Here is a 57,160-nt window from a genome sequence, read left to right as displayed (position 1 = left end):
CCGCCGCGTCCGCCGCCGCCGCCACCAGATCGATGCCCTGCCGCTCGCTGTGCTGCCCCGAGGAGAGCACCGAGATCAGCAGCCGGTGGCCCTCGTATGTCACCAGGCCGATGCTGTTGATGTCCCACAGACCGGTGGCGGTCCGCTGTAGCCAGCCGTTCTTCAGGGCGTAGCCGGCCCCGTCGGAGTCGGCTGCCGAGACGCCCCAGCGCTGGCCGCCGGAGACCGCGGTCATCAGCGACTTCATATAGCTGCGGGAGTCGGCCGACAGCGGTGTGCCGGCGTCGCCGAAGACCGCCCGCAGCAGGGCGAGCTGATCGGCCGCGGTGGTCTGGGTGAGGCCCCACAGGTCGCCCGGGCCGCCGACGGTGTGGCGCGGTCCGAGGGCGGCGTTGGCCGCTGCCAGCCCGGAGGCGCCGCCGATGGTCTCCCAGAGCTGCTCGGCCGCGTCGTTGTCGCTCACCTCGATCATCGAGGTGGCCAGATTCCGCTGTCCCGAGGTGAGGTAGGTGCCGGCCTTCTGGTGCTGGAGCAGCAGCGTGGCCAGGATGTCGACCTTGACGATGCTCGCGGTGTCGTACGCCCGGTCGTCCGGGTCGCTGTCGTACGTGGCGGAGGCCGCGCCGTCCAGGTCTGCAACGCCCACCGAGAGGTTTCCCGTGCCGCTTCCCGGTACGTCCGCGATGGCCCGGGCGAGGGACTTGACCGGGTCGAGCGGCGGGACGGGGGGCGCGGTCGTCGCGGGGGGTGCGGGGGGCACGGGGGAAGCTGTCGGGGGTGCCTGGGTCGCCTGGGTCGCCTGGGTCGCCGAGTTGGCGGGGGTGACGGGTGCGGCGGAGGGCGCGGGCGGGGACACCTCGGCGACGGGGGAGCCGGACGGTATGACGTCCGGCTGGGGTATCGCCGAGCGGGCTGTCACCGGCGGCCGGGGTGTCACGGCCTTGGCGACCGGCCGGGTGCCCGCCCTGGCCGGGAACGGATGGACGATCATGGCCAGGGTGAGCGCCGCCATCACGGCAAGCGCGGTGACGGAAAGCACCATCTGGCGGTTCCACCAGCGGTCGTCGTCCCAGGTGGCGTGGGTGTGCGGGTCCGCCTCGTAGGCTATGTCACTGTCCGTGCCGGTACTGCCGGCCCCGGCTCCGGTCCCGTCGTCGGCCCCGTCGGCCCCGACGGCCCCGATGTGTTTGGGCGACCGTTCCTGACTCATGCGGGTCACGCTACGAAGCAAAACTTTGCATCGGCTGAGATCTCGGTTCCAATCGTGTGAAGCCGACCGGAGACCGCCATCCTGGGCGATTCTTGCGGACTTTCTGTCAATTATTTCGCCTTACGTTCGATCTATTGCGCGAGCGTAACCGCGTCATTACGATCCTCCGCACCGGACTTCCGATCCGCTGCCGATCCCTCTCGGCCGCGCCATGGCGGGAGTTGACAGCAGCCGATCGAGGAGAGTCCAGATGGGTGTGTCTCGTCGTACGTTCCTGGGCACGGCGGCCGGTGGGTCGGCCGCCGCGGGACTGGCAGCCCTCGGGGTGGCCGGCCCGGCGTCCGCCGCGGCCGCGGCCCCCGCGGCCAGTGCCCCCGGCGACGTGGTGGGCAAGGTCACCGTCGGGTACCAGGGCTGGTTCGCCGCGATCGGTGACGGCGCGCCGATCAACGCCTGGTGGCACTACAGCGCCAACGGGAGCCAGCCGCCGTCCCCGTCCAACACCACCATCGTGGCCTGGCCCGACGTCCGCGACTACACCCGGACGTACCCGACGGCGTACGCCAATCTCGGCAACGGCCAGCCCGCGAGTCTCTTCTCGTCCTACGACCAGCAGACGGTCGACACCCACTTCCTGTGGATGCAGCAGAACAACATCGACACCGCGGCGCTCCAGCGCTTCAACCCCAACGGCAGCGAGGGCCCCACCCGGGACGCGATGGCGGCCAAGGTGCGCAGCGCCGCCGAGTCGCACGGCCGGAAGTTCTACATCATGTACGACGTCTCGGACTGGACGAACATGCAGTCGGAGATCAAGACCGACTGGACCGACAAGATGAAGGCCCACACGGCCTCATCGGCGTACGCCACGCAGAACGGCAAGCCGGTGGTGTGCATCTGGGGCTTCGGCTTCGCCGACAACCAGCGCCCCTTCGCCGCCGGGCCCTGTCTGGACGTCGTCAACTGGTTCAAGGCGCAGGGGTGTTACGTGATCGGCGGGGTGCCGACCTGGTGGCGTACCGGTGACCGCGACTCCCGTCCCGGCTTCTCGGACGTCTACCACGCCTTCAACATGCTCTCGCCGTGGATGGTCGGCCGGATCGGCAACGTCGGCGACGCCGACAACTTCTACAACGTCGCCACCGTCCCCGACCTCGCCGAGTGCGCGACCTACGGCATCGACTACCAGCCGTGCGTGCTGCCCGGCGCGGTGCTGCTGCGGCAGCGCGCGCACGGCGACTTCATGTGGCGGCAGTTCTACAACATGGTCCGGGCCGGGGTGAAGAGCGTCTACATCTCGATGTTCGACGAGTTCAACGAGGGCAACCAGATCGCCAAGACCGCCGAGACCCAGGCCTGGGTCCCCACCAACTCCGGCTTCCTGGCGCTGGACGAGGACGGCACCCCCTGCTCCGCCGACTACTACCTGCGGCTGACCGGCGACGGCGGCAGAATGCTCAAGGGCCAGATCGCGCTGACCGCCACCCGCCCCACCCAGCCCGTGCTCGGCGGGGACACCACCGCGCCGACCGCTCCCGGCAGCCTGCACGTCACCGCCCACACCAGCACCTCGGTCTCCCTCGCCTGGAGCGCCGCCACCGACAACGTAGCGGTCACCGGCTACCGGATCATGCGGGTCACCGGCTCCTCCGCCACCCCGGTCGGCAGCACCGGCGGAAACATCCTCGCGTTCACCGTCACCGGCCTCACCGCGGCCACCGCCTACACCTTCGACGTACAGGCGCTCGACGCGGCCGGCGACATCTCCCAGCCGTCCAACCAGGTCACCGTGACGACCGACGCGGTCACCCAGCCAGGTGCCAACCTCGCGCTGGGCAAGCCCGTCACGGCGAGCGGCCAGACCCAGGTCTACTACCCGGCCAACGTCAACGACGGCAACGCGGACACCTACTGGGAGTCCGTCAACAACGCCTTCCCGCAGTGGCTCCAGATCGATCTCGGCACGGCGAGCGCGCAGGTCAAGCGGCTGGTCCTGAAGCTGCCGCCGGCCACCGCCTGGGGCACCAGGACCCAGAGCATCTCGGTGCAGGCCGGCCCCTCGGTGCCGCTGACCACCGTACTGCCCTTCATCAGCTACACCTTCAACCCGGCGACCGGCAACACCGTGACGATCACCTTGCCGTCCACCGTCACCGCCCGCTACGTACGCCTCAACTTCAACTCCAACACCGGCTGGCCGGCCGCGCAGCTCTCCGAGTTCGAGATCTACAGCGCCTGAACCCCGGCCACCCCGGCCCCCCGGCCGGCCCTCCCCAGCCCCGGCCACGCGCGGTGCGGCGCCTACGCGTCGTCGTCGCACAGCGCGTGGTCGGTCCTCTGCCCTGCCACCGGGGCCTTGGTCATCGACACGGCCGCTCCCCGACCACCGGAAAGACGCTGCTGCTCGGCCTCCACCACCAGCCGCGCCAGCGACTGTTCCGATATGTCCAGGGCCTCCGGCGCGGACTCGGCGGTGTCGCTCTGCCGGGCATAGGCGTCGAAGGCGCGGGTCTTCCCGGCCAGGATCTCCAGCATCCGCTGGTCGACACTGTCCACGCCGAGCAGCCGGTGCACCCGCACCCGGCGGATCTGGCCCATCCGGTGCGCCCTGGCGATCGCCTGCTCCTCCATCGTCGGCTTGATCTGCGGCTCGCACAGCACCACCACGGAAGCCGCCTGGAGGTTGAGGCCGACGCCGCCGGCGTCGATCTGCGCGAGCAGCACCGCGTGGCCGGCCACCGCGGTGAACTCGTCCGCCAGCGCCTGCCGTTCGACGGCCGGCGTGCTGCCCGTGATGGCCCCGACCACCGGGGAGGGCCCAGGGCCGCCGCCCAGCGCGGCCGCGACCGTGTCGAGCACCGCGCGGAAGTAGGAGAAGACCACCACCTTCAGCTCATGGTCCGCCGCCTCCCCGACCACCTCCCGCAGCCGTTGCAGCTTCGCCGAGCGGACCGGATCGGCGTACGCCGCCCGGCGCATCGCCATGAAGTTCCCCGCCGCGACCGCCCGCCGGTAGGCGGCCAGATCGGCCCTGGACAGCTCCTCCCACTCGTCCACCCGGACCAGCTCCGGCAGTTCGCCGAGCACGTCCTCCTGGTTGCGCCGCAGGTACACCGGGCCGACCGCCTTGCGGAACGCCTGCGGTCCCGCCGCCGACAGACTGCGGCGTATCCCCGGCAGCAACTCGGGGGAGACGTACGCCACCAGGTTGCGGAACTCCTCGACCCGGTTCTCCATCGGCGTGCCGGTGAGCAGCAGCACCCGGTCGGCCCGCTCCAGCCAGGTCATCAGCGCCTTGGCCCGGCGGGTCTGCGGGTTCTTCACGTAGTGCGCCTCGTCGGCCACCAGCATGCCGAGCGGCCCGTCGGGGGAGTCGCGGACCGCGTCCAGGGCGCGCAGCGCCTCATAGGTGGTGACCGCGACATCGCCGCCGGCCAGCCACTCCCTCAGCGCCAGGGCCCGGTCGGGCCCGTGCACCCGATAGGCGTTCAGGGTGCTGCGGGACTCGATCTCGCGCAGCCAGTTGACCAGCACGCTGGCGGGGCACACCACCAGGAAGTGCGTCCGCCCCTCCGCCTTGAGATGCGCCATCGCGGCGATCGCCTGCACGGTCTTGCCCAGCCCCATCTCGTCGCCGAGCACCACCCGGCGCTGCGCCAGTGCGAAGCGGGCGCCGAACGCCTGGTAGCCGCGGAGCGAGACCCGGCGGTGCCGGTCGTCCAGCGGCTGGGCGCGCACCCGGTCGGCCAGCTCGGTCGGCAAAAAGCCCTGCGCCGCCGCCGCGTCGGGCGCCGGGCCACCGAACTCGCCGAGCACGCCGTGGAATTCCGCGGCCCGCAACTCGAACTCGAGCCAGGCCTCGGCGACCGCGTCGGGTCCTGAGCCGGAGACCCGGAGCAGGTCGACCGACGCCTGGGTGAAGAGCAGCGCGGCGCCGTCCCGCTCCGCGGTCCGCAGCAGCCCCTCCAACTCGGCCAGCGCGTCCCGGGCCGCGTCCCTGCGCCGCCGCCCCGCGAGCAGCATCGTCACCCGCCCCCGGGCCGGCCGCGCCGCCGCCATCAGCGCGGACAGCTCCTGCTCGGTCCGCGCCGCGAACTCCCGCGACCGCGCCGCCTGCGGCCCGGCCGCCACCAGCCGGTGCAGGGCCAGCACCAGCGTCCCGCTCGCCGGGTCATCGCGCTGCCCGGCGTCCAGCGGTACGGCCACCGTCTCCTCGACGGCCGCGGCGAGTTGGGCGGCGGCCGCCTGGGCCTGCGCGACCGTGGCCCGTCCCACCCCGGGCAGCTGGCTCAGCTCGTACGCGCTCGCCTCACGGACCCGGCCGACGGTGGCGTACCCCGCCTTCTCCAGCGCGGTGATCCGCAGCCGGCCCTCGGTGGCGTCCGCGAGCCGCGCGACCGGCATCGCGGCCAACTCCCGCCGCACCAACCGATCCCTGAGCGGCCCCAACGCCTCCGCCACCGCGCCCCGCGCCGCGTCATAGTCCGCGACAACCTCCCGCGCCCCCCGCCGCAGCTCCTCGGCCCGCCCCAACACCCCCGCCGCCGCCCGCCCGACCCCCACCCCCACAGCGCCCATTCCCCCCGCCCTCCCTCCCCCAAGCCCGCACCACCCCACCAAACCCCCACCCTACGACGCCCCCCTGCGAGCCAACCAACTCCACCCGGGCGCAGGGTTTTCGGTCCCGCGGGGTGCGTTGCCGGGTGGGCGCGCAAGGTTTTTTGGGGCCGCGGGGTCGCGGGGTGCGTTGACGGGGGAGAGGGCACGCGAGGTTTTTCAGGGGCGCGGGGAACTGCGCAAGGGCACGGTGCTCGCGGGGTGCGTTGGCGCGGGGGAGGGGAACCCAAGGGCACGGTGCTCGCCGGGCGCGTTGACCGGGGGAGGAGAACCCAAGGCCACGGTACCCACCCGGCGAGTTATCCACAGCCCCCCACGCCCTCCAAAAAGAGCTATGCCAAGCTGAAGCCACAGTCGATCAAGCCCAAAACCGCAAACCCCCGGAGCCCGCCATGCCCAAAACCGCCCTCACCGGAGCCACCGGCAAAACCGGCCGCGTCGTCGCCGCCGACCTGGTCGCGCACGGCCATGACGTCCTCGCCGTCGACCTGGTCGCCACCCCAGAGGACCGCGACCGGATGGCCACCCTCGGCGCCTCCCTGATCTGCGCCGACCTCACCGACTATGGCCAGGCCGTGGACATCCTCGCCGACGTCGACACCGTCGTGCACCTCGCCAACATCCCTGCCCCCGGCCTCTTCCCGGCGGCCCACACCCTCAACGCCAACCTGGCGATGAACAACAACGTCTTCCTCGCCGCCGCCCACAACAAGCTCTCCCGGGTGGTCTGGGCCTCCAGCGAGACCACCCTCGGCCTCCCCTTCGACACCCCGCCCCGTTACGCCCCGGTCGACGAGGCCCACTACCCCTTCCCCACCTCCACCTACGCCCTGTCCAAGACCGCGAGCGAGACCACCGCCGGGCACATCGCCGAGTGGTCCGGCATCCCCTTCGTCGCGCTGCGCCTGTCCAACGTCCACGTCGAGCGGGACTACCAGCTCGTCCCCACCTACTGGTCCGACCCCCACCTGCGCAAGTGGAACCTCTGGGGATACGTGGACGCCCGCGACGCGGCCCAGGCCTGCCGCCTCTCGCTGACCGCCGACCTCAGCGGCGCGTCCTCCTTCGTGATCGCCGCCGCCGACACGATCATGAACCGCCCGTCCGCCGACCTCCTCGCCGAGGTCTTCCCCGGCGTCGAGCTCACCCGCCCGGTCGGCACCTACGAGACGCTGCTGAGCATCGACCGCGCCCGCGACGCTCTCGGCTATGCCCCGCGGCACTCCTGGCGGGACGTCCTGCACGACCAGGCGTGACCGGCCGGCCGATCGGGGCGGCGCCCGCGGAACGCCGGTGGTTCACACCCGGTCGATGTGCACATTGGTCGATTTGACCCGGGCGATCGCCTCCGCCCCCACTTCGAGGCCGAGCTCCTCCACCGCCTCGCGGGTCACCAGGGAGACCAGCCGGTGCGGGCCGGCCTGGATCTCGACCTGGGCGGCGACATCACCGAGCTTGACGGCGGTCACGATGCCGGGAAACGCGTTGCGGACCGAGGTGACGGCAGGCTCCGGTCCTTCGGCCGAGGTCTGCCCCAGCTCCACCGAGAAGGCGGCGAGGTCACGGCCGTCGATGAGGCGGCGGCCGGCCTCGTCACGGTGGGTGGCGACCCGTCCCGCGTCCGCCCAGCGCCGGGCGGTGTCCGGGCTGACGCCGAGCAGGCGGGCGGCCTGCCCAATGGTGTACGACTGCATGCGGTCAGCCTAGGGCCTGTCGTTTGGGTCCCCGCGGCGTCGCGGGCCCCGGCACGCTGAGGGGGCGGGCCGGTCCAAGCAGCGAGGCCGATCCGGGGGGCCGGTCGGGCAGGCCGGCGGGTCGGTCGGCGGGTCGGTCGGTCTACTTCAGCAACCGGGAGAGCCTTCGGTCGGCGAGCGGCTTGCCGCCGGTCTGGCAGGTGGGGCAGTACTGGAGCGCCGAGTCGCTGAAGGAGACCTCGCGGATGGTGTCGCCGCAGACCGGACACGCCTCGCCCTTGCGCCCGTGCACCCGCAGCCCGCTCTTCTTCTCCGCCTTGAGGTCACGCAGTGGCAGCCCCCGGGAGCGTTCCACCGCCTCGCCGAGCGTCGTCCCGATCGCCGCGTAGATCCGGGCGACCTCCTCATGGTCGAGCTTCGCGGCCAGCTTGAAGGGCGACATCCGGGCGGCGTGCAGAATCTCGTCCGAGTAGGCGTTGCCGATCCCCGCCAGCACGGCCTGATCCCGCAGCACACCCTTGATCTGCCGCCGCTCCCCGTCCAGCAGCGCGGTGAAGACCGGCAGTGTAAAGGCCTCGTCGAAGGGATCGGGACCCAGCCGGGCCACCCCCGGCACCGCTTGCGGATCCCGCACCACGTAGACGGCCAGCTTCTTCTGCGTGCCGGCCTCGGTCACGTCGAAGCCGGTTCCGGCCGGCTCCGTCAGCCGCACCCGCAGCGCCAGCGGTCCCTTGCCCGGCCGCGGCGGCAGCTCCGGCAGCTTCTCGCTCCAGCGCACCCAGCCGCCCCGGGCCAGGTGCATCACCAGGTGGAGATCCCCGGCCCGCAGCGCCAGGAACTTCCCGTACCGCTCCACCCCGTCGAAGGCGCGGCCCTCGAAGGCGGTCAGCGGGGGCTCGTACGTCTTCAGCGCGTGTACCGCCACCGGGTACACCCGCTTCACCACCCCTGCGGCCGCTCCGCCCTTCGCGGCCGCTCCGATGAGATGGTGCGCCAAGAATCCCCGCAGGGCCTCGACCTCTGGCAACTCAGGCATACCTCCCAGTTTGCACCAGGCCGACCGGAACGCCCTTCCGCATGCCCGGCGGCCCGCGCCGACTGCTCTCTCCAGGACCGTGTTCCCCCTTTTGTGGCGACCGGCGACCGGCGACCGGCGACCGGCGACCGGCGACCGGCGACCGGCGACCGGCCGGAGCGTCGCGCCCGACGTCGCACCGGACAGGTGAAGCGGCGCACGCGCGTACCCCTTCCTCTCACTGTCCCCACCTGTCACAATTCGTCCCTACTTATCCCGATCTGTCTCTACCTGTCCCAACCGGTCCCCACCTGTTCTTCACCGAATGACCCGATACCCGGCAAACGATCTAACCGAATGCCGACCTGTTTTCACCCGATTGCTTCGTCCCGGCTCAATCGCGAACTCGTTGAACGTGGTGTGAATACGCCTTCTGGCCCTCTCCATTCCCCGGACGCAGGCTTGCCACCTGCCGGTTACGGTGTGCAACCATGGACGTTCTCCACCGGGAGCGGTCCTGGCGAGGCGGCGCACGGCGCCGAATTCAGCGACGCGTCCGGCGGCCCGCCGTCGTGCCGCGCCCTGCTCGGCGAATTCCTCGCCCAGATGGGACGCATCGAAGCCGACTTCACCCTGCGATGGGAGGCCGCACAACTCGACGCCTCGGCCAGAAGCGCTCATCAGCGCGTCTCCCGATCGGGGTGGCCCTACGATGTATGAATATGATGTTCACCCCCTGATCACCGCCGAGGCATACGTCGAGCCGGAGCAGGTGCCGGACTTCCCGCCGCCGCGTCCGGACGAGCACACCGACCAGTGGGATCTCGACGGCGAGTTCGAGCAGTTCTTCCGGCAGTCGCCGCGTGAGGACGTGCCGTTGCGGGTGGTCCCCCGGGTGGACCGGCGCCGCCCGCGCCGCCGCGTCCGGGTGCGGTGGCCGACCGTGCTCAGCGTCGCCGTCGCCGCCACCACCGCCGCCATCGCCACCACCGTCAGCGTGCTCGGCGCGATGGTCTCGTACGAACCCCTGCGCCAACTCGCCTCCCCGACCGCCCAAGGGCTCGCCTCCTCCTGGCCGCTGCTGGTCTACGGGCCGTGGTTCCTCGGCGCGCTGTCCGTGCTGCACGCGGTGGCGCACCGCAAGCAGGTACGCGGGGCCTGGCTCGCGGTGATCCTCTTCTCCCTGGTCGCGATGGCCCTGTGCATCGCCGCCGCGCCGAGAACGATCACCGCGGTGGCGACCGCGGGGCTGCCGCCCCTCTCCGCGCTGGCCAGTTTCCATCTGCTCTTCCGTCAGATCACCCTCTTCCATCCCCGCCATGCCAAGCTCCCCCACCAGCGCAAACACTGACCCCACCGGGACGCGACCCCTGCCACCGCCCGAAAGACCGCCCGGGCCTCCGGGCGCGGAGCCGGCCCGCCCCCGGCAGGCGGATGAGAGGTCCACCGTCCTCCTCGAAGAGAGAACGACCAGGTAAATGATCGAAAGCCGGTACGCAGCGGACTGGTTCGTCTGGGGAATGCACCACACCGACTCCCCGCCCGCTCCTGGCGGGTCGCGGTTGGTGATGGAGCTTCCGGCCGTCATGGAGATGATCGGCCTGGTCGACCGGGGCCACCTCACCGCGCAGGATCTCCACGACGCGCTGGAGACCTTCGCCCGGCGGTTCCCCCCGGACGACCAGCCGGGCGGTTACGTCGACAGGGACAGGATCAAGGACCGGATCGGGGACGACTGCCCGCACGGCTGCGCCGTGTGCGACGAGGCCAGGGCGGAGTTCGACGCCATCGCGGCCGAGTCCTTCACCCACAAGGTGCGGCTGTCGGACCCGGACAACTATCCGTACGCGGCGGGGAAGCACACCCTGCACCGGAGCGAGTGCGCCAAGGTGGCCCGCTTCGTCGGCCGGGTCGAGCCGGTGGGTTCGCCCTGGTGCCTCGCGGGACTGCCCGCGTTCGCCCACCAAGGAGTGTGCAGCACGGCCTGGGCGGCCGGGATGCAGGTCATGACGCCGGAGGAGGCGACCGAATGGGTCAGACGACAGGCCGAACCCCAGGAAGGGGTGGGTTATTACGACAGCGCCGGTTACCACGACAGCGCCGGTTACCACGAGAGCGCCGGCTACCAGGAGGGTTCCGGTTACCAGGAAGGCGCCGGCTACAAGGTCTGCTGCCACTGCCGGCCGCGCGTTCCCGGCACGGCGGCGTACGGGGACATCGCCTTCGACACCGGTTACTGGAACACGGCGGACGTGGTGACCTGGAGTTAGCCCCGCCCCCGGCCCCCTCCGCTCCTCTCGACCGCTCCCCACGGCCCGTACCGGCCCGCACCGCGAGGTCTCCGGTACGGGCCCTCTCCATCCCCGCCCCCGCCCGCGCGTCGGCCGGCGCCGCCCGGCCGGACCTCGTCCCGGCGCCGGAGCACACCCCCCACCAGGGAACCGACGAGGCCGGGCTGCTGCCCTTCGTGGACGCCGACCGATTGCTGCCGCTGCTGGACGCCTCCCCGTACGCCCACCGCTGTCCGATCAACGTCTCGGCGGTCGAGGGAGCACCGCCGCACCGGGGGCTAGAGGTTGATCATGTGACCGGCCAGGCCGTGCACCGCTTCCTTGACCGCCTCGCCCAGGGTGGGGTGGGCGTGGACATTGCGGGCCACCTCATGCACGGTCAGGTCCCACTGCTGGGCCAGCGTCAGCTCGGGCAGCAGCTCGGTGACCTCGGGGCCGATCAGGTGGGCGCCGAGCAGTTCGCCGTGCCGGCCGTCGCTGAGGAGCTTCACAAAGCCGGTCGGCTCGCCGAGTCCCTGGGCCTTGCCGTTCGCCGTGAACGGGAACTTCTGCACCTTCACGTCGAAGCCCCGCTCCCGTGCCTGCGCCTCGGTCCAGCCGAAGCTGGCGATCTGCGGCTGGCAGAAGGTGGCCCGGGGGATCATCACATAGTCGAGTTCCATCGTCTCCGCGTCGGCGATGGTCTCGGCCGCGATCACGCCCATTGACTCGGCGGCGTGCGCGAGCATCAGCTTCGCGGTCACATCGCCGATGGCGAAGATGTGCGGGACATTGGTGCGGCAGCGCCCGTCGACGTCGATCGCGCCCCGCTCGGTCAGCAGGACGCCGGTGTTCTCCAGCCCGTAACCGGCCACCCGGGGCTGGAAGCCGATCGCCTGCATCACCTTGTCGGTCTCGAGCGTCTGCTGCTGCCCGCCGGTCGACACATGGACGAGGACCTTCTCGCCGGAGTCGTCGATCGACTCGACCCGGGTGGAGGTGAGCACCTCGATGCCGAGCCTGCGGTACGCCTTGGCCAGCTCGGCCGAGACCTCCTCGTCCTCCAGCGGCACCAGCCGGTCGAGGAACTCCACCAGCGTCACCGCCACCCCGTAGTTGCGCAGCACATACGCGAACTCCACCCCGATGGCCCCGGCCCCGGCGATGACGATGCTGCCGGGAAGCTCATCGCTGAGGATCTGCTCCTCGTACGTGACGACCCGTTCGCTGAGCGTCGTGCCGGGCAGCAGCCTGGTGGTGGCCCCCGCGGCGATCACGCAGTGGTCGAAGGTGAGGTTCTCCTGTGCGCCGTCCGAGGTCCGTACCGACAGGGTGTGCGCGTCGGTGAAGGTACCGGACCCGGTGTACTCGGTGATGGCGTTCTTCTTCATCAGATAGTGCACGCCCCGGACCCGGCCGTCGGCCACCCGGCGGCTGCGCGTGTACGCCTCCCGGTAGTCGAAGGTCACGGTGCCCTCGACCCGGATGCCGAAGGTCTTCGCCTCCTGCTGGAAGATGTGCGCGAGTTCGGCGTTGCGGAGCAGCGCCTTCGACGGGATGCACCCGACGTTGAGGCAGACCCCGCCCCAGTAGCGCTCCTCCACGACGGCCACCGATAGGCCCAACTGGGCGCAGCGCACGGCGGCGGTGTATCCGCCGGGGCCGGCGCCCAGGACGATGACGTCAAAGTGTCCACTCATGTCAGCACCATAGGCTTCCAGTTGGGCCCGCCGGTCCTTTGGCCGGGCGAGTCGTCCCGCGCCGCGTCCGGCGCCCGGCCGCCCCGGCCCCGGCCCCGGCGCCGGCGATCGGCCGGATCAGTGCCGCACGGTGAGCACGATCTTGCCGAACTGCGCGTTCGACTCCAGATAGCGGTGCGCCTCGACGGCCTCCGTCAGATCGAAGGTACGGTCCACGACCGGCGCGAGCGCTCCGGAGGCGAGACCGCCGTTCACGAAAGCGGTGGCGCGGCGCAGTCGCGCGGGGTCCCCGCCGATGGGGAACTGCACGAAGAGGCGGGCGTCGATGCCGGGAAACGACGGTATCGGCAAGGTCAGGTCGTCGCGCGGATCCAGCGCGCCGTAGACGAGCAGCCGGCCGCCCGGGGCGACCGTCGCGGCGACCTCGGCCAGGCCGGGACCGCCGATCGGGTCCATCGCGGTACGCACCCCCCGGCCGTCGGTGATCGCCTTGACCCGCGCGACCAGATCCTCCTCCTCGGTGACGACGACATGTGCGGCGCCGGCGTCGAGCAGGCGCTGCCTCTTCCCGGCGGTCCGGGTGGTGGCGATCGGTACGCCACCCATCCGGTTCACCACCTGGATCGCGGCCAGCCCGACCGCCCCCGAGGCCGCGGTGATCAGGACGGCTTCACCGGGCGCGACCTGGCTGTCCTCCGCGAGCGCGCCGTATCCGGTCAGATAGCCCATCCACGCCGCCGCCGCGATGACCGGGTCGCTGTCCGCGGGCCGCGGCAGGACGGCGGTGGCCGGCAGCAGCACCTGGTCGCCGTAGGTGCCGTAGTCGGTGAGCTTGAAGGCGGGCACCACGCTGACGCTGTCGCCGGGCGCGAAGTCCGGGACGCCGGGGCCGACGGCTGCCACGGTTCCGGCGGCCTCGTACCCGAGGCCCGAGGGGGAGGCGGGCGGATAGAAGTACCGGCCCTGGCGGAACATCGCGTCGGCCCGGTTCACACCGATGGCGTCGACGCTGATGAGCAGCTCTCCCGGGCCGGGGGCACCGACGGCCACCTCCCGGAGGGTGAGCACTTCGGGGCCGCCGGTCGTGTCGAACTGTACGTGCAGAGCCATGTGGATCCGATGTCCTTTCACATGTCCCGGGGGGCGCCGGGAAACAGACCTGTTTCCCGTTGGCCAGGATCGTACACCGATCTGTTTCTGTCGGGTGAGGGGGCGAGCGGCGGGTGGATGACTGGTGCGCCGATCGGTGGGTGTGCCTCCCGGCGGCGGACGGGCGCACCTGGCGTCGATGCGCCCTGGTGCCGCCGGGAGAAGCGTCAACTCAGTGCCGCGATGACCTGCCTCGCCTGGTTGTCGAGGCCCGAGGCGTTCGGGTGGACGAAGGTGCAGGCCTCCCCGGTGCCGGGGATCTCCTCACACGCCGGCGACGGCGTGTCGGTCTGGTCCCCTTCGCCGGTCAGGTCGTCCCTGACCCCGTACATCCACTTGGCCGCGCCGGCCGCGCACACGCCGTGGGCCTCGCTGCTGGTGTACGTGTCCACGTACTGGTCGTGGTGTTCGAGGGCCGCGGTCCGCAGCGTGTGGTTGAGCCCCTGTTCGAGCGCGTCCAGCCATGGCATGTCGCCCTTGGCGATGGACCCGAGCTGCCGGAAGGTGAGCCAGTTGCATCCCGCCGAGGTCGGCACGATCGCCGGGTACCCCACGACGGCGACCGTGGCGTTCGGCGCGGCCCGCCGGATCGCGTGCAGCATCAGGCTGTAGTCCTCGGTGAGTTCCCGGCGCTTCTCCGCCAGCCAGGCGTGGCCCTCACCCTCCGTGTAGTAGTGCTCGCAGGGCGAGCCGAGGCCGAAGTGCGACAGACCGAGGGCAGAGCACTTGGCCACGATGGCGCCGAATCCGAGCGAGTTGCCGCCGACCCCGACGGTCACGTAGTCGGTCGCCGGACTCAGCGCCCCGATCTGCGCGGGTCTGGGATCCCAGCCGCCGGGTGGTGGGATCGAGGGCGGGCCGTAGATCTTCTCGCTGGGCTGCGGTGCCAGCACTCCGTCCACGACCTCGGCCGCGCCGCAGGTCACGTCGTGCAGGCGCAGCCCCAGCGCTTCGGCCACCTGGTGGGGATAGTTGCGGTACGAGCGCCCGCAGCCGTCGTGGTCCTCCCAGGGGCGCACGTAGACCCCCGCGCTGTAGGAGTCGCCCAGCGCCACGTACTGCGGTCGATGGTCCGCCGCGGGGACGGCCGAAGGTGCGGGGGAAGCGGACGCGGCGCCGGGCGCGAGGGCCGAGGCCGCCGCGGCCACGGAGGCGGCCACGGCCACCGCCAGCCGGACGGAGGCGCGGTGTCTGAAGGCGGGCAGGCCGAATCTGGTCACGACAGCTCCTTGGAAGATCGCCGGGGTCTCTCCCACCGGCTTCATCACCGAACGTACGCCATGACTACACAGAGTGATATATCTCGCGGCTCAAACCCCTCGATCGGGTTGAACCGATGTCCGAACCCGCCGCAGAGGCCCGGCCACCCCGGCCCCCGCCCCGCGCCACCCCGGCCACTCCACCACCCCGGACCCCCGTGCCACTCCCGCACCACCCGCCCCAGCCGTTGCCTGAGCACCAGGGCTGAACTAGCGTGGAGACGTGGCACGAGCGCCATCTGTCGTGAGGTGAGCAGCCACCGCGGGACGACATTCCCCGAGCCCTCGATGAAACCGCCCCGGGCATCGCTTTTCCCATGCCTTTCCCATACCTCTCGCGTATTTCTCGCGTATTTCTCCGACGAGGTATGCATCCGGGCGGACTTGGCGCGCGAGCGCGCTGACGCGCATCCTGGAGGTCGACGTGGTTTCCACGCACTACAAGACGGCGAAGGTGAACGGGCAAGAGGTCTTCTACCGCGAGGCCGGCCCCATCGACGCACCGGTCCTGCTGCTGCTGCACGGATTTCCCAGCAGCTCCCATATGTTCCGCCATCTCGTCCCGGCGCTCGCCGACCGCTATCACGTGATCGCCCCTGACCACATCGGGTACGGCGAATCGGCCATGCCGACGGTGGACGAGTTCGACTACACCTTCGACAATCTGGCCAGCGTCACGGCGGGCCTGCTCGACCAGTTGGGCATCGACCGCTTCTCGATCTACGTACACGACTACGGCGCCCCGATCGGCTGGCGGCTGGCCCTCAACCCGGCGTACGAGATCACCTCGGTCATCTCGCAGAGCGGCAACGCCTACATGGACGGCTTCGCCCAGCCGTTCTGGGACTCGCTCTTCGCGTACGCCACCCACCCGGGTCCGGACACCGAACCGGGCGCTCGCGCCAAGCTCGGCCCCGAGACCACCCGCTGGCAGTACCAGAACGGCGTCGCGGACAAGAGCCTGGTCAATCCCGAGGCGTGGGACCACGACCAGGCGCTGCTCGACCGCCCCGGCAACGACGATGTGCAGCTCGCGCTCTTCCGCGACTACCCGACCAACATCGACGGCTACCCGACGGTGCAGGAGTACTTCCGCACCAGCCAGGTGCCGTTGCTGGCCGTTTGGGGCGAAGGGGACGAGATCTTCGGGCCCGACGGGGCGAAGGCGTTCTCCCGCGACCTGCCCGAGGCGGAGATCCACCTGCTGCCGGCCGGGCACTTCGCCCTGGAGAGCCACCTGGACGCCATGAGCGGCTACATCCACGGCTTCCTGGGCCGCGTCGTCGCCTGACGGTTCCTCAGCTCGCTTTGCCCCGCGGGGCATGGTGACCGTGCCGACCTCGCCCACGCCGGTGCCAAAGGGCAGCGGAGTGGGTAGAGGTGACGGATGGCTGACAACGCTGAGCGCGCGGCCCAGGAGGCCGAAGTCCGAGAAACCGTAGGCACGTTCTTCCGTCTGGTCGGCGAAGGGGACGCCGACCGGGTGGCCGACGTCTTCGCCGAGGAGATCGACTGGTTCGTGCCGGGCGACGAGAAGGTGCTGCCCTGGGCGGGGCAGCGGACCCGGCGCGAGCAGGTCCCCGACTACTTCAGAACGCTCTGGCCGGTCTTCGTCCACGACGAGAGCGAGGTCAGCGTCGACAAGATGCTGGTCGACGGCCCCGACCTGGTGGCGGTCGGCAAATCGAGCCACACCGTCGCCGCCAACGGCCGCCGCCTGACCACCCTGATGGCCTTCCGCTTCACCGTCGAGGCCGGCCGCATCGTCCGCTTCCACCTCTTCGAAGACACCGACCTCGTCGTCCGCACCGTCACCGCCCCCAACTAACCCCCGGCCCCCGCACATCCCACCCACCCGATGTCGGCGGGCCCCAGCGACCGGGCCCCGCCGGCACCCGGATGCGTCGCCCCGGCCGCTCCCGCCGGCACCTGGATGCGTCACCCGGCACCGGCCCATCGTATGACGGGTTATTTCGGTATTCCGCCCTGGGGAAGCCCCGCGGCTATATGCTGCCGAAGCGGGATCACGGCGTGAAAGGCCGGCGGGGGCGGGGCGGGTGACTCTGGTACGCAAGAGCGGTTGTCTGATAGTCCCGGTCGCGATCGAGCGTGGTCCGGACTGGGCGACGGGTCCGCTCTCCGCCTCATCACTCTGGCCTTCCGGTTCGCCGCAGGCGCGAGCCGCCGACATGACCGCCCGGCTCAATTACTTCGAGTCGAGAGTCGCGCAGACCCTCTATGGCGGGCAGGGCCCAGCCGTTCGCTGGCATCGAGAGTCCTCGGCCTGCCCGGCCGATGCCGCGGTGGCCGCGGTGGAAATACTTCAAGCCCCCGCTTTCTCCGGGGAACGGACCGGCCTCGCCGTCCTTCACCTCAGGTTCGGGGCGGATCCCGTCGGCGACCTCGCCGGGCTGTGCGACCTGTCCTCCTCACCGGCCGGCGCGGCCAACCGCTCCCGCCTCCAGGCGTTGATGCCCGACGGCGTCACCATCCCCAGCCAGGTGCGCAGGGCCTCGACGCTCGCTCATGTGACGTTCGGCGGCGCCGCGCAGCCGACCATGTCTCCCGCGTACGGCTCCTGGCCGGCCAGGGACCAGTGGCTCTGGTGCCTCGCCTCCGCCGCCCCCGAGTCGCTGTTCCCACCGGACCCCGAGGACCCCTCGCTCTTCGAGGGACGCGTCCGGTTCTCCGCCGACTGGCAGGCCCTGGTGCTCCGCGACGGCGTCGCGTTCGTCGGGACGAGTCCCGACCCCGGTGGGGAGAACGTCTTCCACGCGGCTGCCGAGACCTACGTGCACAGTATTTATCTCGATGTCCTGCTGCTCGGCCGGATGCAGGCGAACGCGCTCAACACGCTCGCCAACCAGATCGCCACCATCGGGCTCGACCGCTTGGGAGCCGGACAGCTCGAAGTCCTGGAGGGCCGCCTCATCGAGTTGCGGCGAACGTTCGGCAGAGACCACATCACCGCACACGGCAAGGGAAACGAGATCCTCCGCCAGTACTTCGCGCAACACCGGGTGCCGGAGCTGCGCGCCCGCCTCGTCGACGATCTGGCGGATACGGCGCGCTATGTCGAGGCCGCCGGCGCGCGTTCGGTCAACGCCGTACTCGGCCTCGTGACCGTGCTGGGGCTGCCCTTCGGCCTGTCGTACGCGGCCGGGGCACTGTGGGGTGGAAGCGGTGCCCGGAGTTTCGCGGTGTGGACCGCCGTGGGCGCGGTGGCCTCGCTCGCGGCCGTACTGCTGCCTCCGGTGCGCGCCATGCTCCGTGCCATCAGCCGACGTATCGACGATTGATCCCGCTCGTTCCCAGCGCCAGGAAGGCAGCACCATGGCATCGGTGAGTCTCGACCCGACCGACCCGACACTCCAGCGGCTGAACGCCCTCCGTCTGATGATGATGCACTGTTTGCTCGAGGACCAGTACAGCTTCCCGGCCGCCCTCGACCAGGCCATCACCCTCTCCGAGACGGGGAAGGAGTGGTACGACCGCATCACGGCGGAGGTCCCCGGCCTTTCGGCGAGCGATGCGAAAGCGGCGCTGTTCGCCGAGATTGTCATCGGCAAGGAGCTCACGTTCTCGATCGAGGGCACGGACTTCGAACTCCTGAGGCAAGCGATCGCCGAGGACGTCAAGAACCGCCGTATACGTTACCCATGGGTGTTCGGCCGCGATCTGGACGACGCGTACCTCCGCGTCTACGGAAACGAACCCCGGAGTTTCCTCAGTAATGAGGAGTCCGTGGCCCTGCTCAATGGCGTCCCGCAGGGCGTCTTCCAGATCGCCGACGTGACGGTGGGGCCCTTAGGAATACTGGTCGTTCCCGAATACCGATGTCTGCTGCCCACGACCTGTGGCCCGGCCATTGAATGTCTGGACCCTGGATGCTCCGGTGTCCACCACTCTCGGCTGAGCACCGGCAGTACACCATCGGGGAAGGCGTACCAGGCGATCCTGCCGGATTTCCCGGTCGACATCGCACTCGGCAGGCTGGTAGCGGACTTGGCTCGCCCCGACGACGAGTTCTTCCGCACCGACAACCGCTGGGGCCTGCCCTGGCTGTTGACCAACGGCATGTCCGAGGCGGAGCGCGTGGTGCTGTTCACCGCCCTGGTGAAGGAGAACCGCGACGGCATCCGGGAGTTCGTCGGCCGCCATCTCGGAGCGGAACTCGCCCGCCGCCCCGCTCGGGAGATCGCCGACGCGGTCGCGGGCGCGGAGCTCTTCCAGCTCCTGCTCGCCGTGTCGGACACCTCGCTCGTGCTGAAACTGGAGGAGGCGATCAGTGACGGACGGATCGTGGTCGGGCGCACGGAGGTGCGCCGCCCCATCAGACCCAAGCACGAGGACGGCGGGGCGTTCCGCGCGGAGGCCCAGGCCAGTCGCCTCGGAGTGCGGTTCAGTTCGTCGCAGCGGCTGACCGCGCCGGTGGCGCTGAAGCATCTGATCACATCGCTGTACACCGGGGAGGCGCGCGAGGACCTGGACTGGCGGCTGCGCACGGTACCCGGCAACGACGCCATCGCGAGGCTGGACCACTTTCTGCAGCGGACTGCGCCGCGGGAGGTCGTCAGCAGGCTCATCCTGGACAACCGGTCGGCGCTGCTCTCCGCCTTCAGCTCTCTCCGCTACGGCAAGTTCCAGGTACCCAGGACACCGCAGGAGGAATCCGAGCTGATCGATCGCATCCTCTGGAAACTCGGGTATCCGCTGGACGCACCGGAGAGCACGGACGCGGCGGTGCGGAAGTACGCGCGGCAGATGCTCCAAGTTTCGGAAGGCCGTACACCGCCGGACAGCCGGGTGGACGAGATCCGGAGCGCGGGCACCAACCTCTTCGCGGCGCTCGAGGATCTGCTCGGCGGAACCCTGCGATTCGTCTGCTGGGTTCTCCTCGGGGATCCTTATCCCGATGAGCACCATCGGCGGTTCGTGTTCCGCCGGGCGTGGGCGGAGAAGTTCCTCACCGAGACGATGACCGCTCCCGAAGGCCTTCCCGATCGGTTTGTCTACGACGCCGAGGGGCGCAACTCGCTCGGGGTGCTGATCAAGTCCTTCCGGGTCCTCGCGACCAAGTGTGAGCTTGTTCTGGAGAAACCGGACGCGTTCTTGAGGAGTCCGGACAGGGTGCCGTTCTTCTCCGCGAGGGCATCGTCGATCTATATCTTCCCCTTCCTGCACAGCCGGCTCATCCTTGATCTGAGCGACGACAGCAGGCAGGTGTTGCTCACGGCCCTGCGCGATTTCGCCGCCACCCTGGAGAACGGCCGCGTCGTGGACGTGCGCAACCGCGTGGTGCACCCGGCCGATGACTTTCCCAGCGCGGCCGAGATCACGGCGGCGTGCGCCATGATCGAGCGGGGACTCGACCTGCTCACCGAACACGGCCTGCTGCCCGCCATCTACATGTGGGCCGGAGAGTCCACCGACTCCTTCCGGCGCAAGGTCACCCGGATGACCGACGGGGCGGCGCGCTCGGTCGAACTCGTCAGCCCGTCGGAACTGGACGAGTGCGGCATGCCCAACTACGACCGCCCGCAGATGATCCCGATCGGCGCCCGGCTGGCCCAGACCGGGGAGCCGATCCGCCTGCGCTTCGAGGAGGAGACGGAGTTCACCGCCTTGTGGGAGGACTACCTCGCGTACGCCTGGCGCGCCAGGGACCTCCAGGAGCTGGCTCAGCCGGAGCCGGCCTCCCTCTGACGAGGCCGCGCACGCCCGTGCTGTTCGGAGTTCAGGGGGCGCGGGCGGCGAAGGCCGTCGGCCCCGCCCTGAGGGGGCGGGGCCGACGGCCTTCGCCGCGGGTGGTGGAGCGTGCGGCGCTGCCGCAGGGGCTTCTAGATGTCGAAGTAGAGCTCGAACTCGTGCGGGTGCGGGCGGAGCTGGATCGGGGCGATTTCCATCGTGCGCTTGAAGTCGATCCACGTCTCGATGAGGTCCGCGGTGAAGACGCCGCCGGCCTGGAGGTAGTCGTTGTCGTCTTCGAGGGCGTTGAGGACCGCCGGCAGGGAGGTGGGGACCTGGGGGACGCTCGCGTGCTCCTCGGGGGCCAGCTCGTAGAGGTCCTTGTCGATCGGCTCGGCGGGCTCGATCTTGTTCTTGACACCGTCCAGGCCGGCCAGCAGGAGGGCGGAGAAGGCCAGGTACGGGTTGGAGGACGGGTCGGGGGCGCGGAACTCGACGCGCTTGGCCTTCGGGTTGGAGCCCGTGATCGGGATCCGCATCGCGGCCGAGCGGTTGCGCTGCGAGTACACCAGGTTGACCGGGGCCTCGAAGCCGGGGACCAGCCGGTGGTAGGAGTTCACCGTCGGGTTGGTGAAGGCGAGCAGCGACGGGGCGTGCTTGAGGATGCCGCCGATGTAGTAGCGGGCGGTGTCGGACAGGCCCGCGTAACCGGCCTCGTCGTAGAAGAGCGGCGAGCCGCCCTGCCACAGCGACTGGTGGACGTGCATACCCGAGCCGTTGTCACCGAAGATCGGCTTGGGCATGAAGGTCGCGGTCTTGCCGTTGCGCCAGGCGACGTTCTTCACGATGTACTTGAAGAGCATCAGGTCGTCGGCCGCGGCGAGCAGCGTGTTGAACTTGTAGTTGATCTCGGCCTGGCCCGCGGTGCCGACCTCGTGGTGCTGGCGCTCGACCTGGAGGCCGGCCGCCTCCAGCTCCAGGGAGATCTCGGCGCGCAGGTCGGCGAAGTGGTCCACCGGCGGGGCCGGGAAGTAGCCGCCCTTGTACCGCACCTTGTAGCCGCGGTTGTTCTCCAGCGAGCCGGTGTTCCAGGCGGCCGCCTCGGAGTCGATGTGGTAGAACGACTCGTTCGCAGACGTCTGGAACCGAACGTTGTCGAAGATGTAGAACTCGGCCTCGGGGCCGAAGTACGCGGTGTCGGCGACGCCGGTGGAGGCGAGATACGCCTCGGCCTTCTTCGCCACGTTGCGCGGGTCACGGCTGTACTGCTCGCCGGTGATCGGGTCGTGGATGAAGAAGTTGATGTTGAGCGTCTTGTCCCGGCGGAACGGGTCGACACGGGCGGTCGAGAGGTCGGCGCGCAGCGCCATGTCCGACTCGTGGATCGCCTGGAAGCCGCGGATGGACGAGCCGTCGAAGGCCAGTTCCTCGGTGGGGTTGAACGACGACACCGGGACCGTGAAGTGCTGCATCACACCGGGCAGGTCGCAGAATCGGACGTCGACGAACTTGACGCCCTCGTCCGAGATGTACCTATTGACGTCGTCGGCGTTCTGGAACATCCAACTCCTCCTAGGCCCGGCCCCGCGGGTCGGGTTGGCAATCGAAGTGGCCCCTGTGAGATGGCGCACACTGCACCAACCATAGGGATCCGGCATTTCTCCAGCATGACCCATTTGTTTCTTGGCAGTTAACCGACACATCGGGACGGTGCTACCCGGGCGGTGGGACCCCTCTCACGGGGGGTTACCGTGGACGCGTGGACAACAGGGAAGTAATCGGATCGTGGCTCTCGGGTCCGCGCGCCGCCGCGGAGGAGATGGGCGTCGAGTTCGGCTATCGGGGCGAGCGGCTGGGGCTGCCCGAGCATGGCCCGGGATCGATCGCGTCGGTGGGGCGCCGGCTGGTCGCCCTGTTCATCGACTGGATTCTCTGCGTGCTGATCGCATACGGCCTGATCGCACACCGTGACTACGGCGCGTCCAATCCGTGGGCGCTCGTCGTCTTCGGCGCGCTGAACGTGATCGCCCTCTCGCTGGTCGGCAGCACCCCGGGCAAGCGGCTGCTCGGGCTGCGCCTGGTGCGGCTCGACGGAAGCCGGCTGATGCCCCTGGCCGTACTGCTCCGTACGGTGCTGCTGCTGCTCGTCATCCCGGCGGTCGTCTGGGACCGTGACGGCCGCGGGCTGCACGACAAGGCGGCCGGCTCGGTCGAGGTCCGGATCTGACCGTACGAAACGACGGAGAGGGGCCCGGGGCGCTCACCGCGCCCCGGGCCCCTCTCCGTCGCCCATGGATCCGCGCTACCCGCTCAGCGTCCCCTCGGCATCCGCATCCCGCCGCGGCCCGGCATGGGTCCCTTGGGAATCGGCATATTGCTCATCGGGTCCCCGAGTGAGCGCAGCCGGTCGTTCACCTCGGTGGTCTTCGGGCCGCTCAGCGACCGCGGCAGCCGGAGCAGCGTGGCGCGGATCTTCTTCAGCGGAAGCTCGCCCTCACCGGTACCGATGATGTAGTCGCGCACCGGCACGTCGTATACGACCCGGGCGACCCTCTTGCGCTCGCCCGCCAGCAGACCCTTGACCCGGTTGGGGTTGCCCTCGCCGACGAGGACCACACCGGCCTTGCTGACGGCCCGGTGCACCACGTCCTGGTTCCTGTTCATCGCCACCGCGGGGCTGACGGTCCAGCCGCGGACGTTCTGCAGGACGGCCGCGGCGGCACCCGGCTTGCCCTCGAGCTGTCCGAAAGCGGCCGTCTCGGCGCGGCGGCCGAAGACGACCGCCATGGCGAGAAAGGCCAGCAGGAAGCCCAGGATGCCGGCGTAGATGGGGTGGTCGATCAAGAAGCCGAGGGCGAGGATGACACCGAAGGTGACGATTCCCACAGCCGCTAGGACAAGGCCGATCTTCGTGTCGGCCTGCCTGGTCATCTTGTATGTCTGGACGATCTGCTTCAGTCGTCCAGGGTTCTCGGATGGTTCCTTCCTCGCCATGCCAAGAAGGATACGTGGCCTGTCGGTACGCCGTCACCGTGGTCGGTCGGCGGGGACAAGCGGGTCCGGTCGGCCCGGGGGCGGTGCCGGGGCGCCCCGGGGGCTCAGCACGGTCTCAGCGGGGGCCGCCAAGCCCTTCCGCCGGCGCCTCCAGCGCCGCCATCTCGTGCTCGACCTCCCGGCGGTCCCTGGCACGCTGGCGGTCGGCGACGACGGCCGCCCAGGCGTTGCGCCGGGCGGTCTGCTGGCCACCGCTGAGCAGAAAAGACTCGACGGCCCGCAGCGCCCCGGAGACCGGAGCATGCGGGCGGACGACGGTGAGACGGGTGCCGCGCACGGGCCTGGACGTCATGGCGTCCCCTTCGAAGAGGAGCTGAATGGCTGAGCTGCGAAAGCCTGTGAAAGCACGACAACAGCCTCGCCACACTGTGTTACCAGCCGGTGACCAGTCGGTCAAACTCATATGAAAAGCCGTCAGCCACCGGCCCTTTGGGCGGTTCGTGCGCTATGTGAAGCCGCGACAGCCCGCCAACGCGCCACCGCGACGGCGCGCCACCGCGACGGTACGAAACCGCGCCGCCGTGATGTCATGCCGGCCCGCGAACTACGCCGCCGACTCCGCGCGCCGGTCGATCGCCTGCTGGAAGAGCCGACCCGCGCGGTACGACGATCGCACCAGCGGTCCGGACATCACGCCGGCGAAGCCGATCTCCTCGGCCTCCTCCTTCAGCTCCACGAACTCCGCGGGCTTCACCCACCGCTCCACCGGGTGGTGCCGCACCGAGGGACGCAGGTACTGGGTGATGGTGATCAGCTCGCACCCGGCCTCGTGCAGGTCGTGCAGCGCCTGGCTGATCTCGGCGCGCTCCTCGCCCATGCCCAGGATCAGGTTGGACTTGGTGACCAGACCGGCCTCGCGGGCCCGGGTGATGACCTCGAGCGAGCGCTCGTAACGGAAGGCGGGGCGGATCCGCTTGAAGATCCGCGGCACCGTCTCGACGTTGTGCGCGAGCACCTCGGGACGGGCGCCGAAGACCTCGGCCAGCTGGGCCGGCTCGGCGTTGAAGTCGGGGATCAGCAGCTCGACCTTGGTGGCGCCGCCGGGGCGCGCCGCGGTCATCGCGTGGATCTGGCGGACGGTCTCGGCGTACAGCCAGGAACCGCCGTCTTCCAGGTCGTCGCGGGCGACGCCGGTGATGGTGGCGTAGTTGAGGTCCATGGTGACCACGGACTCGCCCACCCTGCGCGGCTCGTCGCGGTCGAGCGCGGCCGGCTTGCCGGTGTCGATCTGGCAGAAGTCGCAGCGCCGGGTGCACTGGTCGCCGCCGATGAGGAAGGTGGCCTCGCGGTCCTCCCAGCATTCGTAGATGTTGGGACAGCCGGCCTCCTGGCACACGGTGTGCAGGCCCTCGCTCTTGACGAGTTTCTGCATCTGCGTGTACTCGGGACCCATCTTCGCCCGGGTCTTGATCCACTCGGGCTTGCGCTCAATGGGGGTCTGGCTGTTACGGACCTCCAGGCGCAGCATCTTCCGTCCGTCGGGTGCGACTGCGGACACGACCGGCTCCCTACAGCTTCGATTCTTCGGCGAACACCAGCGTACGCCCGTGATTCATACGGCTCCGTAACGAAGCAACCAGCGGCCTGATGGGTGCATTCCCGGCGGGGGTCCACCAGCCGGTGATCCGTCGCGGCTTCGTCATGGCTCTGTCATGGCTCTGTCGTGGCTCTGTCGTGGATCCGTCGTGGATCCGTCGTGGATCCGGGCCGGGCCGGCCCCGCGGGACCGACCCCTGGACCTACCCGGCGGGCGGCCCCGGCAACCGCGGCGGCGCGGCTTCGGCCCGGCCTCAGACCGCCCGCGGCAGCGGTACCGACGAGGCGAGGACCGCGGCCAGGTGCTTCTCGACCACCGGAAGCACCTCCCCGACCGTCACCTCGCGCCCCAGTTCCGCCGAGAGCGAGGTGACCCCCGCGTCCCGGATCCCGCACGGCACGATCCGGTCGAACCAGGTGTTGTCCGGGTCGCAGTTGACGGCGAAGCCGTGCATCGTCACGCCCTTGGCGACGCGGATGCCGATCGCGGCGAGCTTGCGGTCCTCGCGGCGCTGGCCGGCGTTGGAGGGGGCGTACTCCGGGCCGTTGAGCCGGGGGTCGAACTCCTCGTCGGCCAGCCGGGGGTCGAGGTCGAGCGTCAGGCCGCCGGCGCCGTCGGCCGCGCCCCGCCGCTCCACGGCGTCGCCGAGCACCCACACCCCGCTGCGTCCCTCCACCCGGCTGGTCGCCAGGCCGAAGTCCGCGGCGGTACGGATCAGCGCGTCCTCCAGCCGCCGGACATGGGCGACCACGTCCACCGGCCGGGGCAGTTTCAGGATCGGGTAGCCGACGAGCTGTCCCGGGCCGTGCCAGGTGATCTTGCCGCCGCGGTCGACGTCGACCACCGGGGTCCCGTCGAGCGGCCGTTCACTGTCGGCGGTACGGCGGCCGGCGGTGTAGACGGCCTGGTGTTCGAGGAGCAGGCAGGTGTCGGGGATCTCGTCCGCGAAGCGGGCCGCGTGCACCCGGCGCTGCTCCTGCCACGCCTCCTGGTAGTCGACGGCGTCCGCGCCGAACCCCAGGTGAACGAAGTCCAGCTCACTCACGACGACTCCTCCGCGATGCCTTGGCCCGGCGCCGGCCGTGGGTCTCACATGGCGCCCCACTCACTGTACGGCGGCGGGCGGCCGTCGCTGACCGGGGTCACCGGCGGCCTCCGCCGGCGACCCGGAGCAGCCGCCGGCGACCGACCTCGGCGGGACGGAAGGGGGCCCGGAGCGCGCTGGGGCGCGATGGTCCCTTGTCCCCCATTCGGGCGAATATGCCGTTCTTACGGTGAACTTCCCGGCGCAGACCGTTACATTCACGCCGATCCTGAGACTCCCAGCCTCCCAGCGGAAGTGGACCGCACTGCCGATGACGGACCCCGCAACGCAGCGACACCCCGACCGCCCCGACCGCCCCACCGGACCGGCCGCCGGGGTCCAGGGCACGGCCCAGCCGAGTGGGCCGGGCCGGCCCAACAGCCGGCTCGCCTCGCTGATCGCCGAAGCCGGCTTCTCCAACGCCGGGCTGGCCCGCCGGGTGGACCAGCTCGGCCTGGAACACGGCCTCGACCTGCGCTACGACAAGACGTCCGTCACCCGCTGGCTGCGCGGCCAGCAGCCGCGCGGCACGACGCCCGCGCTGATCGCCGAGGTGTTCACCCAGCGGCTCGGGCGGCGGCTGTCCGCCCAGGATCTCGGGCTCGACGCGTGCGCGCCGGTGTACGCGGGGCTCGAGTACGCCGCCACACCCGGTGAGGCGGTGGACATCGTCAGCGGGCTGTGGCGGAAGGACACCGGCAACCAGACGGAGCTGCGGAAGATCGCGTTCACCCCGGCCGGTCTGGTGGTCCCGAGCCGGGACTGGCTGATCGGGCACGCCGACGACAGCGTGGCGTCCACCGGCAGCGCGCCCCCTCCCCGTGGCGAGCCCCTCGGCGCGACCCCTGGCCCAAGCATCCCCGGCCCCAGCGTCCCCGGCCAGAGCGCTCCCGGTCCGGGCATCCCCGGCCAGAGCAGGGGGACGGAGCCGCCCGCGACGGGCGAGCCGGCCCCCGCGCGCGAGCGGACCGGCCACGCCGATCCGGGACGGCAGCGGATCGGCGCCGGCGACATCGCGGCGGTGCGCGCGGTCGGCGACCTCTTCCGCGGCCTCGACCAGGCGTACGGCGGCGGCCACGCCCGCCAGGCGCTCGTCAGGTATCTGGAGCACGAGGCCGAGCCGATGCTGCGCGGCAGCTACGGCGAGGCGCTCGGCCGCCGCCTCTTCGGCGCGGTCGCCGACCTCACCAGGCTGGCCGGCTGGACGTCGTACGACATCGGCGCGCACGGTCTCGCCCAGCGCTACTTCGTCCAGGCGCTGCGGCTGGCGCAGGCGGCGGGGGACCGGGTCTACGGCGGCTATGTGCTGGTCACCATGAGCCGGCAGGCGGTCTATCTCGGGCACGGACGGGAGGCCGTCCAGCTCGCCAGGGTCGCCCAGCAGGGCATCGGTACGGGGGTGCCGGCCGTCGTCCTGGCGCTGCTGCACGCCGCCGAGGCGCGCGGACACGGGCTGCTCGGCGAGGGCCGCGCCTGCACGGCCGCGCTCGCGAGGGCCGAACGCGCGCTCGCCGCGGCCCGCGGCGGCGACGAGATCCCGGGCTGGGCCCGCTTCTTCGACGAGGCGCAGCTCGCCAGCGAGTTCGCGCACTGCCACCGGGACCTCCTGCAATGGCGGATCGCGGCTCAGTACGCGGAGAAGTCGCTCCAGCTGCGGTCACCCGCTTACGCCCGCAGCCGGCTCTTCGCCCGCGTCGTCCTCGCCTGCGCGCGGCTCGGTCTCGGCGAGGTCGACGTGGCCTGCGCGCACGGCCTGGAGGCGGCCAAGCAGGCGGCGGACATGCGGTCGCTGCGCGCGGCGGAGTACGTCCGCGACTTCGGCCGCCGCCTCGACCCGTACCGCGACACGGCGGCGGCCCGCGCCTTCAACGACCGGCTGGCCGCGTTGCCGCAGTGACGCCGCGCACCCGGCGGGCGCGGCCGCCGGGGAGGGGTCCTACGGGGTGCGGGCTTCCTCTCCGCGGTACGGCTGGTGGCGCGGCTGCTCCGGGGCCGGGAGGTCGCGTGCGGCCGTGACGAGGGCCCGGTGGACGCGGGCCGTATCGGCCTCGGTGGTGCGCCAGTTGGAGAAGGCGGCGCGCAACGCCGGCCCGCCCCCGTACACCGTGGGGGTCAGGAACGCCTCGCCCGAGGCGGTGACCGCGGCGGAGAGGGCCGCGAGGCGCGCCGGGGTGGGGTGGTCGGCGAGGGTGAAGCAGACGACGTTGAGCCGGGCCGGGGCGAGCAGCCGGAACGCGGGTTCGGCGTCGAGCGCGGCGGCCAGCGAGGCGGCGCAGGCCGCGTTGCGGACGACGATCTCGCCGTGGCCCGCCGCGCCGTAGGCCGTCAGGGTGAGCCAGGCCGGCAGGGCGCGCAGCCGGCGGGAGTTCTCCGGGGTCAGGTGCAGGAAGTCGGGGTCGGCGGGATCGGGCACGCCCAGGTAGGGGGAGGCGTTGTGGAAGACGGCGGTCTGAAGATCACGGCGGCGGGTGAACTGGACCGCGCAGTCGTACGGCACGTTGAGCCACTTGTGCAGGTCGACGCAGACCGAGTCGGCCAGGTCCAGCCCCGCGGTGAGGTGGGCGTGGGCGGGGGAGAGGGCCGCGAAGCCGCCGAAGGCGGCGTCCACGTGCAGCCAGAAGGGGAAGCGGTCCCGGAGCGCCGCGACAGCCCGCAGGTCGTCGAAGTCGACCGTGTTGACGGTGCCGGCGTTGGCCACGACGACGGCGGGCCGGCCGCGCAGCTCGGCCAGCGCGGTGGCCAGCGCGGGCACGTCCACCGCCTCGCGGCCCGGCAGGGTGGCGACCGTACGCAGCCGGTCCCGTCCGATGCCCAGGATCGACAGCGCCTTGCCGATGCTGGAGTGGGGGGCGCCGGACAGTACGGTGACCGGGCCGAGCGCGTCGGCGCCCGCCCGCGACACCCGCACTCCGAGGCGCTCGCCCACCCACTCCCGGGCGATGGCGAGCCCCACGGTGTTGGCGGCGGTCGCGCCGCTCACGAAGGCACCGGAGTGGGCGTCCCCGAGGCCGAAGAGCTCGCGCAGCCAGCGGAGGGTCTCCTGTTCCAGTTCGGCCGCGCAGGAGTCACCGCCGGACGCGGCGTTCTGGTCGTACGTGCCGGTGAGCCAGTCGCCGGCCAGCCCGGCGGGGGTGGCGCCGCCGGTGACGAAGCCGAGGTAGCGCGGGCCCGCGCTCCCGGACAGGCCCGCCTCCCAGCGCTCCCCGAACTCGGCGAGCGCCGCCGCGAGGCCGCGCCCCTCGGCGGGCAGCGGTGCCTTGCCGTCGGCCGCCCGCCACCCCGCGTGCGCGGCGGCCCGCTCGTCGAGCCCGGCCAGAAAGCGAACGGCGTACTCCCGCGTCATCCCGAGCAGTTCCGGCAGCCGAGCGAGGTCCCCGGCGAGCAGTGCGTCCATGAACCGGCACGGTAGGTCCGCCAACCCCGACCTGTCGCGGTCCACTTGCTCCCATCTGGCCCCAACCCGCAGGGAGATGGCCCCTTCCCACCCTCAGCGCGCCCGGCCGTGCGCTCAGCCGGGCGCGCCGACGACCGTGCCCTACGGCCGCAGCGCCGCCTCGATCGCCTCGTCGATCCCCGGGTAGGTGAACCGGAAACCGGAACCGAGCAGCCGCTTGGGCCGTACCCGCTGGCTGCCCAGCACATCGCCGGCGAACTCGCCGAGCGCGATCCGCAGCACCGGGGCCGGCACCGTCGCGAGGGTGGGGCGGTGCAGCACACGGCCCATCGCCGCGGTGACCTCGCGGTTGGTGAGCGGCTCGGGCGCGGTCAGGTTCACCGGTCCGGACAGCTCCTCGGTGTCGATGAGGTGCCGCAGGGCGGCGATCTCGTCGTGCAGTGCGATAAAGCTCCAGTACTGCCGCCCACTGCCGAGCCGCCCGCCGAGCCCGGCCTTGAAGATCGGGAAGAGCCGTCCCCACGCCCCGCCGCTGCTCGCCACCACAAGACCGGTGCGGGCGTGCACGGTACGGATGCCGGCCTCGCGGGCCCGCTCGCCCGCGGCCTCCCACTCCTCGACCAGCTCCGGCAGGAACCCCTCGCCGGCCGGACTGTCCTCGTCCGCGGCGGAGTCACCGGTGTCGCCGTAGAAGCCGATGGCGCTCCCGCACACCAGCACCTTGGGCGGGGTGTCGAGCGAGGCGACCGCGCGGGCGATCACATCGGTGCCGCGCACCCGGCTGTCGACCAGCTCCTTCTTCCGCGCCGCCGTCCAGCGCCGGTCGCCGATGCCCGCGCCCGCCAGGTGCACCACCACCTCGGTGCCGGCCAGACCCGCGGTGTCCACCGTCCCGGCGGCCGGATCCCACCGCACCTCGTCGACCCGCTCGGGCGGGCGGCGGACCAGCCGGCGGATCTCGTGGCCGTCGGCGCTGAGCGACTCGATGAGATGGGAACCGATCAGCCCGGAGGCTCCGGTGACCGCGATACGCATGGGGGTGCCTCTCTTCAGCCGAACCGGGCCCACAGGTGCGGATAGCGCTCCGCCATCGCCTCTTCGTCGTCCATGTCGATCGGCTCGCCCTCGGGGCTCTCCGGCTCCGCGAGACCGAGGTCGGGCAGCCGCACACCGGTGAGCTGCTCGTACGCCTCGTCCGCCGCGTATCCCACGTCCTCCGCGTCGCCGTCGGTCTCCGCGTCGAAGGACTCGGCCAGCTCGGCCAGGTCGTCAGGGGCGCTCAGTGCGCCCTCGAAGACATGGCGGCCCTGGGCGATCAGCCAGCAGCGGAAGTAGTCGAAGGACTCGTCGTCCGCGCCGCCCAGCATCACGTCGGCGGCGCCCCACAGCTCCCAGGTGAAGGCGCGCAGGAATCTGGTCTCGAAGTGCCGGGCGAAGTCCACCACCGAGTCGGGGTCGAGCTGGGCCAGCTTCTCGACCAGCAGGTCGGCGTGTTCGTCCGGATCGCCGTCCGCGGCCTCGCGGGTAGTATCGACGATCTCCCAGAACTCCGTCTCGTCCATCACGCGTCCAGCTTCCCGGTTGCCGCGCCGGCACGCACGCGGAGCGCCCCGGATACACCCGTGTTGTTGACGATCTCCCGGCCGGAGCGCGGGATCACCGGACGTATGCCCGGGACGGGTCAGCGTACCGGTAGCTTCAGCCGGTAGATCACCACGCGCCGCCGGGGCCGGAAGCCGAGTGCGGAGTTGACGGCCAGCATGTGCCGGTTGTCGTCGGCGTTGTCGGTGGTGACGGCGGTGATCGCCGGGTCCACGGTGGGCACGAGACGCAGCATGGCGGCCTTCATCCACAGGCCGAGCCCGCGGCCGCGGTGGGCGGCGAGGACCGCGGTGTCGTACTGCTGGGCGACCCCGCCGGCGTCCGCGTCGAGCACCAGTTCGGTGTAGCCGGCCACCGCGCCGTCCGCCTCGGCGACCGCGGCCACGGTCAGCAGCCGCTCGCCCCGCCGGGCGACGACCCGGGCGGCCTCGCGGACCCTCTCTTCGTTCCCGGCGGCCCCGGCGGCCCCTGTCACGGTGCCGAGGACCTCGCCGCCCGGCATGTCGGCCATGCCCTCCTTGGCCCGGGCGAAGCCGGCCGCCAGCTCGTCGGGGACGACGCCCTCCCACCACGTCAGCCGGTATCCCGGGTGCGGCAGGTCGGGCAGCTTGCCGATGGGCTCGGGGATGTCGTCGAGCGACAGCCGCAGCACACCGAGCCGGAGCGCGGGCGCGAAGTCGCGGGTGGCCAGGAAGCTTTCGCCGGACGTCCCGGCGATCACCCGGGTGGCGAGGGTACGGCGGCCCGCCTCGGTGGCCGCCTCGGTGACGGTGGCCAGCAGCCGGGAGCCGGCGCCCATCCGCCGGTGGGCCGGGTGGACGGTCATGTCCACCTCGGCGAGGTGGGCGCGGCCCGGTGCGGTGAACAGCCGCAGGGCGGCGGTGGCCACCGGGTCCTGCCCGGAGCCGCGCACCAGCCAGAGCACCTGACGGCTGTCGCTGCCGTCCTGGGTGAGCTGGGCCCGCAAGGCATCCACCGAGGGCACCGGGTCGCCGGGCCGGTCGTGCGCCAGGGCAGCCGACCACACCCGGTGCCAGGCACGGAAGTCCTCGGCGGTGGGAGCCGTCAAGGGGCTCGGGTTGGCAGCCATCCGGGGGACGTTAACCGTTTTCGGCGGAGCGCCGCAATCCCTTTCGAGCCGGGAGGTCGCTGTGGATGTCCTGATCACGTCCTTCTCGGCGGCCACACCGGTTACAGGAGCCCAGCCCCCCGGCCCCCCGCCCGGCCCACCCCCCGGCGGCATCGGGCATCGCGAGGCGGCGCACGGCGGACCGAGGTCCCGCCGCACGCCGCCAGGGGGATCGCCGCACGCCGCCGGGGACCGCCCCGGGGACTACAGCCCGTACCGCTCGGCGGCCTCCTTGACCGTGGCCGGGTTGATGTCGCCGCGCCGGGCCAGCGCCGCCAGTGTCCGCACCGTCAGCGATTGCGGGTCCACCCCGAAGTGGCGCCGCGCCGCGTCCCGGGTGTCCGACAGGCCGAATCCGTCGGTGCCGACCGACGTCCACTCCTGCTCCACCCACGGCGCGATCTGGTCCGGCACCGCCCGCATCCAGTCGCTGAACGCCACCACGGGTCCCGGCGCGCCGGCCAGCGCCCGCGTCACGTACGGCACCCGCTCCTCGCCGTGAAGCCGGGCCGCGTCGCACTCCAGCGCCTCGCGCCGCAGCTCGGTCCAGGACGGCGCCGACCACACGTCGGCCGCCACGCCCCAGTCCTCGGCGAGCAGCCGCTGCGTCTCCAGCGCCCAGTGGACGGCGGTACCGGAGGCCAGCAGTTGCGCCTGCGGCGCGTTCGCGGGCGTCCGCACCGCGTCCTGCGCCCGCCGGTAGCGGTAGAGGCCCTTGAGGATGCCCTCCTCGACACCCTCGGGCATGGCCGGCTGGATCTTCGGCTCGTTGTAGACCGTCAGGTAGTAGAAGACGTTGGGGTCCTCGTCCGCGGCGGTCTCGCCGTACATCCGCCGCAGGCCCTCGCGGACGATCACCGACACCTCGTAGGCGAAGGCCGGGTCGTAGGAGATCGCCGCCGGGTTGGTGGAGGCGATCAGATGCGAGTGGCCGTCGGCGTGCTGGAGCCCCTCACCGGTCATCGTGGTGCGGCCGGCCGTCGCGCCGATCACGAAACCGCGGCCCAACTGGTCGGCGAGCGCCCAGAACTGGTCGGCGGTCCGCTGCCAGCCGAACATCGAGTAGAAGATGTAGAACGGGATCATCGGCTCGCCGTGGGTGGCGTACGACGTGGCCGCGGCGGTGAAGTCGGCGACCGAACCCGCCTCGGTGATCCCCTCGTTGAGGATCTGGCCGTCCTTCGCCTCCTTGTAGTACAGGAGCTGGTCGCGGTCGACCGGGTCGTACGTCTGGCCCTTGGGCGAATAGAGGCCCGCCGACGGGAAGAGCGACTCCATGCCGAAGGTCCTGGCCTCGTCGGGAACGATCGGCACCCAGCGGCGGCCGGTCTCCTTCTCCCGCATCAGATCCTTGATCAGCCGGACGAACGCCATGGTGGTGGCTATCTCCTGGCCGCCGGAACCCTTCTCCAGCGCGGTGAACGGCTTGGCCGCGGGCGCGGGCAGCGGCTTGGCGACCACCGTGCGGGCCGGCGCCGGGCCGCCCAGCGCGGCCCGCCGCTCCCGCAGATACCGGACCTCGGGCGAGTTCTCGCCCGGGTGCCAGTACGGGACCACGTCCGCGTCAAGCGCGCTGTCCGGGATGGGCAGCTCCAGCAGATCGCGCATGGTGCGGAACTGCGGGCCGGTGAGCTTCTTCATCTGGTGGTTGGCGTTGCGCGACTCGAAGCCGGCGCCGAGCGTGTAGCCCTTCACCGTCTGCGCGAGAATCACCGTCGGGGCGCCCTTGTGCTCGACGGCGGCGCGGTAGGCCGCGTACACCTTGCGGGGCTCGTGCCCGGCGCGGGAGGTCTGGAAGAGCTCCAGCAGCTTGGCGTCGGACAGCTTCGCGCCGATGGTGCGCAGCGCCGCGTCCGCGCCGAAGAAGTGCTCGCGCAGATAGCCGGCGTCCCGGGTGGCGTACGTCTGGAACTGGGCGTCGGGGGTCTCCCGCAGCCGCCTGAGCAGCGCGCCCTCGGTGTCCTGGGCGATCACTTCGTCCCAGGCCGCTCCCCACAGCGCCTTGATCACATGCCAGCCCGCCGCGCGGAACTGCGCCTCCAGCTCCTGCACGATCTTGAAGTTGGGGCGGACCGGGCCGTCGAGCCGCTGGAGGTTGCAGTTGATGACGAAGGTCAGGTTGTCCAGGCCCTCACGGCCGGCCAGGGCCAGGGACGCGGTCGACTCCGGCTCGTCCATCTCGCCGTCGCCGAGGAACGCCCAGACGTGCGAGTCCGAGGTGTCCTTGATGCCGCGGTGCTCCAGATACCGGTTGAAGCGGGCCTGGTAGATCGCCGAAAGCGGGCCGAGGCCCATGGAGACGGTCGGGAACTCCCACAGCCAGGGCAGGCGGCGCGGATGCGGGTACGAGGGCAGGCCGTCGCCGCCGGCCTCCTGGCGGAAGCGGTCGAGCTGCGCCTCGGAGAGCCGGCCTTCGAGGAAGGCGCGGGCGTAGATGCCGGGGGAGGCGTGGCCCTGGAGGTAGAGCTGGTCGCCGGAACCCCCGCCCCCGGCCGGTGAGCCAGCCAGGCCCTCCTTGCCGCGGAAGAAGTGCTGGAAGCCGGTCTCGTAGAGCCAGGCCGCCGACGCGAAGGTGGCGATGTGGCCGCCGAGGCCCAGCTTGCTGCCGCGGGTCACCATCGCCGCGGCGTTCCACCGGTTCCAGGCGGTGATCCGGGCCTCCATCGCCTCGTCGCCGGGGTAGGCGGGCTCGGCGGCGGTCGGGATGGTGTTGATGTACTCCGTCTCCAGCAGCGGCGGCAGCACCACGCCGCCGTCACCGGCGGACTCCAGGGTGCGCCGCATCAGGTACGCGGCCCGGTGCGGACCCGCGGACTCGGTGACCGCCGTGAGCGAGGCGCGCCATTCGGCGGTCTCCTCCGGGTCGCGGTCCGGGATCTGGTCGAGCTGACTCAGCCGTGGTCGGCGTACGTCGTCGGGCATGGGGTGCCGCCTTCCGAACGGAGGGAGGGATGGAGAGTGCGAGTTCTTGGGTCGGCATGACAGGGCTCGCCCCTCCGGACTCCACGGTACGTCGCCGATCGATGATCGATCAATGGCCAACCGAAAGGAAATGACCACGAAACCGGCGAGATTTCCAAAGTCGGCACCCCGTGTCAACCTTGCGGGCACAGAGTGTCAGCGGCGTGGCGCCTTGGAAACCGTGGTGTGACCCGCGCGGACCCCTCGAACCCCCTCAGGCTCCCACAGCCACCTTGGGGCAGCCTTCAGCCGCCCTTCAGCCCTTCTTGGGCCGGAGCGGGACCGGCCGGCTCAGACCTGCGGCGCGCAGCTCAGCACATGCGCCTTGATCAGGGCGGTGATGTCCGGGTCCCGGCGGACGAAGGCGTCCACGATCTCCTGGTGCTCGGCCGCGTACGCCCGCGGGGCCGGGCTCAGCCAGCGGATGGAGAGCGTCGTCCACACCTCGATGCCGAGCGACTCCCAGGCGTGCAGCAGTACCGCGTTGCCCGCCGCGCGGACCAGCTCGTGGTGGAAGGCGACGGTGTGCCGCACCTGCGCCTCGACGGCCGGCCCGGTGTCGGCCGCCCGCAGCGCGGCGACCTCCCGCTCCAGCGCCGAGGGGTCACCGGCCAGCGCCTCGGCGGCCAGTTCGGCCGCGACCTGTTCCAGACCGGCCCGGACCGGATAGCTCTCCTTCAGGTCGGCCGCGGTCAGATTGCGCACCCTCACGCCCTTGTTGGGCGCCGACTCGATCAGCCGCAGCGTCTCCAGCTCACGAAGCGCCTCCCGCACCGGCGTCTGGCTCACCCGCAGCTCCACCGCGATCCGGCGCTCCACGATCCGCTCACCCGGCTGCCAGCGCCCGCTGACGATGCCCTCCAGGATGTGCTCGCGGATCTGCTCCCGAAGGCTGTGCACGACCAGAAGCGGGGCCTCGGCTTGCTGAGCGGCGCCAGCGGCCATGGGGTGCGGTCCTTCCCGTAGACGTGGGATAGACGATACGACCAGGAGGCAACCCTGCCGCCATCCCGGCGGGCGCGGCTCCCGGACCGGCTCGCCGCGGATACCACGGCGCCCCCGTCCCCGACTGACGGGAACGGGGGCGCCGTAAGGCCGGGCGGCGCGGGCCGGGCCGGCCCGGAGCCGTCAGAGACCCAGCTCGACCTCGAACTCGCCGGCCTCCAGGATCTCCTTGACCGCCGTCAGGTAACGGGCCGCGTCGGCACCGTCCACCAGCCGGTGGTCGTAGGAGAGCGCCAGATAGGTCATGTCACGGATGCCGATGACCGTGCCCTCGGGGGTCTCGACGACCACCGGGCGCTTGACGGTCGCGCCGATGCCCAGGATCGCGGCCTGGTTCGGCGGCACGATGACCGTGTCGAAGAGCGCGCCGCGCGAACCGGTGTTGCTGATGGTGAAGGTGGCGCCCGCCAGGTCGTCCGGGGTGATCTTGCTGGCCCGGACGTTGCCCGCCAGTTCGGCGGTCTTCTTGGCGATCCCGGCGATGTTCAGATCGCCGGCGCCCTTGATGACCGGGGTCATCAGGCCCTTCTCGGAGTCCACCGCGATACCGATGTTCTCGGAGTCGAAGTAGGTGACCGTGCCCTCGTCCTCGTTGATCCGGGCGTTGATCCCCGGGTGCGCCTTGAGCGCCTGGGCGGCGGCCTTGACGAAGAACGGCATCGGGGAGAGCTTCACGCCCTCACGGGCGAGGAAGGACTCCTTGGCCTGGCCGCGCAGCCGCATGAGCCGGGTGATGTCCACCTCGACCACGGTGGTCAGCTGCGCCTGCGAGTGCAGCGCCTTCATCATGTTGTCGCCGATGAGCTTGCGCATCCGCGTCATCTTGACCGTCTGACCGCGCAGCGGCGACACCGCGGGAGCGGACTTCGACGCGGCGGGGGCCTTGGCGGGCGGCGCGGCGGCAGCGGCCTTCGCCGCCTCGGCGGCGGTGAGCACGTCCTGCTTGCGGATCCGGCCGCCGACGCCGGTGCCGCGCACCGAGCCGAGGCTGACGCCGTTCTCGGCGGCGAGCTTGCGGACCAGCGGGGTGACATAGGCGGCGTCGTCCGCGGCGGCGGGGGCCGGAGCCGCGGGTGCCGCCGCCTGCGGGGCGGGGGCGGGGGCGGCGGCCGGAGCAGCCGGGGCCGGGGCGGGCGCGGCCGGCGCGGGGGCGGGTGCTTCAGCCGCCGGAGCCGGTGCCGGTGCCGGTGCCGGAGCAGGTGCGGGTGCCTCAGCCGCGGGCGCCGGAGCCGGGGTCGGGTCGGGCGCCGGGGCGGCCGGCGCCGGAGCGGGCGCGGCGGGTGCCGGCGCCGCCGCCGGGGCGGCACCGGGCGCGCCGATGACGGCCAGCCGGGCGCCGACCTCGGCCGACTCGTCCTCCTGGACCAGGATCTCCAGCAGGGTGCCCGCGACCGGGGACGGGATCTCGGTGTCGACCTTGTCGGTGGACACCTCAAGCAGCGGCTCGTCGGCGTCGACGCTCTCGCCGACCTGCTTCAGCCAGCGGGTGACGGTGCCCTCGGTCACGCTCTCGCCGAGCGCCGGCAGCGTCACATCGGTGCCGGCCGCACTGCTGCCGCCCTTGACGGCCTCGGCCGTCGGGGCGGGCGCGGGTTCCTCCACCTCGGTGGAGGGAGTGGAAGGAGCGGCCTGGGGGGCCGGGGCCGCGGCGGGTTCGGGCTGCGGCTCGGCGGCGGGAGCGGGGGCAGCCGCGGGGGCGCCGCTGCCGTCGTCGATGACGGCCAGTTCGGCGCCGACCTCGACCGTCTCGTCCTCGGCGACCTTGATGGACGCGAGCACACCGGACGCGGGCGAGGGGATCTCGGTGTCGACCTTGTCGGTCGAGACCTCGAGCAGCGGCTCGTCGGCCTCGACGCGCTCACCCTCGGCCTTCAGCCAGCGGGTGACGGTGCCCTCGGTCACGCTCTCACCGAGCGCCGGCAGGGTTACGGAAACCGCCATGGTTGCGGTTGCTCCTAACGGATCTGTACGGATGGGGTGGCGTGGCGGAGGGTCAGTCGTGCGAGTGCAGCGGCTTGCCCGCGAGGGCCAGGTGGGCCTCGCCGAGCGCCTCGGTCTGGGTGGGGTGGGCGTGGATGAGCTGCGCGACCTCGCCCGGCAGCGCCTCCCAGTTGTAGATGAGCTGGGCTTCGCCGATCTGCTCGCCCATCCGGTCGCCGACCATGTGCACGCCGACGACGGCACCGTCGCGGACCTGGACGAGCTTGACCTCGCCCGACGTCTTGAGGATCTTGCTCTTGCCGTTGCCCGCGAGGTTGTACTTGAGGGTGACGACCTTGTCGGCGCCGTAGAGCTCCTTGGCCTTCGCCTCGGAGATGCCCACGGAGGCGACCTCCGGGTGGCAGTACGTCACGCGCGGCACACCGTCGTAGTCGATGGGCACGGTCTTCAGGCCGGCCAGCCGCTCGGCGACGAGGATGCCCTCGGCGAAGCCGACGTGCGCGAGCTGGAGGGTCGGCACCAGGTCGCCGACGGCCGAGATGGTCGGCACGTTGGTGCGCAGGTACTCGTCGACCAGCACGAAGCCGCGGTCCATCGCGACGCCCTGCTCCTCGTACCCGAGGTTCTGCGAGACGGGGCCGCGGCCGATCGCGACCAGCAGCACCTCCGCCTCGAAGGTCTTGCCGTCGGCGAGCGTCACCTTCACCCCGTCGGCGGTGTACTCGGCGCCCTGGAAGAAGGTGCCGAGGTTGAACTTTATGCCGCGCTTGCGGAAGGCCCGCTCCAGCAGCTTGGAGCTGTTCTCGTCCTCGACCGGCACCAGGTGGGGCAGGCCCTCGACGATCGTGACGTCGGTGCCGAAGGACTTCCACGCCGAGGCGAACTCGACGCCGATCACGCCGCCGCCCAGGATGATCGCCGACTTCGGCACCCGGTCGAGCACCAGGGCGTGGTCGGAGGAGATGATCCGGTCGCCGTCGATGGTCAGGCCCGGCAGCGAGCGCGGTACGGAGCCGGTCGCGAGCAGGACGTGCCGGCCCTCGATCCGCTGGCCGCCCACCTCCACCGAGGTGGGCGAGGAGAGCCGGCCCGCGCCCTCGATGTAGGTGACCTTGCGCGAGGCCACCAGGCCCTGCAGGCCCTTGTAGAGGCCGGCGATCACATCGTTCTTGTACTTGTGCACGGCGGCGATGTCGATGCCCTCGAACGTGGCCCGGACACCGAACTGCTCGCTCTCGCGAGCCTGGTCGGCGATCTCGCCGGCGTGCAGCAGCGCCTTGGTGGGAATGCATCCCTGATGCAGACAGGTGCCCCCGAGCTTGTTCTTCTCGATCAGGGCGACGTCCAGTCCCAGCTGCGCGGCACGCAGGGCGGCTGCGTAGCCTCCACTGCCACCGCCGAGGATCACTAGGTCGAAAACAGTGCTGGCGTCGTTCGCCACGTCACGTCCTCCATGCATGGGTTCGCCGGAGCCGGTCCACCAAGACCGGGCGGCGGCTTTGGTTCGGCCGCTTTGTCTCAAAGGGGGCCCTGTCGTGCCGAGACAACATCTTCGCACTTCTGAACCGCTTGCGGAGCACCGGGCCCGACAGTGGGAACACGGCGTACGGCCCCGCGCATGTCGCCCGGGGCCGTACGTGACCGATCTCACCTCGGTCTCACCCGATCAGAGCAGATCGCCGTCCGCGGCCTGCCGGGCCAGCCGCACCAGGGTGCGCACCGCGGTGCCGGTGCCGCCCTTCGGGGTGTAGCCGGCGGGACCGCCCTCGTTGAAGGCCGGGCCCGCGATGTCCAGGTGCGCCCAGGTGATGCCCTCGCCGACGAACTCCTTCAGGAAGAGCCCCGCGATCAGACCGCCGCCCATCCGGACGCCCATGTTGGCGATGTCCGCGGTGGGGGAGTCGAAGGTCTTGCGCAGCGCCGGCGGCAGCGGCATCGGCCAGGAGTCCTCGCCCTCGGCCAGCGCCGCGGTGTGCACGGCGGTCCGGAACCCGTCGTTGTTGGACATGATCCCGAACCGCTCGTCGCCCAGCGCCAGCACCATCGCGCCGGTCAGCGTCGCCACGTCCACGATCGCGTCCGGGCTCTCCTCGGAGGCACGGGCCAGCGCGTCACCGAGCACCAGCCGGCCCTCGGCGTCGGTGTTCAGCACCTCGACGGTCTTGCCGCTGTACATCGTCAGCACGTCACCGGGACGGGTGGCGTTGCCGCCCGGCATGTTCTCCGCCAGCGCCAGCCAGCCGGTGACATTGACCTCAAGGCCGAGCTTGGCGGTGGCCACGATCGCGGCGAACACCGCGGCGGCGCCGCTCATGTCGCACTTCATCGTCTCGTTGTGGCCGGCCGGCTTCAGCGAGATGCCGCCCGAGTCGTACGTGATGCCCTTGCCGACGAAGGCGAGCGTCCTGGTGGCCTTGGCGTGGGTGTACGCGAGCCGGACCAGCCGGGGCGGGGTCGCGGAGCCGCGGCCGACGCCCAGGATGCCGCCGAAGCCGCCCTTGGCCAGTGCCTTCTCGTCCAGCACCTCCACCTTGAGGCCGAACTCCTTGGCGGCGCTCTGCACGGCGGCGGCGAAGGCCTTCGGATCCAGGTCGTTGGCCGGGGTGTTGATCAGGTCGCGGGCCCGGTTGACCTCGGCGCCGACGGCGGCGGCGCGCTCGGCGGCGGCCTTGTGGGCCTTGTCGCGCGGCTTGGCGCCGGTGATCGCCACCTCGGCCAGCGGGACCTTGGCGCCCGCCTTCGACTGGTAGGCGGTGAAGGCGTAGGCGCCGAGCAGCGCGCCCGTGCCGACCGCCTCGACCTCTGCGGCGCCGGTGGCCGGCAGCGCGAAGGCGGCCTTCTTCGCCCCGGACAGGGTGCGGGCCGCGACGCCCGCCGCCTTGCGCAGCGCCTCGGCGTCGTAGCCCGCGGCGCCCTCAGGGGCTTCGCCGAGACCCACCGCGACCACGACCGCTGCCTTGACCCCGGCCGGTGCGGGCAGTTTGGTCACCTCGCCCTCGGCGCCCGAGGCACCGAGGGTCTCCAGCGTGGCCGCCAGCTTGCCGTCGAACGCGGAATCCACCGATTCGGCCCCCGGCGCGATACGCGGCCCCTTGGGGCCCTTGGCCACGCCGATGACAACGGCGTCCGCACGCAGCGCCGCGGCGGAGGAGGTACTGAGTGTCAGTGCAGTCACAGTGGATGAGGTCCTATTCGGTCGAGGTCCTGTCAGCGGCCGTTGGGTGGCCCGGCCCATGGCACCCGCATCGTATTCCGCCGCCCGGCACGGGAGCGCCGCGGCGGAGGCGGGAGCGTGGGGCCGTATCAGCCGTCTGAGCCTACGCCCAGTCACCAAGCGCAGGTGGGCCGCCCGGCGGCCGCCCGCGGGCGGCCGCCGCGAACGTCCCGGTCGGTCAGGACCGGGGGTGATTCAGCGCAGGGCGATGATGACGAGGCCGGTGGTGGCGGCGACCTCGCAGAGGGCGCCGAAGACATCGCCGGTGACGCCGCCGAAACGGCGCACGCACCGCCGCAGCAGCGCCTCGGCGGCGAGGAGGGCGCCGCACCAGGCGATCGCCGCCCGCAGCGCGGTCGGCGCGCCGGCCGGCAGGGCGGCCGCGGCGGCCGCCGCCCCGCACCCCACGGCGACGCCCCAGGCGGTCAGCGGCCTGATCGCGCCCGCCACCGCCGCGCCCAGGCCGCCGGGCCGGGCGGCCGGCACCCCCGCCCGGCAGGCGAGCGTCATCGCCGCGCGCCCGGCCGCCCCGGCGAGCACCGCGGCGCCGCCGCCGTACACCGGGCCGTGCCCGTAACAGGCCGTCAGGGCCGCGGTCTGCGTCAGCAGGACGAGGACGAGGGTGACCACGCCGAAGGGACCGATGTCCGACTGCTTCATGATCCGCAGCGCGTCCGCCGCGGGCCGCCCGCTGCCCAGACCGTCCGCGGTGTCCGCGAGCCCGTCCAGGTGCAGTCCCCGGGTCAGTACGGCCGGCCCGGCCACCGCTGCGACGGCCGCGAGCGGGGGAGCGGCGCCGAGCGCGGTCAGCACCCCGCCGGCCAGCGCCGCCGCGCCCCCGACGACCAGCCCGACGAGCGGCGCGACCGCCATCCCGCCGCCGGCCGCCGCCCGGTCCCAGCGCCGCAGCCGGACCGGCAGCACGCTGAGCGTCCCGAAGGCGAACCGGAACGCGTCGGCGAGGGAGGCCCGGGCGGGGGCCGCGGCCATGGGTTCGTTCACCGCGCGAGGCTATCGCCCCGGGCCGCCAGGGACCGGGGCGGACGGATCGGCGGCCGTCCCGCTCCGGGCGGCGGGCCGGGGCCGGCCGGCGGCGCGGGCGGATTCCGCCGCCGTCAGGGCCAGGACGGCCGCGACACCCGCCAGGTGCTCGAAGCCGGCCAGATTGGGCAGGCAGAGCACCTCGACGACCATGGCGAGGGCGATCGCGCCGGCCGTCCACCCCATGCGGTAGCGGCAGGCGGTGTAGACCCCGAGGGCGACCACGGCGGCCGAGGGCCCGGTGTCACGCAGGCGCAGCTCGTGGCCCGGCAGCCCGAGGAAGCCGCCGGGCCCGATCCACAGGGAGTAGCGGGCAAAGCAGCTCCCGGCGACGGTGGCCAGCAGCGCGACGACGACGGTGCGGCGGGTGCGCAGGGTGGTCTCGGCGAGGCCGAACACCACCACGACCTGGAGCGCCAGCCCCCAGACCGGCAGCTCCGGATCGGGTACGAAGACCGACAGCGGGGTACGCAGCAGCTCCTGCCACCACGGCAGGGTGGCGTAGACCCCGCCGAGCCGGTCCACCCAGCCGCGGGTGTGCGGCCAGTGCTGGAGCAGTTGGAGCCCGAGGATGCCGGCGCACGCGGTGAGCGTCAGCGGCACCGCCCGGAGCCCGGCCGTCCGCAGCCGGTGGCGTACGTCGGCGAGGACGGCGCCCGACCCGGCCCCGGCGAACCGGCCGGCGACGGCGCGCACGGGGCGGCGGGAGCGGTGGCCCGCGGGCGGGGGTGACGGCCGGTCAGCCGGTCTGGCGGCGACGCAGTCCGGTGGGCAGCCGGGTGGGCAGCTTGGGTGGGCCGAGGAATCCTTCGGCCCGGGCGCCGGCGAGACCGATCCTGGGCAGTTCGCTGGATTTGCCGAACAGGACATAGCGCGGCTCCCAGATCGGCCGGAACTTGGCGTTGGCGCGGTAGAGCGACTCGATCTGCCACCACCGCGAGAAGAACGTCAGCAGCGAGTGCCACAGCCGCAGCACCGGACCCGCGCCGAGCCGCGACCCCCGCTCGAACACCGACCTGAACATCGCGAAGTTCAGCGAGATCTGCTCGATGCCGACCTCGTCGGCCCGCTGGATCAGCTCGATCACCAGGAACTCGATCAGCCCGTTGTCCGCGCCCCGGTCCCGCCGCATCAGGTCGAGCGACAGCCCGCGCGGCCCCCAGGGCACAAAGCTGAGCAGCGCCCGCGGCGAGCCGGCGCCGTCATGGCACTCGACCATCACGCAGTCGCCGTCGGCCGGGTCGCCGAGCCGGCCGAGCGCCATGGAGAAGCCGCGCTCCGTACAGCCGTCCCGCCAGCGGTCGGCCCGCTCCACCAGCAGGTCCAACTCGGCCGCCGGGATGTCGCGATGGCGCCGGATCCGGACCGTACAGCCCGAGCGGCGGACCCGGTTGTACGCCTGCCGGACCGTGCGCATCGCCCGCCCGTCGAGGGTGAAGTCGGCGGTCTCCACGATGGCCTCGTCGCCGAGTTCGAGGGCGTCCAGGCCGTGCCGCGCGTATACGGTGCCCGCCTCCTGGCTCGCCCCTATCACCGCGGGCACCCAGGCGTGCTCCTCGGCCTCGGCGAGCCACGCCCCGATCGCGCCGGGCCACGCCTCCGGGTCGCCGATCGGGTCGCCGGACGCCAGCGAGACCCCGCCGAGCACCCGGTAGGCGATGGCCGACTTGCCGCTCGGCGACCAGATCACGCTCTTGTCGCGGCGCAGCGCGAAGTAGCCGAGCGAGTCGCGGTCGCCGTACGCGCCGAGCAGGCCGCGCAGCCGCTCCTCGTCGGCGGCGCAGAGCAGTTCGCGGCCGCGCGGTGAGCGGAAGGCGACGAAGAGGACCAGCAGGAAGAGCAGCGTGCTCATCACGTTGACCACCACGTCGACCCAGCCGGGGGCGGCGATCGCCATGAACGCGGAGTCGTCGGGCACCAGTGAGACCAGCCGGCCCACCGCGTAGCCGAAGGTGTCGCCGAAGCCCGCGCCGTGCCCGGAGTCGGTGGCCGCGACCAGGCCGGTGCCGATCAGCGCGGCCAGCGCCAGCCCGGCCACCGCGGTGAGGGCGGCCTGCCAGGGGTTGGCCGGGTCGCCCTTGGCCCGGAACTCGCGCCGGCCCACCAGGAGGGCGGCGAGGAAGGTGGTGGTGAGGGCCAGTGAGACCCAGTTCTGGACGTGGCGGTGGATCTGCGGCCACCCCATGCTGAGCGCGAGCGCGGTGAGGAACAGGCCGCACAGCACCAGGTTGAGGATCCAGGCGGCGCGTTTGCGGCGGCGCATCGTCACGGCGAGGAAGAGGGCGAAGGCGCCGGAGGTGAAGCCCGCGGTGAGCAGGTAGGGGGTGACGTAGTCCTGGGCGTTGTGGCGGCGGATGTCGGCGCCGAGGCTGACCCAGACGGCGCCGAGCAGATTCACCGCGGCGACGGCGCGCAGGTACCAGACGGTGAGGGTGGCCGCGTGGCGGGCGGGGGCGGCGCGGGCCGTGCGGCGGCCCGCGGCGCCGCCCGGCGCGGCTGCCGATGGCCGCTCGACGGCGGGGCTGCCCGTTCCCATGGCGGGGAGCTTACGGGCTTTTGTCCTATTTTCTGCTTAACGGGGCCGGGGGGAGGGGCGGTGGACTACTCGGGGGTGGCGGGGGCGGCAGGGGTGGCGGCGGCGTCTGGGCGGGGTGCGGGGTCGGTTTCCGGCTCCGCGTCAGGTTCCGGCTCCGGATGCGTTTCCGCCTGCGTTTCCGCGGCCGGTACGGCGTCCGGTTCGGCCGCCGGGGACGGCTCCGGGCTCGCTGGGCTCTCTGGGATCTCGGCGGAGAACGCGGCGGCGGCCTGGAGCAGGGGCAGCGCGAGCAGCGCGCCCGTACCGCCACCCGCGGCGATGCCCTGGTCGACCAGGGGCTCGAGCGAGATCCGGTCCAGCGCCTTGTCCTGGCCCGCCTCACCGCTGGCGTTGCCGGCGACCCACCAGTCGGGGGCCCGGAAGGCGACGCGCTGCGCCACCAGGGCGCAGGCCGCGGTGACCACGCCGTCCAGGACGACCGGGAGTTTGCGGACGGCGGCTTGCAGGAGGAAGCCGGTGATCGCGGCGAAGTCGGCGCCGCCGACGGTGGCGAGCAGGGCGAGCTGGTCGCCGAGGACCGGGCGGGCCCGGCGCAGCGCGTCCCGGACCGCGGCGCACTTGCGCATCCAGGTCAGGTCGTCGATGCCGGAGCCGCGGCCGGTGACGACGGAGGCGTCCGTACCGCACAGGGCCGCGATCAGCACGGCCGCGGTGGTCGTACCGCCCACGCTCAGATCGCCGAGTAGTACGACGCCCACGCCCGAGTCGGCCTGCTCGTCGGCGAGATCCATGCCGACGCGGAAGGCCCGCTCTGCCTCGTCCTGGGTGAGCGCGTCCTCGATGTCGATCCGGCCGGAGCCGCGGCGGATCCGGTGGGCGGTGACGTGGTCGGGCAGCTCGGCCGGGTCGCAGTCGAGCGCCATGTCGACTACCCGGACGCTGGCGCCGTACTGCCGGGCCAGGGCGTTCGCCGGCGCGGTGCCGTCGAGCGCGGCCTTGGCCAACTCCGTGGCGGTGCCGGCCGCGCGGGCCGAGACGCCCAGCGCGGCGACGCCGTGATCACCGGCGAAGAGGAGCACGCGGGGTTCCGTGAGCGGCCGCACGGGCACCTGGCCCTGCACCGCCGCCAGCCAGTCCGCCAGCTCGGCGAGCTTCCCCAGCGCGCCGGCCGGCTTGACCAGCCGGGCCCACCGCTCCTGCGACTCGCGCCGGACTCCGGCGTCCGGTCGCTCCACCTGGGCCCCGAAGTCATCCATCTCGATCAGCCTCACGGCCCGAACAGTACCGGTCCCTTGCCGGGGAGGCTTTACGGGCCCGGCGCGCCCCCGCCCCCTCCGGGGGTGGTGCGGTTGTTCGTGACGCTTGCCCCGGTGGTGGGTTGTTCGCGCGGTTCCTCGCGCCCCTGTCGGGGGGTGGTGCGGTTGTTGGTGACGCTTGCCCCGGTGGTGGGTTGTTCGCGCGGTTCCTTGCGCCCCTGTCGGGGGGTGGTGCGGTTGTTGGTGACGCTTGCCCCGGTGGTGGGTTGTTCGCGCGGTTCCTCGCGCCCCTGTCCGGGGGTGGTGCGGTTGTTCTTGTGCCTCGCCCCGGTGGTGGGTTGTTCGCGCGGTTCCTCGCGCCCCTGTCGGGGGGTGGTGCGGTTGTTGGTGACGCTTGCCCCGGTGGTGGGTTGTTCGCGCGGTTCCTCGCGCCCCTGTCGGGGCCCGGTGGGTGGTGGAGCTGGGGGGGTGCCGAGTTGTTTGGGGGCGCGGGGAACTGCGCGCTCAGCAGGCCACCGGCTGGCAGTTGGCGGACGACCGGAGCGTCACGGGCGGTGGCCCTTCAGGGGCGCGGGGAACTGCGGGCGGCAGCCGGTGGGCGACCGGAGCGTCCGGGCTGGTGTCCCGTCAGGGGGCAAGACCCCACCGGCCGGTGGGGAACGGACTGCCGCAACCAACCGGGGTCCAAGCAAAGCTCCCCTCAGCGCAGCCGCAACGCAAGGCCCGCCACGACCAGAAGAACCTGCTCGGACTCCCCCGCCACCACCCCGTTCAGCCGCCCGAGTTCATCGCGGAAGAGCCGCCCCGCCGGCGTCGAGGGGACCACCCCGGAGCCCACCTCGTTGGAGACGGCCACCACCGTCCGCCGGGTCCCCCGCCACGCGGCGACCAGCTCGGCGACCCGCGCCCGCACGCGCGGAACCGCGGCCGCCGGCTCGGCCCACGCGTCGGCCTCGTCCAGGACATGGGTGAGCCAGAGCGACAGGCAGTCGATCAGCAGCGGCGGCCCCGCCGGATCCGCGAGCAGCGGGACCAGGTCGCACGTCTCCTCGGTCCGCCACCCGCCCGGCCGCCGCTCGCGGTGCAGCGCGACCCGTTCGGCCCATTCGGAATCCCCCTCCCGCGAACCACCCGTGGCGACGTACACCACCCCGGGAAAGGCGGCCAGCCGCCGCTCCGCCTCCGCCGATTTCCCCGAACGCGCCCCGCCCAGCACCAGCGTGCGCCTCGGCACGTCCGGCACCTCCTGATAATCACCGACGACCAGCGTCGTACCGTCCGGCACCGCCCTCGCCCCGGCCGCCGCCAGCCGGCGCCCGAGTTCGGGCTGGGGCGGCGCGCCGTGGTCGATGTGCACCGCGACCACGTCCGTCGTGGCGGTGACCGCCCCGGCCGCCCGCAGCCGGGCCAGCCCGTCGGGGCGCCCGACGACATCGAGCAGCACCAGGTCGTAGGGCCGGGTGCCCGGCCGGACGCGTACCCCGGCCGGCGCGCATCCCGGCGGCAGGTAGAGCATCCGCAGGCCCTGCGGCGACTCGACCGCGTACCCCGTGCCGGGCGCGTCCACGGCGACCGCCTCCACCCGGTGCCCGGTGAGCAGCGGCAGCCGCTGCGCCTCGGCCAGCCGGACCGGCGCGGGCAGCCCCGGCGGCAGCTCCGCCGCGGGCCGGGCGGCCGGGTGGGAGAGGAGGACCAGCCGCAGCCCGCCGAGCGGCTGCCCGGCGCGGGCGGCGGCCAGCGCCACCCCCGGGGCCGGATCGAGCAGTACCACGCCGTCCACCACGACCGTCGTCGCCGCCCGGGCGCCCGCCCCCACGGCGAGCGCGCAGGCCGCGCAGGTGCAGCCGGGGAGCGGCAGCCCGCCGGGGCCGCCGGTGCCGAGCAGAGTCAGTTCCACGAGATGATCGTCTCGCGTCCGATCACGCCCGGCGCGCGGGGCCCGGTCGAGCGGACACCCGGCGGACCCCACCGGCGGCACGCCGCCCGACGCCGGGCCGAGACCACTCCTACCGGCGCGGCCTGTGCCGATACGCTGCGACGGCAGCACCCCGACCCCGGACCGAGGGAGAAGCACATGGCGTGGACGTGGCGGTTCGAGAAGGCCGACGGTACCGAGGTGCCCCCGGCGGTGGAGCCGGAGGAGTTCACCACGCAGGGGGACGCCGAGTCCTGGGTCGGCGAGATCTGGAAGGAACTGGTCGAAGGCGGCGCCGACCAGGTCGTCCTCTTCGAGGACGGCACCCTCATCTACGGACCCATGAGCCTGCACGGCGAAGCCGTCGACGAGACCTGACGCCCCCGGCTCGGCCCCGGGCCCGCCGGGAAGCCCCCGGCGGGCCCGTACGGCCCGCGCCGCCCGCTCCTGGGGCCCCGCCGCCGAACCAGGCGGAGCGCTCTGAGCGGAGCCCGCTCAGAGCGAACCGAGCGTCACCCGCACCGAGTGCGGATCGCCGTCCCTCGTGTAGTCCACGGTGATCCGCTGACCCGGATCCATCCCGGCCAGCGCCTCGGTCAGCGACTGCACCGTGGTGATCTTGGTCCGCCCCGCCTTGGTGATGATGTCCCCGGCTTTGAGCCCCGCCTTCGCGGCGGCGCCGTTCTTGGCGGTGGAGACGATCGCCACACCGGCCGCCTGGAAGCCGGGCCCGACCACACCCCGGACGGTGACGTCCAGCGCGGCCCGGCCGGAGTTGGTGACCTTCCCGGTCCTGACGATCTGCCCGGCGATCCGGGTGACCGTGTCGGACGGGATGGCGAAGCCGATGCCGTTGGCCGCGCCGCTGCCGAGCTGCGGGTCGGTGGCGGCCAGGGTCGGGATGCCGATCACCTGGTTGTTCAGGTCGACCAGCGCGCCGCCGCTGTTGCCGGGGTTGATCGCCGCCGACGTCTGGACCAGGTCGGGAATGGTGGCCACGGTGCCGCTGGCGGAGTCGTTCTGGCTCTCGCTGACCGTACGGCCGGTGGCGGAGACGATGCCCTCGGTCACGCTGCTCGACAGGCCGAGCGGGTTGCCCATGGCCAGCACGATCTCGCCCACCGACACCTTGGTCGAGTCCGCGAACACCGCGGGCTTGAGGTTGTCCGGCGGCGCCGACAGCCGGATGACGGCCAGGTCGTTGGCCGGGAAGGCGGCGACCAGCTTGGCGTCCAGCGCCCGGCCGCCGCTCGCCAGCGACACCTTGAAGGTCTTGGCGCCGCCCACCACGTGGGCGTTGGTGACGATGTCACCCTTGGTGTCGAAGATCACCCCGGACCCCAGGTCCGATTTGGTGGTGATCTCGACCACCGACGGCAGCACATTCCTGACGGTATTTTGATACGCGCTCTGGAGGGCGTCGCCGCCTGAGGCGGCGGCCACGGCGGGGGCGTCGCCCACCAGTCTGCCGCCGGCGGAACCGGCGGCACCGGAGTCGGAGTCGGAGCTGCAACCGGTTGCCAGCAGCACCGTGGCGCAGACGGCCGCGGCGCCGGGCAGCAGGAGCCGGATACGGGAGGAGCGCGATCCACTCATGTCCGTATTCTCACTTTTGGCGTCCGGGCGGGCCCGGCCGGACGGCCAATCGGGTGATCCGCCGGGTGGCGCTTCAGCCCCTGACGCCGCAGAGATGGAGCAGCGCCGCCACCGCCCGATAGGGGTCCGTCCGCCCCGCCTGCTCCTCGGCGGCGAGGAGCAGACCGAGCTCCCGCTCGTCCCGGGGCGCCCGCGTGGCGTCGGACGCCGTGTCGGTGAAGACCCGCACCCCGTACCAGGCCCGCAGCGGCACCCCCATGCCGGCCATCGTGGCGGTCAGCGGCTCGCGCCGGTCCGCCCGCGAGGCGACGCCCAGCCGGTTGGTGTAACCGTCGGAGTGGAAGGCGTCGAGCGCGGAGACCCAGTCGCCGAGCAGCCCGGGGCGCAGCGCCAGCGCGTCGCCGTTGCGCACCAGCAGGGACAGCAGGCCGCCGGGTGCCAGCACCCGGGCCAGCGCGGCCAGCATCGGATCCGGGTCGGGGACGTACATCAAAACCCCGTGGCACAGCACCACGTCGAAGCAGGCGGGCCCGAAGTGCCGCCCGGTCTCGCGCCCGTCGCCCTGGAGGATGGCGAACCGCTGCCGTACGTCGGGCGGCTCGACCGCCACCGCGGCCCGCAGCGCCCGCAGCATCCCCGGATCGTGTTCGAGGCCCGTCACCACATGGCCCGCCCTGGCCAGCCGCAGCGCCTGGGTGCCCTGTCCCGGGCCGATGTCGAGCACCCGCAGCCGGCGCAGCGCGTGCGCGCCAGCGGGCCGTCCGAAGTGGGCGTTGAGCTGCTCATTGAGCTGGCGGGTGACCAGCTCCTGACGGACCACGTTCCGCAGGCCGCCGAGCCGGGCGAGCCAGCTCTCGGCGGCCCCGTCGAAACCGCCGCCCCCGGGCGGCAGCGCGGGCAGGGCGGCGGCCTGGTCGGGGGCGGAGCGGGCGGCCGGGATCAGGCCCGGCGGAAGACCCGGGGGTGCGTGCGGTGCGGGGCCCGGCGGAAAGCCGGGGTTGGGTGTGCCGCCCGGCGGAAAGCCGGGCGGGGTGACCCGCGGCGCTCCCGGTACGGGTCCGGCGGGACCGAACCCGCCGCTTTCAGAGCCGCCGTCGCCGGGACCGTACCCGCTGGGACCGTACCCGCCAGGACCGCCGGCGCCGTCGGCACCGGGACCGTCGCCCCCGTGCCTACTGTCGCCGTCGCCCCCCTCGCCGGAACCCGGCGCGCCGCCCGTGACGCCGCCGTTCAGAGCTTGGTGCCGCGCTGCACCTGCGGCTTCGGCAGCCGCAGCCGGCGCATCTGGAGCGTCCGCATCAGTGCGTAGGCGACCGAGCCCTTGGTGTTCTTGTCCGGGAACCGCTTGCCCAGCTCCGCGCGCAGCCGCAGACCGGTGACGAAGGAGTCCACCACGATCGCCACGATCACCACCAGCCAGAGCAGCAGCGAGAGGTTCTGCAACGACCCGATCCGCACCACGCTCAGCACCAGGATCAGCACCGCGACCGGGAGGAAGAACTCGGCGACCCGCATCCGCGAGTCGACGTAGTCCCGGGCGTATTTCCGGACCGGGCCGCGGTCGCGGGCGGGCAGGTAGCGCTCGTCGCCCCCGGCCAGGGCCTCGCGCTGCTTGGCCATGTCGGTACGGCGGGCGTCACGGGCCTGCCGGGTCGCCGCCTTGCGGTCGGTCGGGGTCACCACGGCCTTGCGCCGCAGGCTCTGGGCCTCGCTGCGCTTGGGCGTGGGGCGACCCTTGGGAGCTTGCGGGTCGCGGATCTGGTCCTCAAGCACGGCGGTGCCGGTGGCGGAGGACTGCTCATCTTGAGAACGGCGTCGGAACACGCACTCAAGGTTACGTGGTCCGGGCGCCGTGCCCCAGCCCCGGCGCCTCCCGTACTCCCTGCGCCCGATACGGCCGAACCGTGATCGTCCTTGCGGATGACCGCATCCGGGGCCGAACAGTGCGGTAATGGAACCAAGGCCCGTAGGCTTGGGTCTGTACAGGTGCCGGAGCAGTTGCCGAGAAGGGGGCGCGCGAGGCCCATGAGCGGTGTCATGAAGCGGATGGGACTGATTTTCCGCGCGAAGGCGAACAAGGCCCTGGACCGGGCCGAGGACCCGCGCGAGACGCTCGACTACTCGTACCAGAAGCAGCTTGAGCTGCTCCAGAAGGTGCGCCGGGGTGTGGCGGACGTCGCCACCTCCCGCAAGCGGCTGGAACTCCAGCTCGCCGAGTTGCAGCGGAAGTCCTCGACCTACGAGGACCAGGGCCGAAAGGCACTGGCACTCGGCCGCGAGGACCTGGCCCGGGAAGCGCTCTCCCGCCGGGCCGCGCTCCAGCAGCAGGTCACCGACCTGGAGACGCAGCACACGCAGCTCCAGGGTGAGGAGGAGAAGCTCACCGTCGCCTCCCAGCGGCTCCAGGCCAAGGTGGACGCCTTCCGGACGAAGAAGGAGACCATCAAGGCCACGTACACCGCCGCCCAGGCGCAGACCCAGATCGGGGAGGCCTTCTCCGGCATCTCCGAGGAGATGGGCGACGTCGGCATGGCGATCCAGCGGGCCGAGGACAAGACCGAGCAGCTCCGGGCCCGGGCCGGCGCCCTGGACGAGCTGATGGCCTCCGGCGCCCTGGACGACCCCAGCGGCCTGGCGAAGGACGACATCCAGGCGGAGCTGGAACGGCTCTCCGGCGGCAGCGACGTCGAGCTGGAGCTCCAGCGGATGAAGGCGGAGCTGGCCGGCGGCAGCCCCCAGCAGGCGATCGAGGGCGGCAAGGGCCAGGGCGGTCAGAACGCGCAGGGTCAGCCGCAGGACACGCCGCGGTTCGACAAGCAGTAGTCGGCGGGGGCGGCGGGCGGCAGTCGTCATCGGCCCGCCGGTCGCCACCGGTCACCGGCCGCCGGGCGCCGAGCACGGGGGCGGACGAGGCGGGCGCGGGCGGGCGTGGGTTTACCGGCCCGCGGTCCGAGGTACGTACGGGCGAAACGGAGGAGGCCGTCGTGATCGCCAGGATCATGGGGGAGGGCCAGGTGCGGCTTGACGAAGCCCACCTCGCCGAGTTGAACGAGCTGGATGTCCGCCTGCTCGCCGAGATCGAGGCCGGGGACGAGGAGGGCTTCCGCCGCACGCTGGACGCCCTGCTCGACGGTGTGCGGCGGCTCGGTGTGCCGCTGCCCGACGATTCCCTTCAGCCGTCCGAGCTGATACTGCCGGCGGCGGACGCGAGCCTTGACGAGGTGCGGTCGATGCTCAGGGACGACGGGCTGATCCCGGGCTGATGCCTGGCTGACTCGGCCTCACCGCCGTGCGGCTGGGCTGAGATGGCGCGGGCGCGGCGGCGCGGCGGCGTGCCTCGACACCCTGCTCGCTGCCCGTGACCGCGCCCAACTCGTCGTAGCCGCCAACTAATCCGGCCTGGTCCGCCCCCACCCCCGCCAGTCCCGGCACCAGGGGAGTTCGGCCCACACCGCCGTACCGTCGGAGGGTTCGGCCCCGGCGCGGCGGTGCCCCCCAGCGGGTGGCCAGCGCCTCGACCAGAAACAGCCCGCGCCCGTTCTCGTCATCCTCGGCCGCCGCTGTCACGGGGGGCAGCGGCACGTACGGCGTACCGTCCGACACGGTGATGGTCGCGGCGCCGCCCCGCACACTGAGCGCTACCCGCACCACCGTCACCTTCCCGTACTTGACGCTGTTGGTGGCCATGAGGAGTCGAGCGCTTCAGGAACGCCTTCTTCGACCTCCAGGTGCTTGCTCTCGGACCTGACGAGTCCTTGAGACTGATCACGGAATTGATCAAGGAGCACTGACATGACGACCGCAAGGCTGACGCGCTGAGTGACGCCGCATGGTTCAGGTCGAGCTATAGCAACAACTCAGGCGGCGAGTGTGTCGAGGGTGCCCGCCTGGCGGACGGGACCGTGGCGGTGCGTGACTCCAAGGACCCCGAGGGTCCCGCCCTCCGCTTTCCCGCCGCCGCCTGGTCGGCCTTCACCCTGGCCTTCCGCGCCGGCACCCTTTTCCCGTCCTGAGTTGATTGCCGCCGACCCGCCGAGGGGTGGGGAGGGTCGACTACTCGTTCGAGTGAATATGCCAAAGGCATATCGTTTCTGCTGATGAAAGGCCCCTACGGTCGGGGACATGGTCAGCTCATCGCACGAGGCGATGCACCGGATCTTCCAGGAAGACCCGCGCATCTTCACCCGGACCTTCAAACGGCTCGGGATCCCGTTTCCCGACACGGTCGCCGTGTCCTTCCCGCCCACCGACCTCACCGAGATCAAGCCGCTGGAGCGCCGGGTGGACACGCTCCTCCAGTTCGACACGGCCGACGGCGGCAGTTACCTGCTGGCCGTCGAGTCCCAGGGGAAGAAGGATCCGGACAAGCACGGAAGCTGGGCGTACTACACGTCGTACCTCTACGCCAAGTACAACCTGCCGACGCTGCTTCTGGTGGTCTGTCAGGACGAGTCCACGTCCCGGTGGGCCGAGACGCCCTTCCATATCGGCGTGCCTTACTGGCATTCCCTCACCGTCCGCCCACTCGTCCTCGGCCCGCACAACGTCCCGCTCATCACCGACCCCGAGGCGGCGGCGGAAGACATCCCGCTGGCCGCCTTCGCGGCGATCACCCACGGTAAGCATCGACAGCCGGATATTATGCTGAAGGCGCTGGCTACCGCTCTGGAGACGGCCGACGACGACATGGCCGACCTTTTCAGGGAACTCACTGAACTCGGCCTGGGCTCCATCGGCCCGGCGGCACGGATTTGGAAGGATCTCATGGCTATCCCCACGCATTTCTTCCGTTCGGAAACCTCCCAGCGGCTCCGTGACGAGGGCCGGGAAAAAGGTCTTGAAGAAGGCCGCGAAGAAGGCCGGGAGGAGGGCCGCGCCGAGGGGCGGGCCCAGCAGTCGGTCAAGAACATCCTGCTCGTCCTGCGGACCCGGGACATCGCGATCACCGAAGCGGAGCGGGAGCGCCTCGTCGAGTGCACCGACGAGAACCTGCTTGACCTCTGGTTCAGCCGGGCCATCACCGCGGACCGGGGCGAGGAAATCTTCCTTCCGCCGGCGGAAGCCGTCGGTCATGTCGAGGCCGACACCTGAATCCTCCGGGGTTCGACAAACCGCCTCTTCGAGGAACTCACCCCATTCGGGCTGGATTCACGCCCGGCAGTCCAGATCTGGAGGGACCCTATGCCCATACCCACCTCCTTCTTCCGTTCGGAAACCTCCCAGCGGCTCCGCGAAGAAGGGCGAGTCGAGGGGCGCGCCGAGGCCAAGGCCGCCCAGGCGCTGGGGCGGACCATCATCCGCGTGCTCGAAGCCCGGGAACTCGAAGTGAGCGAAGTCTTTCGGGAGCGCGTTTTCGACTGCGTCGACCTGAAAGTCCTCGACCGCTGGTTCCGCCTCGCCATCCTCGTCGCCTGGGCCGAAGCGATTTTCGTCGCCCCGCTGCCGCCTCCCCGCGTCATCGCGCCGACCGTCCCGAAGGACGAATCCGAGGAGGCGGCGGAGGAGGAGGCTGAGGAGGCTGAGGAGGAGGACTAGGGCAACGAGGTGGAGAGAAGGGCCAGTTCGGGTGGGCGCATGCCGCGGAGGGCCAGGAAGCCGGCGGGGTGGATGTGGAGGCCCGCGGTGATGGCGACGTCCACGGCCCATTGGGACTCGGCGGGGACGTGGTCGACCTGGATGGGCGCGTCGGGGGGCGCGGCCAGGACGGCGGCGGTCAGGAGACGGGTGGCCAGCCGGCGCGAGGTCGCGGCCAGCATCTCGATCCGGCCGCCGCGCGCATAGCAGTAGCCGCTGCCGATCAGATCGTCCACCACGAAGAGCCGATGGTGGCGCAGCAGTTCCTCGTGGTCGGCGCGGTGCGCCCCGCCCCGGGTGCGGCGGTCGATGGAGTCCATCAGATCGCGGTGCCGCTCGGTGCCCGCGTGCACCGGCCCGTCCGGCGGCTCCAGCCGCCCGGTCCCGGCGCCCGCCCGGCCGGTCAGCCGCATCGTGGGATGCAGATGGAACCCCGCGCGGCGGAACGTACGGGCCGCCACCGGATCGTCCGGCGCGCAGATCACCCCGCGCAGACACGCCCGGCCGTGCATCAACGCCCGGGCCAGCAGCGCCTTTCCGACGTCCTTGCCCTGCGCGCCCGGCACCACCGCCAGCAGCGACAGCGCCCAGGTGCCCTCACGCCGGTAGGACAGCACGGCCCCCACCGGCCCGGCCGCCTGATCCTCCATCAGCCAGCAGCCGCCGGGATCGGTCCTGGCCAGGTGCCGGGTACGCCCGTGGTGGCGGGCGATCCGCTCGGCCGGCCAGCCGCCCGGCTCCGGAGCGCCCCACACCGAGCCGTATCCGGCGCTGAACCGGGCGCCGGAAGCGGCGCCGGCCAGCGCCCGGGGAGCACCGAAAGCCGCCGCCTCTATCTCCCGGACGACCTCGGCGTCCTCCTCGTCATCACGCACGGGTCGAAGAATCACCCGTCCATCATTGCCCCACGCCTTACGGAAGGGCCAGCATCTGCTCCAGCGCGAGTTTGGCGAAGTACTCGGTCTCGGCGTCGACCTGGATGCGGTTGACCACCGTGCCGTCGGCCAGCGACTCCAGGGTCCACACCAGGTGCGGGAGGTCGATGCGGTTCATGGTGGAGCAGAAGCAGACGGTCTTGTCGAGGAAGGCGATCCGCTTGTCCGGATGGGCCTTCGCCAGCCGCCGGACCAGGTTCAGTTCGGTACCGAGCGCCCACGCGGAACCGGCCGGCGCCTCCGCCAGCCGCTGGATGATGTGCTCGGTCGACCCGACGTAGTCCGCCGCCGTGACGACCTCGTGCTTGCACTCGGGGTGCACCAGCACGTTGACGCCGGGGATACGGGCCCGGACGTCCGCCACCGACTCCAGCGAGAAGCGGCCGTGCACCGAGCAGTGGCCGCGCCACAGGATCATCTTGGCGTTCCTGAGCTGCTCGGCGGTGAGGCCGCCGCCGGGCTTGTGCGGGTTGTAGACGACGCAGTCGTCCAGGGACAGGCCCATGTCGCGGACCGCCGTGTTGCGGCCGAGGTGCTGGTCGGGCAGGAAGAGCACCTTCTCGCCCCGCCCGAACGCCCACTCCAGCGCGCGCTCGGCGTTGGACGAGGTGCATATGGTGCCGCCGTGCCGCCCGGTGAACGCCTTGATGTCCGCCGAGGAGTTCATGTACGAGACGGGGACGGTGACGTCGGCGATCCCGGCGTCGGCGAGTACGTCCCAGCACTCGGCGACCTGCTCGGCGCTCGCCATGTCGGCCATCGAGCAGCCGGCCGCCAGGTCCGG

49 protein-coding genes (2 of these 49 only partly in view) are annotated in these 57,160 nt (G+C 72.0%); 17 read left to right on the top strand and 32 right to left on the bottom strand.

Annotation, left to right across the window (positions count from 1 at the left end):
* Positions 1-1,210, bottom strand: partial view of a serine hydrolase gene (locus tag OG519_RS08445; RefSeq protein WP_405580730.1) — the 5' portion only. It extends 29 nt beyond the left edge of the window; 1,210 of the gene's 1,239 nt are visible here — the first part of the coding sequence; its start codon is at positions 1,208-1,210; the stop codon falls past the left edge of the window.
* A gap of 250 nt (positions 1,211-1,460) precedes the next feature.
* Here OG519_RS08445 and OG519_RS08440 point away from each other — a divergent pair, with 250 nt between their 5' ends.
* Positions 1,461-3,449: a discoidin domain-containing protein gene (locus tag OG519_RS08440; protein ID WP_405580727.1), complete on the top strand. Its 1,989-nt coding sequence runs from the start codon at positions 1,461-1,463 to the stop codon at positions 3,447-3,449.
* Positions 3,450-3,511: 62 nt separating this feature from the next.
* On the opposite strand, the gene OG519_RS08435 is transcribed toward OG519_RS08440, so the two are convergent.
* The gene (locus tag OG519_RS08435; protein ID WP_405580724.1) at positions 3,512-5,788 is read right to left on the bottom strand and encodes a DEAD/DEAH box helicase; all 2,277 of its coding nucleotides are present in this window, start codon (positions 5,786-5,788) and stop codon (positions 3,512-3,514) included.
* Positions 5,789-6,219: 431 nt separating this feature from the next.
* Here OG519_RS08435 and OG519_RS08430 point away from each other — a divergent pair, with 431 nt between their 5' ends.
* Positions 6,220-7,083 (top strand): NAD-dependent epimerase/dehydratase family protein, encoded by an 864-nt coding sequence (locus OG519_RS08430; protein ID WP_405580722.1) that lies wholly within the window; start codon positions 6,220-6,222, stop codon positions 7,081-7,083.
* Positions 7,084-7,125: 42 nt separating this feature from the next.
* Here the strand turns inward: OG519_RS08430 and OG519_RS08425 are convergent, their stop codons facing one another.
* Positions 7,126-7,521: a molybdopterin-binding protein gene (locus OG519_RS08425; protein ID WP_405580719.1), complete on the bottom strand. Its 396-nt coding sequence runs from the start codon at positions 7,519-7,521 to the stop codon at positions 7,126-7,128.
* A 142-nt stretch (positions 7,522-7,663) separates the two neighbouring features.
* Positions 7,664-8,557 (bottom strand): Fpg/Nei family DNA glycosylase, encoded by an 894-nt coding sequence (locus tag OG519_RS08420; RefSeq protein WP_405580717.1) that lies wholly within the window; start codon positions 8,555-8,557, stop codon positions 7,664-7,666.
* Positions 8,558-9,019: 462 nt separating this feature from the next.
* On the opposite strand from OG519_RS08420, the gene OG519_RS08415 reads away from it, so the two are divergent.
* From OG519_RS08415 to OG519_RS08405, 3 genes are all read left to right on the top strand, one after another.
* Positions 9,020-9,256, top strand: a complete 237-nt coding sequence (locus OG519_RS08415; RefSeq protein ID WP_405580714.1) for a hypothetical protein — start codon at positions 9,020-9,022, stop codon at positions 9,254-9,256.
* Positions 9,249-9,887: a hypothetical protein gene (locus OG519_RS08410; protein WP_405580712.1), complete on the top strand. Its 639-nt coding sequence runs from the start codon at positions 9,249-9,251 to the stop codon at positions 9,885-9,887. The genes OG519_RS08415 and OG519_RS08410 overlap by 8 nt, the downstream gene beginning before the upstream one ends.
* A 127-nt stretch (positions 9,888-10,014) precedes the next feature.
* Entirely contained in the window at positions 10,015-10,806 is a 792-nt protein-coding gene (locus OG519_RS08405) for a hypothetical protein (RefSeq protein WP_405580710.1), read from the top strand.
* A 299-nt stretch (positions 10,807-11,105) separates the two neighbouring features.
* On the opposite strand, the gene lpdA (OG519_RS08400) is transcribed toward OG519_RS08405, so the two are convergent.
* The 3 genes from lpdA (OG519_RS08400) to OG519_RS08390 all read right to left on the bottom strand — a co-directional run bounded on the left by lpdA (OG519_RS08400) (position 11,106) and on the right by OG519_RS08390 (position 14,875).
* A complete protein-coding gene (gene lpdA / locus OG519_RS08400) occupies positions 11,106-12,506 on the bottom strand; it encodes a dihydrolipoyl dehydrogenase (RefSeq protein WP_405580708.1) in 1,401 nt (466 codons plus the stop codon).
* A 117-nt stretch (positions 12,507-12,623) separates the two neighbouring features.
* Complete coding sequence (locus OG519_RS08395; RefSeq protein WP_405580705.1) at positions 12,624-13,616, bottom strand: zinc-dependent alcohol dehydrogenase family protein; 993 nt, start codon at positions 13,614-13,616, stop codon at positions 12,624-12,626.
* A gap of 206 nt (positions 13,617-13,822) precedes the next feature.
* Complete coding sequence (locus tag OG519_RS08390) at positions 13,823-14,875, bottom strand: SGNH/GDSL hydrolase family protein (protein ID WP_405580702.1); 1,053 nt, start codon at positions 14,873-14,875, stop codon at positions 13,823-13,825.
* A 463-nt stretch (positions 14,876-15,338) separates the two neighbouring features.
* Here OG519_RS08390 and OG519_RS08385 point away from each other — a divergent pair, with 463 nt between their 5' ends.
* The 4 genes from OG519_RS08385 to OG519_RS08370 all read left to right on the top strand — a co-directional run bounded on the left by OG519_RS08385 (position 15,339) and on the right by OG519_RS08370 (position 20,620).
* Positions 15,339-16,205 carry an alpha/beta fold hydrolase gene (locus OG519_RS08385; protein ID WP_405580699.1) on the top strand — a complete coding sequence of 289 codons (867 nt, stop codon included), beginning with the start codon at positions 15,339-15,341 and terminating at the stop codon, positions 16,203-16,205.
* Between the two features lie 96 nt (positions 16,206-16,301).
* A complete protein-coding gene (locus tag OG519_RS08380; RefSeq protein ID WP_405580696.1) occupies positions 16,302-16,742 on the top strand; it encodes a nuclear transport factor 2 family protein in 441 nt (146 codons plus the stop codon).
* A gap of 361 nt (positions 16,743-17,103) precedes the next feature.
* Positions 17,104-18,213: a hypothetical protein gene (locus OG519_RS08375; RefSeq protein WP_405580693.1), complete on the top strand. Its 1,110-nt coding sequence runs from the start codon at positions 17,104-17,106 to the stop codon at positions 18,211-18,213.
* A gap of 34 nt (positions 18,214-18,247) precedes the next feature.
* The gene (locus tag OG519_RS08370) at positions 18,248-20,620 is read left to right on the top strand and encodes a hypothetical protein (RefSeq protein WP_405580691.1); all 2,373 of its coding nucleotides are present in this window, start codon (positions 18,248-18,250) and stop codon (positions 20,618-20,620) included.
* Between the two features lie 134 nt (positions 20,621-20,754).
* Here OG519_RS08370 and glnA read toward each other — a convergent pair whose 3' ends face one another.
* Entirely contained in the window at positions 20,755-22,164 is a 1,410-nt protein-coding gene (gene glnA, locus OG519_RS08365) for a type I glutamate--ammonia ligase (RefSeq protein ID WP_405580688.1), read from the bottom strand.
* Between the two features lie 197 nt (positions 22,165-22,361).
* Between glnA and OG519_RS08360 the strand changes: the two genes are divergently transcribed.
* On the top strand, positions 22,362-22,829 hold the full coding sequence (locus OG519_RS08360) for an RDD family protein (RefSeq protein WP_405580685.1): 468 nt from the start codon (positions 22,362-22,364) through the stop codon (positions 22,827-22,829).
* An 83-nt stretch (positions 22,830-22,912) separates the two neighbouring features.
* Here the strand turns inward: OG519_RS08360 and OG519_RS08355 are convergent, their stop codons facing one another.
* The 4 genes from OG519_RS08355 to lipB form a co-directional block, all read right to left on the bottom strand.
* On the bottom strand, positions 22,913-23,596 hold the full coding sequence (locus OG519_RS08355) for a DUF4191 domain-containing protein (protein WP_405580682.1): 684 nt from the start codon (positions 23,594-23,596) through the stop codon (positions 22,913-22,915).
* A gap of 115 nt (positions 23,597-23,711) precedes the next feature.
* Positions 23,712-23,948 carry a hypothetical protein gene (locus tag OG519_RS08350; protein WP_405580680.1) on the bottom strand — a complete coding sequence of 79 codons (237 nt, stop codon included), beginning with the start codon at positions 23,946-23,948 and terminating at the stop codon, positions 23,712-23,714.
* A gap of 252 nt (positions 23,949-24,200) precedes the next feature.
* The gene (gene lipA / locus OG519_RS08345) at positions 24,201-25,154 is read right to left on the bottom strand and encodes a lipoyl synthase (protein WP_405580677.1); all 954 of its coding nucleotides are present in this window, start codon (positions 25,152-25,154) and stop codon (positions 24,201-24,203) included.
* Positions 25,155-25,446: 292 nt separating this feature from the next.
* Positions 25,447-26,238, bottom strand: a complete 792-nt coding sequence (gene lipB / locus OG519_RS08340) for a lipoyl(octanoyl) transferase LipB (RefSeq protein ID WP_405580675.1) — start codon at positions 26,236-26,238, stop codon at positions 25,447-25,449.
* Between the two features lie 310 nt (positions 26,239-26,548).
* Between lipB and OG519_RS08335 the strand changes: the two genes are divergently transcribed.
* Positions 26,549-28,174, top strand: coding sequence for a regulator (locus OG519_RS08335; protein ID WP_405580673.1), 1,626 nt, complete (start codon positions 26,549-26,551; stop codon positions 28,172-28,174).
* A gap of 39 nt (positions 28,175-28,213) precedes the next feature.
* On the opposite strand, the gene OG519_RS08330 is transcribed toward OG519_RS08335, so the two are convergent.
* The 14 genes from OG519_RS08330 to OG519_RS08265 all read right to left on the bottom strand — a co-directional run bounded on the left by OG519_RS08330 (position 28,214) and on the right by OG519_RS08265 (position 48,253).
* Positions 28,214-29,671 carry a pyridoxal phosphate-dependent decarboxylase family protein gene (locus OG519_RS08330; RefSeq protein ID WP_405580670.1) on the bottom strand — a complete coding sequence of 486 codons (1,458 nt, stop codon included), beginning with the start codon at positions 29,669-29,671 and terminating at the stop codon, positions 28,214-28,216.
* Between the two features lie 141 nt (positions 29,672-29,812).
* Positions 29,813-30,706 carry a TIGR01777 family oxidoreductase gene (locus OG519_RS08325; RefSeq protein ID WP_405580667.1) on the bottom strand — a complete coding sequence of 298 codons (894 nt, stop codon included), beginning with the start codon at positions 30,704-30,706 and terminating at the stop codon, positions 29,813-29,815.
* Positions 30,707-30,720: 14 nt separating this feature from the next.
* Complete coding sequence (locus OG519_RS08320) at positions 30,721-31,233, bottom strand: DUF4240 domain-containing protein (protein ID WP_405592569.1); 513 nt, start codon at positions 31,231-31,233, stop codon at positions 30,721-30,723.
* A 119-nt stretch (positions 31,234-31,352) separates the two neighbouring features.
* Positions 31,353-32,363, bottom strand: coding sequence for a GNAT family N-acetyltransferase (locus OG519_RS08315; protein WP_405580664.1), 1,011 nt, complete (start codon positions 32,361-32,363; stop codon positions 31,353-31,355).
* A gap of 243 nt (positions 32,364-32,606) precedes the next feature.
* Positions 32,607-35,324: a pyruvate dehydrogenase (acetyl-transferring), homodimeric type gene (gene aceE, locus OG519_RS08310; RefSeq protein WP_405580661.1), complete on the bottom strand. Its 2,718-nt coding sequence runs from the start codon at positions 35,322-35,324 to the stop codon at positions 32,607-32,609.
* Positions 35,325-35,654: 330 nt separating this feature from the next.
* A complete protein-coding gene (locus OG519_RS08305; protein ID WP_405580658.1) occupies positions 35,655-36,308 on the bottom strand; it encodes a GntR family transcriptional regulator in 654 nt (217 codons plus the stop codon).
* A 183-nt stretch (positions 36,309-36,491) separates the two neighbouring features.
* The gene (gene sucB / locus OG519_RS08300) at positions 36,492-38,309 is read right to left on the bottom strand and encodes a 2-oxoglutarate dehydrogenase, E2 component, dihydrolipoamide succinyltransferase (RefSeq protein WP_405580656.1); all 1,818 of its coding nucleotides are present in this window, start codon (positions 38,307-38,309) and stop codon (positions 36,492-36,494) included.
* A 52-nt stretch (positions 38,310-38,361) separates the two neighbouring features.
* Positions 38,362-39,750, bottom strand: a complete 1,389-nt coding sequence (lpdA, locus tag OG519_RS08295; protein WP_405580653.1) for a dihydrolipoyl dehydrogenase — start codon at positions 39,748-39,750, stop codon at positions 38,362-38,364.
* A gap of 225 nt (positions 39,751-39,975) precedes the next feature.
* Positions 39,976-41,484 (bottom strand): leucyl aminopeptidase, encoded by a 1,509-nt coding sequence (locus OG519_RS08290; RefSeq protein WP_405580650.1) that lies wholly within the window; start codon positions 41,482-41,484, stop codon positions 39,976-39,978.
* Between the two features lie 234 nt (positions 41,485-41,718).
* Positions 41,719-42,513 (bottom strand): adenosylcobinamide-GDP ribazoletransferase, encoded by a 795-nt coding sequence (locus OG519_RS08285; protein WP_405592567.1) that lies wholly within the window; start codon positions 42,511-42,513, stop codon positions 41,719-41,721.
* A 21-nt stretch (positions 42,514-42,534) separates the two neighbouring features.
* A complete protein-coding gene (locus tag OG519_RS08280) occupies positions 42,535-43,260 on the bottom strand; it encodes a hypothetical protein (RefSeq protein WP_405580647.1) in 726 nt (241 codons plus the stop codon).
* A gap of 43 nt (positions 43,261-43,303) precedes the next feature.
* On the bottom strand, positions 43,304-45,100 hold the full coding sequence (locus OG519_RS08275; RefSeq protein ID WP_405580644.1) for a phosphatidylglycerol lysyltransferase domain-containing protein: 1,797 nt from the start codon (positions 45,098-45,100) through the stop codon (positions 43,304-43,306).
* Between the two features lie 65 nt (positions 45,101-45,165).
* Positions 45,166-46,371, bottom strand: a complete 1,206-nt coding sequence (cobT, locus tag OG519_RS08270; RefSeq protein WP_405580641.1) for a nicotinate-nucleotide--dimethylbenzimidazole phosphoribosyltransferase — start codon at positions 46,369-46,371, stop codon at positions 45,166-45,168.
* Positions 46,372-47,056: 685 nt separating this feature from the next.
* Complete coding sequence (locus OG519_RS08265) at positions 47,057-48,253, bottom strand: bifunctional adenosylcobinamide kinase/adenosylcobinamide-phosphate guanylyltransferase (RefSeq protein ID WP_405580638.1); 1,197 nt, start codon at positions 48,251-48,253, stop codon at positions 47,057-47,059.
* Between the two features lie 177 nt (positions 48,254-48,430).
* Between OG519_RS08265 and OG519_RS08260 the strand changes: the two genes are divergently transcribed.
* Positions 48,431-48,649, top strand: a complete 219-nt coding sequence (locus tag OG519_RS08260) for a hypothetical protein (protein WP_405580635.1) — start codon at positions 48,431-48,433, stop codon at positions 48,647-48,649.
* A 117-nt stretch (positions 48,650-48,766) separates the two neighbouring features.
* On the opposite strand, the gene OG519_RS08255 is transcribed toward OG519_RS08260, so the two are convergent.
* The 3 genes from OG519_RS08255 to OG519_RS08245 form a co-directional block, all read right to left on the bottom strand.
* Complete coding sequence (locus OG519_RS08255) at positions 48,767-49,867, bottom strand: S1C family serine protease (protein WP_405580632.1); 1,101 nt, start codon at positions 49,865-49,867, stop codon at positions 48,767-48,769.
* Positions 49,868-49,940: 73 nt separating this feature from the next.
* Entirely contained in the window at positions 49,941-50,687 is a 747-nt protein-coding gene (locus OG519_RS08250) for a class I SAM-dependent methyltransferase (protein WP_405580629.1), read from the bottom strand.
* Positions 50,688-51,097: 410 nt separating this feature from the next.
* Positions 51,098-51,691 carry a DUF3043 domain-containing protein gene (locus OG519_RS08245; RefSeq protein WP_405580626.1) on the bottom strand — a complete coding sequence of 198 codons (594 nt, stop codon included), beginning with the start codon at positions 51,689-51,691 and terminating at the stop codon, positions 51,098-51,100.
* 201 nt (positions 51,692-51,892) lie between these two features.
* On the opposite strand from OG519_RS08245, the gene OG519_RS08240 reads away from it, so the two are divergent.
* Positions 51,893-52,690 carry a PspA/IM30 family protein gene (locus tag OG519_RS08240; RefSeq protein WP_405580623.1) on the top strand — a complete coding sequence of 266 codons (798 nt, stop codon included), beginning with the start codon at positions 51,893-51,895 and terminating at the stop codon, positions 52,688-52,690.
* A 161-nt stretch (positions 52,691-52,851) separates the two neighbouring features.
* Positions 52,852-53,130, top strand: a complete 279-nt coding sequence (locus tag OG519_RS08235) for a hypothetical protein (protein ID WP_405580620.1) — start codon at positions 52,852-52,854, stop codon at positions 53,128-53,130.
* Here OG519_RS08235 and OG519_RS08230 read toward each other — a convergent pair.
* Positions 53,102-53,554 (bottom strand): ATP-binding protein, encoded by a 453-nt coding sequence (locus tag OG519_RS08230; RefSeq protein WP_405580617.1) that lies wholly within the window; start codon positions 53,552-53,554, stop codon positions 53,102-53,104. The genes OG519_RS08235 and OG519_RS08230 overlap by 29 nt on opposite strands.
* A gap of 128 nt (positions 53,555-53,682) precedes the next feature.
* Between OG519_RS08230 and OG519_RS08225 the strand changes: the two genes are divergently transcribed.
* The 3 genes from OG519_RS08225 to OG519_RS08215 all read left to right on the top strand — a co-directional run bounded on the left by OG519_RS08225 (position 53,683) and on the right by OG519_RS08215 (position 55,402).
* Entirely contained in the window at positions 53,683-53,880 is a 198-nt protein-coding gene (locus OG519_RS08225; protein WP_405592565.1) for a DUF397 domain-containing protein, read from the top strand.
* A gap of 109 nt (positions 53,881-53,989) precedes the next feature.
* Positions 53,990-54,958 carry a hypothetical protein gene (locus OG519_RS08220; protein ID WP_405580614.1) on the top strand — a complete coding sequence of 323 codons (969 nt, stop codon included), beginning with the start codon at positions 53,990-53,992 and terminating at the stop codon, positions 54,956-54,958.
* 90 nt (positions 54,959-55,048) lie between these two features.
* Entirely contained in the window at positions 55,049-55,402 is a 354-nt protein-coding gene (locus OG519_RS08215) for a hypothetical protein (RefSeq protein ID WP_405580611.1), read from the top strand.
* On the opposite strand, the gene OG519_RS08210 is transcribed toward OG519_RS08215, so the two are convergent.
* Both OG519_RS08210 and nadA read right to left on the bottom strand, forming a co-directional pair.
* Positions 55,399-56,331, bottom strand: coding sequence for a GNAT family N-acetyltransferase (locus OG519_RS08210; protein ID WP_405580609.1), 933 nt, complete (start codon positions 56,329-56,331; stop codon positions 55,399-55,401). The genes OG519_RS08215 and OG519_RS08210 overlap by 4 nt on opposite strands.
* 22 nt (positions 56,332-56,353) lie before the next feature.
* Positions 56,354-57,160 carry the 3' portion of a quinolinate synthase NadA gene (nadA, locus tag OG519_RS08205; protein WP_405580606.1) on the bottom strand. Its footprint extends 366 nt past the window's final position, so the window shows 807 of its 1,173 coding nt (coding positions 367-1,173); its start codon lies off the right edge, out of view — the gene reads right to left on this strand; it ends in the stop codon at positions 56,354-56,356.

The sequence above is a fragment of the Streptomyces sp. NBC_01190 genome (genome assembly GCF_045039895.1).
Lineage (GTDB): Bacteria > Actinomycetota > Actinomycetes > Streptomycetales > Streptomycetaceae > Actinacidiphila.
Note: the sequence above shows the minus strand (reverse complement) of the source record. Positions and strands in the feature narration are given on the sequence as shown.

What these genes read in the sequence shown, in the direction of transcription:
- OG519_RS08440 (WP_405580727.1), top strand. Translation starts at nt 1,461, where the DNA reads ATGGGTGTGTCTCGTCGTACGTTCCTGGGCACGGCGGCCGGTGGGTCG.
- OG519_RS08435 (WP_405580724.1), bottom strand. Translation starts at nt 5,788, where the DNA reads ATGGGCGCTGTGGGGGTGGGGGTCGGGCGGGCGGCGGCGGGGGTGTTG.
- OG519_RS08430 (WP_405580722.1), top strand. Translation starts at nt 6,220, where the DNA reads ATGCCCAAAACCGCCCTCACCGGAGCCACCGGCAAAACCGGCCGCGTC.
- OG519_RS08425 (WP_405580719.1), bottom strand. Translation starts at nt 7,521, where the DNA reads ATGCAGTCGTACACCATTGGGCAGGCCGCCCGCCTGCTCGGCGTCAGC.
- OG519_RS08420 (WP_405580717.1), bottom strand. Translation starts at nt 8,557, where the DNA reads ATGCCTGAGTTGCCAGAGGTCGAGGCCCTGCGGGGATTCTTGGCGCAC.
- OG519_RS08410 (WP_405580712.1), top strand. Translation starts at nt 9,249, where the DNA reads ATGTATGAATATGATGTTCACCCCCTGATCACCGCCGAGGCATACGTC.
- OG519_RS08405 (WP_405580710.1), top strand. Translation starts at nt 10,015, where the DNA reads ATGATCGAAAGCCGGTACGCAGCGGACTGGTTCGTCTGGGGAATGCAC.
- lpdA (WP_405580708.1), bottom strand. Translation starts at nt 12,506, where the DNA reads ATGAGTGGACACTTTGACGTCATCGTCCTGGGCGCCGGCCCCGGCGGA.
- OG519_RS08395 (WP_405580705.1), bottom strand. Translation starts at nt 13,616, where the DNA reads ATGGCTCTGCACGTACAGTTCGACACGACCGGCGGCCCCGAAGTGCTC.
- OG519_RS08380 (WP_405580696.1), top strand. Translation starts at nt 16,302, where the DNA reads ATGGCTGACAACGCTGAGCGCGCGGCCCAGGAGGCCGAAGTCCGAGAA.
- OG519_RS08375 (WP_405580693.1), top strand. Translation starts at nt 17,104, where the DNA reads ATGACCGCCCGGCTCAATTACTTCGAGTCGAGAGTCGCGCAGACCCTC.
- OG519_RS08370 (WP_405580691.1), top strand. Translation starts at nt 18,248, where the DNA reads ATGGCATCGGTGAGTCTCGACCCGACCGACCCGACACTCCAGCGGCTG.
- glnA (WP_405580688.1), bottom strand. Translation starts at nt 22,164, where the DNA reads ATGTTCCAGAACGCCGACGACGTCAATAGGTACATCTCGGACGAGGGC.
- OG519_RS08355 (WP_405580682.1), bottom strand. Translation starts at nt 23,596, where the DNA reads ATGGCGAGGAAGGAACCATCCGAGAACCCTGGACGACTGAAGCAGATC.
- OG519_RS08350 (WP_405580680.1), bottom strand. Translation starts at nt 23,948, where the DNA reads ATGACGTCCAGGCCCGTGCGCGGCACCCGTCTCACCGTCGTCCGCCCG.
- OG519_RS08335 (WP_405580673.1), top strand. Translation starts at nt 26,549, where the DNA reads ATGACGGACCCCGCAACGCAGCGACACCCCGACCGCCCCGACCGCCCC.
- OG519_RS08330 (WP_405580670.1), bottom strand. Translation starts at nt 29,671, where the DNA reads ATGGACGCACTGCTCGCCGGGGACCTCGCTCGGCTGCCGGAACTGCTC.
- OG519_RS08325 (WP_405580667.1), bottom strand. Translation starts at nt 30,706, where the DNA reads ATGCGTATCGCGGTCACCGGAGCCTCCGGGCTGATCGGTTCCCATCTC.
- OG519_RS08320 (WP_405592569.1), bottom strand. Translation starts at nt 31,233, where the DNA reads ATGGACGAGACGGAGTTCTGGGAGATCGTCGATACTACCCGCGAGGCC.
- OG519_RS08315 (WP_405580664.1), bottom strand. Translation starts at nt 32,363, where the DNA reads ATGGCTGCCAACCCGAGCCCCTTGACGGCTCCCACCGCCGAGGACTTC.
- aceE (WP_405580661.1), bottom strand. Translation starts at nt 35,324, where the DNA reads ATGCCCGACGACGTACGCCGACCACGGCTGAGTCAGCTCGACCAGATC.
- OG519_RS08305 (WP_405580658.1), bottom strand. Translation starts at nt 36,308, where the DNA reads ATGGCCGCTGGCGCCGCTCAGCAAGCCGAGGCCCCGCTTCTGGTCGTG.
- sucB (WP_405580656.1), bottom strand. Translation starts at nt 38,309, where the DNA reads ATGGCGGTTTCCGTAACCCTGCCGGCGCTCGGTGAGAGCGTGACCGAG.
- OG519_RS08285 (WP_405592567.1), bottom strand. Translation starts at nt 42,513, where the DNA reads ATGGCCGCGGCCCCCGCCCGGGCCTCCCTCGCCGACGCGTTCCGGTTC.
- OG519_RS08275 (WP_405580644.1), bottom strand. Translation starts at nt 45,100, where the DNA reads ATGGGAACGGGCAGCCCCGCCGTCGAGCGGCCATCGGCAGCCGCGCCG.
- OG519_RS08260 (WP_405580635.1), top strand. Translation starts at nt 48,431, where the DNA reads ATGGCGTGGACGTGGCGGTTCGAGAAGGCCGACGGTACCGAGGTGCCC.
- OG519_RS08255 (WP_405580632.1), bottom strand. Translation starts at nt 49,867, where the DNA reads ATGAGTGGATCGCGCTCCTCCCGTATCCGGCTCCTGCTGCCCGGCGCC.
- OG519_RS08240 (WP_405580623.1), top strand. Translation starts at nt 51,893, where the DNA reads ATGAGCGGTGTCATGAAGCGGATGGGACTGATTTTCCGCGCGAAGGCG.
- OG519_RS08230 (WP_405580617.1), bottom strand. Translation starts at nt 53,554, where the DNA reads ATGGCCACCAACAGCGTCAAGTACGGGAAGGTGACGGTGGTGCGGGTA.
- OG519_RS08220 (WP_405580614.1), top strand. Translation starts at nt 53,990, where the DNA reads ATGGTCAGCTCATCGCACGAGGCGATGCACCGGATCTTCCAGGAAGAC.
- OG519_RS08215 (WP_405580611.1), top strand. Translation starts at nt 55,049, where the DNA reads ATGCCCATACCCACCTCCTTCTTCCGTTCGGAAACCTCCCAGCGGCTC.